This is a genomic window from Streptomyces ardesiacus (assembly GCF_003112575.1).
Lineage (GTDB): Bacteria > Actinomycetota > Actinomycetes > Streptomycetales > Streptomycetaceae > Streptomyces > Streptomyces ardesiacus.
This window is the reverse complement of record NZ_BEWC01000005.1, coordinates 679,725-736,621: the sequence shown is the minus strand read 5'-3', so window position 1 is coordinate 736,621 and position 56,897 is coordinate 679,725. Positions and strand designations below refer to the sequence as shown.

The following is a 56,897-nucleotide window of genomic DNA, read 5'->3' as shown; positions in this document are numbered from 1 at the left end:
CCGCAGGGTGCCGCGCCGCACCTCATCGCCGCCGCCATCGGCCAGAAGCTCGGCCGTCCCGTGCCGCTGCACGAGATCGGCCTCGCGGACGCGGACCCCGCCCCCGAAGTGGGCCTCGCCTTCCCCAGGGACGTCGGCCAGGCGGTCAGGTCCGCCACCGAGCTGTACCGTCTCGACCTCGCCGGCCGCCGCACCGGCGGCGGCATCTGGCAGTCGCTCGCCGGCTCGTTCGCGGTGAGCGCCTACGCGACGCCCGCCTCACGATGGCTGATAACCCCGGCCGACAGCTCGGTGGCGCGCGAGGTGGGCCCGGCCGAGGGCTCCGGCGCACCGCTCAAAGTCGGCCACAGTGACGTGCAGAAGCTCCGCGAGGCCGCCGAGGACGCGCGCCGCTGGGACTCCAAGTACGGCGGCGGCGACTGGCGTTCGTCGATGGTCCCCGAGTGCTTACGCGTCGAGGCGGCACCGCTGCTCCTCGGCTCCTACTCCGACGAGGTCGGCCGCGCCCTGTTCGGCGCCTCGGCCGAGCTGACCCGGCTGGCGGGCTGGATGGCCTTCGACACCGGCCAGCAGGAGGCCGCCCAGCGGTACTACATCCAGGCCCTGCGCCTGGCCCGCGCGGCGGCCGACGTGCCGCTCGGCGGCTACGTCCTGGCCTCCATGTCCCTGCAGGCCACCTACCGCGGCTTCGGCGACGAGGGCGTGGACCTCGCCCAGGCCGCCCTGGAGCGCAACCGGGGCCTGGCCACGGCCCGCACCATGAGCTTCTTCCGCCTGGTCGAGGCCCGGGCCCACGCGCGCGCGGGCGACGCGGTGGCGGCCGGCGCCGCCCTGAAGGCCGCCGAGAGCTGGCTGGAGCGCGCCCGGCCCGGCGACAGCGACCCCACGTGGCTGGGTTTCTACTCCTACGACCGGTTCGCCGCCGACGCGGCCGAGTGCTACCGCGACCTGAAGGCACCACGCCAGGTCCGCCGCTTCACCGAGCAGGCCCTGTCGAAACCGACGGAGGAGTTCGTACGCTCGCACGGCCTCAGGCTCGTCGTCTCGGCGGTGGCCGAGCTGGAGTCGGGCAACCTGGACGCCGCCTGCGAGCAGGGCGTGCGGGCGGTCGAGGTGGCCGGCCGCATCTCCTCGGCCCGCACCACCGAGTACGTGAAGGACCTCCTGCACCGCCTGGAGCCCTACGGCGACGAGCCGCGCGTCGTGGAGCTGCGCGAACGCGCCCGCCCCCTGCTGGTGACCCCGGCCTGACCGGACCCCGCCCCGCACTCTTGCGCTCTCCCGGGTTTGAGGGCGTTGTCAGTGGCGCAGTGCAGTATCGAAGCCGGGAGGTGGGCCGGAGGATGGACCGGGAGAGAGAGCGCGTGCGGACCAGGGGCGTCGGGAGCACCGCGTACGACTGCGACGTGCTGGTGATCGGCGGCGGGATCGTCGGCCTGTCCACGGCGTACGCGCTCACGCGTGCCGCGCCGGGCACCCGGGTCACGGTCCTGGAGAAGGAGCCGGGCCCCGCCCGCCACCAGACGGGCCGCAACAGCGGCGTCATCCACAGCGGCGTCTACTACCGCCCGGGCTCACTGAAGGCGCGCTACGCGGTCCGGGGCGCCGCCGAGATGGTGAAGTTCTGCGCCGAGTACGGCATCGACCACGCCGTCACCGGCAAGCTGATCGTCGCCACCGACCGCGCCGAGCTGCCCCGCCTGCACGCCCTGGTCCAGCGCGGCCGGGAGAACGGTATACCGGTGCGCGAGCTGGGCGGCGCCCAGATCCAGGAGTACGAGCCGGAGGTGCGCGGCCTGGCCGCCATACACGTCGGCACCACCGGCGTCTGCGACTACGGCGCCGTGGCCCGGCAGCTCGCCCACGCGTCCGGCGCGGAGATCCGCTACGGCGCCGAGGTGCACCGCGTCGACCGGCGCCCCGGCCTCGGCGTCGCCGTCCGCACCCGCGCCGGGGACGTGCTCCGCGCCCGGGCCATGGTCAACTGCGGCGGGCTGCACTGCGACGGGATCGCCCGGCTGACCGGCGACGACCCCGGCATGCGGATCGTGCCCTTCCGGGGCGAGTACTACGAGCTGGCGCGGCCCGAGCTGGTGCGGGGCCTGGTGTATCCGGTGCCGGACCCGGCGTTCCCGTTCCTCGGGGTGCACCTGACCCGCGGCATCGACGGCGGCGTCCACGTCGGGCCGAACGCGGTGCCGGCGCTGGCCCGCGAGGGGTACGGCTGGGGCGTGGTGCGCCCCCGGGAGCTGGCCGCGACGCTGGCCTGGCCGGGTTCCTGGCACATCGCCCGGCGGCACTGGCGGTACGGCGCGGGCGAACTGCGCCGGTCCCTGTCCAGGAGCGCCTTCACGGCGGCGGTCCGCAGACTGCTGCCGGCGGTGACGGAGGCCGACCTCGTCCCCGCACCGGCCGGGGTGCGGGCGCAGGCGGTGCTGGCGGACGGCACGCTGGTGGACGACTTCCTGATCAAGGAGGGCGCCCACGCGGTGCACGTCCTGAACGCACCCTCGCCCGCCGCGACCGCGTCCCTGCCCATCGGCCGGGAGGTGGCGCGCCGGGCGCTGTCGATGCTGGAGGCGGGCTAGGCGGGCCAGGGGGCATCAGCCCCTTCGCGTCACCGCCCCGGCGCGCCGCTGCCCTGGTACGAACCGAGGCCCTCGATCAGCGCCACGAGGGCCGGGTCCCCCGCAAAGCGCTCGGCGTGGATCTGCCGGATGAGTTCGCCCGTGCACGGGTCCCCGTCGTCGATCAGGTCGTACGAGACCATGTTCCGCACCAGCGGCAGCCCGATCTCGTCGACCTGCCGGTGCAGCGGGGCGTGCATGTACGCCCGGTAGGCCTCGATGTCCTCGACCGCGAACACCGCTCCGTAGTCGAAGTCACCGCCCACGTCCCGCCCGACCGCCCCATACGCGACGGCGTCGATCTCACGCCCCATCCTGCGGAGCATCTCGAGCGCCTCGTCGACCTTGTCCCGGGGTGCGTCGGGGCGCATGGCAAGACGGATGTGGTGGTGAATCACGGCAACTCTCCCTCGTGACGCAATGAGCGCTTCGCTCTATCGCTAAGGTTATAGACTCTAACTAGGCTGACATGACATCGCAACCGCGTGCGGAGACTAAAATCGACGCATTGTGTCTGACACCCACCACACCCCCGAGGCCGGAGCCGCTCCCGCGACCTCGGCCGGGAGTTCTCAGCCCCCCGCCCGCGCCAAGGGTGAGCCCCGTTTCCCCAACGGGCCGAAGGCCGATCCCGCCGGGTCGCACTTCGAGCGGCGGATCCGCAGCTTCCAGCCCCGGCGGAGCCGGGTGACCACCGGGCAGGCGGACGCGCTGCAGCGGCTGTGGTCCCGGTGGGGGCTGGACATCGACGGACAGCGGGTGATCGACCTTCCCGAGCTGTTCGGCAACGCCCGCCCCGTCGTCCTGGAGATCGGCTTCGGCATGGGCGAGGCCACCGCCGAGATGGCCGCCGCCGACCCGGAGACCAACATCCTCGCCGTCGACGTCCACACCCCGGGCCAGGGCAACCTGCTCGCTCTCGCGGAGCGGAAGGACCTGTCCCACATCCGGGTGGGCAACGGCGACGCGATCATCCTCCTGCGCGAGATGCTCGCCCCCGGCTCCCTCGCCGGGCTGCGCGTCTACTTCCCCGACCCCTGGCCGAAGAAGCGCCACCACAAGCGGCGGCTGATCCAGCCGGAGTTCCTGACCCTGGCCGCGACGCGGCTGGCACCGGGGGCCGTGGTGCACTGCGCCACCGACTGGGAGCCGTACGCCGAGCAGATGCTCGACGTCCTCACCGCGCACCCCGACTTCGAGAACACCGTGCCCGGCGGCGGATTCGCGCCGCGTCCCGGGCACCGGCCGCTGACCCGTTTCGAGGGGCAGGGGCTGGACAAGGGTCATGTGGTGAACGACCTGCTCTTCCGTCGCGTACCGCACAAGGAGCTGCCCCCCACCGGTTAGGGTCCATGCCGTGGCCACCTGTCCCCCGTGTCCGATCCGTCCGCACCGGCATACGCACTGGTGGCAGCGCCCCTGGGTCCGTTACGGCGCGCTGATCACCCTGCTCGCGCTCTCCGGCCTGGTAATCCTGGCCCTGGTGCGCGAACAGACCGGGACGCGCGGTTTCCTCGTGGGGCTCGGCCTGGCCGTCCTGCCCGTCCCGCTGCTCGTGGCGGCGTTCCGCTGGCTGGACCGGGTCGACCCCGGCCCCTGGCGGAACCTGGTGTTCTGCTTCGCCTGGGGCGCCTGTGCGGCGGCGCTGATAGCGATCGTCGCCAACAGCTTCGCCACCCGCTGGATAGCGACCGCCACCGCCGACCCGGCGAGCGCGGACACCCTGGGCGCGACGGTCATAGCCCCGGTCGTCGAGGAGTCCGCCAAGGCCGCCGCCGTCCTCCTGGTCTTCCTCTTCCGCAGGCGGGACTTCAACGGCATCGTCGACGGCGTGGTCGTCGCCGGGATCACGGCCACCGGTTTCGCCTTCACCGAGAACATCCTCTACCTGGGCAACGCCTTCGGCACCGACCAGCTCACCGGCGACCGCGGCATCGCCTCCGTCACCGCGGCGACCTTCTTCGTCCGCGTCGTGATGTCGCCCTTCGCGCATCCCCTGTTCACCGTGCTCACCGGCATCGGCTTCGGCATCGCCGCGCTCTCCCCGGGCCGGCACCACCTGCGCCGGTCCCTGCTCCCCCTGGCCGGGCTGCTGCTCGCGATGGGCATGCACGCCCTGTGGAACGGCTCGGCCGCGTTCGGCGACTACGGCTTCTTCGCCGTGTACGCCGCGTTCATGGTCCCCGCCTTCGGCCTGCTGACCTGGCTGGTCGTCTGGTCCCGGCAGCGGGAACTGCGCACCGTGCGCGCCGAGCTGCCCGCGTACGTCGCCGCCGGATGGCTGACGCCGGCCGAGCCGTACGCGCTCGGCTCGATGCGGGCCCGCCGGATCGCCCGGCGGTACGCCCGCCGCCACGCCGGGAAGGAGGGGGCGCGGGCGGTGGCGCGGTACGAGGCCTGCGCGACCTCGGTGGCCTTCCTGCGGCAGCGCGGGCGCCGGGGCAGGGCGGGCGCCGGCTTCACCGTGCGGGAGCGGGAACTGCTGGACGCCCTGTGGCACCTGCGGGACGTGGCCCGCCCGGCACTGGAGCACGCGGCCCGGGCCACCGCACCGCCCGCACCGCGGCCGGTACCGCCGTGGGCGTACGGGCACGGGTACGGGTACGGCTACGGGCATGTGACGTACGGGCCGTACTTCCAGCCGCCGCACGGCCCGTACGCGCCCCGCCACCCGCAGGCGACGTACGCGCCCCACCCGCGGTACGCGCCGTACGCGCCGTGTCCACCACCGCGCCCGCACCCCCACCGGCCCTAGGCCGGCCCGGCCCGTCCGCTCAGGCGGAGGCCCGCGTGAGCCGTGCGACCTCGTCCGCCGTCAGGTCCAGTTCGGCCACGCCCAGCAGCGCCGGCAGCTGCTCCACCGTGCGCGCGGAGGCGATCGGCGCCGCCACCGTCGGCTGGGCGGCCAGCCAGGCCAGGGCGACCGTGGCGACGGGTGCGTCGTGGGCCTCGGCGATCTCGTCCAGGGCGGCCAGCACCCGGCGCCCGCGCCCGGTCTCCAGGTGCCGCGCCGCACCGCCCGCCCGCGGGCTGTCCACGGCGGTGCCGGGCCGGTACTTGCCGGTGAGGAACCCGGACGCCAGGGCGTAGTACGGCACCGCGGCGAGACCGGCCCGCTCGGCGAGGTCGCGCAGCTCGCCCTCGTAGGTGTCGCGGGAGACCAGGTTGTAGTGCGGCTGGAGTGCCACGTACCGGGCCAGTCCCTCGCGGTCGGAGAACTCCAGGGACGCCGCGAGCCGCTCGGCGGAGATGTTGGAGGCGGCGATGTACCGCACCTTGCCCGCCCTCACCAGCTCGTCGAGGGCGCCGACGATCTCCTCGACCGGCACCTCGGGCTTGTCGAAGTGCGTGTAGTAGAGGTCGATGTGGTCGGTGCCCAGGCGGCGCAGCGAGGCGTCGGCCGCGGCCTTGATGTTCGCGGCGGACAGACCCGGGTACTCGGGGTGCTGGCTGACCTTGGTGGCGAGGACGACGTCGTCACGGTTGCCGCGGGCCGCGAGCCACGCGCCGAGGACGGTCTCGGACTCGCCGCCGCTGTTGCCGTCGACCCAGGCGGAGTAGGAGTCGGCGGTGTCGATGAAGTTGCCGCCCGCCGCCGTGTAGGCGTCGAGGACGGCGAAGGAGCCGGCCCGGTCGGCGGTCCAGCCGAAGACGTTGCCGCCGAGGGCCAGGGGGAAGACCTCGAGGTCGGAGGAGCCGAGCTTGCGCGCAGAAGTCATGCAGGGGTCAACGACCGTAGCGGAGCGGAGCATTCCGGAAGGCGCGCAAAGATCCCGCAAACCGGCAGCCCTGACGTCGGGGGGTTGGCCGTCAGGACCGCCGGGGTTCAGCGGGGCGCCTCAGGAGTGGGTCAGGGGGTGAGGCCCTTGCTCTGCAGCCAGGCCATCGGGTCGATGCCCGAGCCGTCGGTGGTGTGGACCTCCAGGTGGAGGTGGGCACCGGTGACGTTGCCGGTGGCCCCGACGCGGCCGATGACGTCACCGGTGGTGACCTTCTGGCCGACGCTGACGTTGATGGACGACTGGTGCGCGTACCAGAGCTCGGTGCCGTCGTCGAGGGTGAGCACGGTCTTGTAGCCGTACGACCCGTCCCAGCCGGCCGACGTGATGGTGCCGCTGTGCACCGCCTTGAGCAGGGTGCCCGTGGGGGCGGCGAAGTCGAGGCCGGTGTGGTGACCGGAGGCCCACAGGGAGCCCGCCTGGTTGAAGGTGGAGGAGATCGTGTACGAGGAGGTCGGCAGCGTGAACTGCTTGGCCAGCTTCGCGAGCCGCTCGGCCTCGGCCTTCTTCGCGGCCTCCTCCTCCGCCTTCTTCTTGGCGGCGGCGGCCTTCTCCTCGGCCTCCTCGGCGGCCTTCGCCGCCGCTTCCGCGGCCTTCTTCTCGGCGGCGGCCTGGGCTTCGGCGGCGGCCTTGGTCTCGACCTGGGCCTGCTGCTGCTCGGCCTGCGCCATGATCCGGGCCCGCAGCGACTCACCGGCGCCGGTGGCGTCCGTGCTCGGCGAGGTGTCCGCGGCGACGGCCTGGGTGATGCCGCTGAGCGGGGTGGCGGAGCCCTCGGACTCCGGCTCCTCCTCGCCGCCGGGCATCAGCGAGCCGACGTTCGGCAGGTCGGGCAGGGAGATGGAGACCGGCGGCTTGCCGGTCTGCGCGCTGGCCATGCCGCCCGCGCCGACGGCGGCAATGACACCGACGCCGAGGACGGTGGAGCTGCGGGCGAGTCCGCCGCGCTGCTTGGCGACGCGGTGCCGGCCGCGCACGGGGCGGATGGACTCCGCGGTGGGGTTCCACTCCTCCCAGGGACCCTCTTCGGCGCGGGGGGCGTCGTAGCCGAAGGTGTCGGTGCCGTGCCCGGTGGGCACGAACGGGGCCTCGGGGGCAGGCCGGTTGGACGCCACGTGGGCGTACTCCTTTCCTTCCTTCCGCCTACCGGGTTAGCTGACGGGTTCGGAGCAGGAAGGTCTCCTACGGGTGCCTGCCGACCGTGTTTCCACGGCGCCATACGCCCGATTCACCCCAATGTGGTGGTTCCCCGGTTCCCTTGCGGGATTCGGCGCGTGCGCACGGAGCCGCCTTCTGTGACGGCTGGGACGACCGCGCTGCGTTATCGAACGTTAATAGACGCGGGGCTCGGATTCCAAGCCGTTCCGCTTGATCATTAACGGAAACGGCCGGTACATACCCCTCATGGCCGGTGAAAACCGGTCGAGTTGACCGCCCCTCAGTATTCCTCTTCACGCCACTTTGTTCTGACGGTGTGTCAGTTGTTATGCGGAGGGGGGTCATGCTGTCACGGCTCGTGACAATGATCATGGTCCCCGCGCCGGGGCCGCCGTACGGCGAGCAGCGCCATGTCGTCCGCCATGCCGCCCCCCGAGTGCCGGCGCACGTCCTCGGCGAGGGCGTCGAGCAGCGCCGCCGGGTCCCGGAAGGCGCGGCCCGCCAGCCGCGCCTGCGGATCGTAGAACTCGCCCGCGGCGTCCCGGGCTTCGGTCAGCCCGTCGGTGTAGAGCAGCAGGGTGGCCCCACTGGGGAAGTCGGCCTCCTCCGCCCGGTCGGGCCACACCCCCAGCTCGCCCATGCCGAGCGGCAGGGCCGACTCGCGGGCGGGCAGCGGGCCGACGCTGCCGTCGGCGTGGAGCATCAGGGGCGGCGGGTGGCCGCGGTTGACGATGCGTACGGTCCCGTCGCCGTGCGGGAGTTCGACGAGGATCGCGGTGGTGAAACCCTCGAAGGCGTCCAGTCCGTCCCGCCGGGTGCCCTCGCGCGCCAGGGCCCGCTCCAGGCGCTGCGCCACCGCCTCCAGCGTCGCCTCCTGCTCGGCGGCCTCCCGGAAGGCGCCGATCACGACGGCGACGGCGGCCACCGCGCCCATGCCCTTGCCCCGCACGTCGCCGACGATGAGCCGGACGCCGCGGGCGCTGTCCTGCACCGCGTACAGGTCGCCGCCGATGAAGGCGTCGGCCTGCGCGGCCTCGTAGCAGACGGCGATCTCGAAACCGGCGATGCGCTCGGCGGGTTCGGGCAGCACGGCGCGCTGGGCGGCCTCGGCGATCTCGCGGACGGAGACGAGGCGCGCACCGGTGCGCCGGACGAAGCCGTTCACGAAGACGGCGAGCACGGCGACCGTCGCGATGGTGATCAGTTCGGTGAGGGAGTCCACGTAGTGGATGACGCCCTTGGCGAGCTGCAGCCCGATGACCGCGACGACGACGGTGACGCCCGTGAGCACCGTGCCGCGCCGCGAGTAGACCGGCGCGGCGATCAGGGGCGCGGCCGCGTAGAGGGGGCCGGCGGTGAAGTACCTCGGGGTGAGGACGTCGTACAGGACGGCGACGACGATCAGCAGCACGGGAAGCGCGAGCACGAGGGCCCGCCGGTACCCGGTCCGGCGGCGCGGCGGCGCGGCGGCGGGCGACTCGTCGTCGCCGAGGCCGGGATCGGGCGCGGGGTCGCCGGGGAGCCGGCCGCCGGCTCTGGCGACCGCTCCCTCGTCGTCCACGTCACCTGGCCGCACCACTCGTCTCCCGCCACCCCGCACGTCCGCGTGCCACTTGCCGTCCAGGAGTCCAGATTTCCGGCAGCGGGGGCGGGCGGCGAGCGGTGGGGGGCCGACCGGATGACGGACACGCCCGGGAGGGGAATGCACCGAGGGCCGGAACCCTTTCGGATTCCGGCCCTCGGCCTTCAGTAGCGGGGACAGGATTTGAACCTGCGACCTCTGGGTTATGAGCCCAGCGAGCTACCGAGCTGCTCCACCCCGCGTCGTTGTGTGCACCACTGTACGTCATCCAGGGACCGGAATGCACATCGGTGCCCCCGCGGGGGTCTCCTACCGCTCCAGATGCCGGTTCGGCGCCTTGGCCCGGGCCTCGAACGCGGGCAGCACGACGACGTCGGCGCCCCCGGCGGCGAGCACCCCGCTGCCGTCCGGTCCCGTCACGAAGGTGTCCGGCTCCCGCCAGGCCGTGACGACGCGGCGCACCCCGGCGTCGAGGATCAGCCGGGCACAGGGCGCGGGCCGGGAGGCCCGGCGGGCACAGGGCTCGAGACTGCTGTACACGGTGGCGCGGGCGAGCCGGGGGTCGTCCGGCGCGATCTTCGCGAGCGCGGCCTCCTCCGCGTGCACGACCGCGTCGCCCCCCTCCCGCGAATGCCCCCGCGCCAGCTCGCTCCCGTCGGCGGCGACCACGACCGCCCCCACGCTGAAGGCGGTGTCCGACGGCGGGCACAGCTCGGCCAGCTCACAGGCGAGCCCCAGCCAGTGCCGGTCGGCGGCGGCCACGCGCCCGCCGGTGCCGGGTGCGGTGGGCCGGTACCGCATCAGCACGACGTCCTCGATCCGCCGGGACTCCACCAGCCGCAGCCGCCCGCTCTGGTAGGCGCCGGGCCCGAACAGCCGGGGCGCGGCCGGGTCCCCGACCAGGAGCGGGGCGAGGACGAGCTGCAGTTCGTCGGCCAGCTCCTGCTGGAGCAGCTGGGTGTGCACGCTCCCGCCCCCCTCGACCATGAGCCGCCGCACGCCCCGCCGGTCGTGCAGGTGCTCCAGTGCGGCGTGCCAGTCCAGCGCCGGCCCCAGGGACACGACGTCGGCACCGATCCCGAGCGCGCGGGCCCGCCGGGCACCGTCGTCCGTGGTCAGCAGCACCTTCTCCCCGCCCGTGTGCCAGAACCGCGCCGCCGGGTCCAGCTCGCCGCTCCCGCTGACGGCGACCTTGAGCGGGTACTCCGCCTCCCCGGCCGCGACCCGCGCCGCCCGCCGCTCGGCCGAGTTCACCAGCAGCCGCGGATTGTCCGCCCGGATCGTCCCGGCCCCGACCAGGATCGCGTCCACCCGGGCCCGCACCTCGTCGACCCGCTCGAAGTCGGCGGGGCTGGACAGCAGGAGCCGTTCGGGCCCGCTGTCGTCCAGACAGCCGTCGAGGGAGACGGCGGCGGAGAGGAGGACGTGGGGGAGGGGCATGGGCGGCACTCCGGTGGGGCGGTGGGCGGGCTGGGCGAGGGGCGCCGCCATTGTCGGTCATGGCCGCCGCGCCGGCGGTCCCGCCGCCGGTCACCGGCCCGGTCGCCGGTGCGCCGTTCACCGCCGGGACCGGACGGTCCCCGGTGCGCCGTTTCACCGCCGGGACCAGACGGTCCCCGGTGCGCCGTTCACGACGGGGACGGGACGGCCCGGCTGACAGAAGCGGCACCGGGGTACCCGGCGCCCCATGAGCACCGAACCCGCGCCGCTGCTCGCCCTGGATCTGACCGGCACCTTCGCGTTCGGGCTGAACGGGGCGCTGGCCGCGGTGCGGGCGGCGCGGCTGGACGTGGTCGGAGTGGTGGTGCTGGGGATGATCACCGCGTTGGGCGGCGGGTTCATCCGGGACGTGCTCATCGACTCCCTGCCGCCCGCCACCCTGCTCGACTGGCGCTACTACACGCTCGCCGCCGTCGGCGGTCTCATCGCCTTCGCGGTCAGCAGGCACCTGCGCCGGCTGGAACCGGCGATCACCGTGCTCGACGCGGTCGGCCTGAGCACCTTCGCGGTGATCGGCGCGAGCAAGGCGCTGCACGCCGGGCTGACCGTCGTACCCGCGATGCTGCTGGGCGTGATCACCGCGGTCGGCGGAGGGACGATCCGCGACACGCTCGTCGGCCGGATCCCGACGGTGCTGCGGACCGGCCTGTACGCCATCCCCGCCCTGGCGGGCGCCGCGGTGACCGTCGCGACCACCGAGACGGGGCTGTACGGCCTCCCGGCGGCGCTCGGAGCGGCGGCGGTCTGCTTCCTGATCCGGATGCTCGGTCTCCACTTCGGCCTCAACGCACCGGAACCACCCGAGACGCGCCCGTCCGGTGGCCGAACCCGGCGCCGTCCGTAGCCTCGATCCCATGGAGGAACCCGATGAGTGACACCGCGCGGACCGTCCTGGCCGGACTCGGCGCCGTCCGTTCCGGCCTGGAGGACCTCTACCGGGACCTGCACCGCCACCCCGAGCTGGGCCTGCGGGAGCACCGTACGGCGAAGAAGGCGGCTGACGCCCTGCGGGAGAGCGGTTACGAGGTGACCGAGGGCATCGGCGGCACCGGCGTGATCGGGGTGCTCGCCAACGGGGACGGCCCGGTCGTCATGGCCCGCGCCGACATGGACGCGCTCCCGGTGCGGGAGCGGACCGGCCTGCCGTACGCCTCCACCGAGACGGTGACCGACGGGGACGGCGGGGAGCAGCCGGTGATGCACGCCTGCGGCCACGACGTGCACGTGACCAGCCTCGTCGGGTGCGCGCGGCTGCTGGCCGGGCACCGGGACGCCTGGCGGGGCACCTTCGTCGCGCTCTTCCAGCCCTCCGAGGAGAACGGCGCGGGCGCCGAGGCGATGATCGAGGACGGCCTCACCGACCGGTCGCCCCGGCCCGACGTCGTCCTCGCCCAGCACGTCCTGCCGTACCCGGCCGGTTACGTCGGCACCCGTGCGGGCTCCTTCCTCTCCGCCGCGGACAGCCTCCGCGTCACCCTGCACGGCCGGGGCGCGCACGGTTCGGCGCCCCAGGCGTCGGTCGACCCGGTGGTGCTCGCGGCGTCCGTCGTCCTGCGCCTGCAGACCGTGGTCTCGCGGGAACTGGCCGCCACCACCCCGGCCGTCGTCACCGTGGGCAGCATCCACGCGGGCAGCGGCCCCAACGTCATCCCCGACCGGGCCGTCCTGGAGCTCAACGTCCGCACGTACGACGACGCCACCCGCACCCGGGTCCTGGACGCGATCAAGCGCATCGTCCGCGCCGAGTGCGAGGCGTCCCGCTCACCCGAGGAACCCGAGTTCGAACGGCTCTCGTCCTTCCCGCCCACCGTCAACGACGAGGAGCCGACCCGGCGCGTCGCGCAGGCGTTCGGCGCGTACTTCGGCGACGACGCCCACACCGTCGAACTGCAGACCGCCAGCGAGGACATGAGCGAGATCCCGCAGGCCTTCGGGGTGCCGTTCACGTACTGGGCCATCGGCGGCACCGACCCGGACCGCTACGCGGAGGCCGCCCGCAAGGGCACCGTCGCGCAGGACGTCCCGGTCAACCACAGCGCCTCCTTCGCCCCGGTCGTCCAGCCGACCCTGGACACGGGCGTGAGCGCCATGACGGTCGCCGCCCTGGCCTGGCTCGGCGAGCGGGCCGGATAGGCGTTCCCCGCGGCCCGGACGCGCCTTGACTCTCCACCGGCTGGAGACCGCAGAGTGGGCCCCATGAACGGCGCGACGCCCCCGCACTCGATCGGTGACCTGTCGGCCCGTACCGGAGTCCCCGTACGGACCGTCCGGTTCTACTCGGACACCGGACTGCTGCCGCCCACGGACCGCACCCCGGCCGGGTACCGGCGGTACGACGACGCGGCCCTGGACCGGCTCCACCTCATCGGCGTCCTGCGGGAGCTGGACGTCGACCTCGCCACGGTCCGCCACGTCCTGGACGGAGACCTCTCCGTCGCCGAGGTCGCCGCCGCGCACGCCGACGCCACCGCCCTCCGCATCCGCGCGCTGCGCCTGCGCCACGGCCTGCTGCGGCTCGTCGCCCGGCGCCGCCCGAACCCCGAGGAGACCGTGTTCATGCACCGGCTCACCCGCCTCGCCTGCGACGAACAACGGCGTATGGTGACCGACTTCGTCGACGCTCTCGGCGCCGGCGCGCCACGGGCCCGCGACGCCGCCGCCGCCCTGCGCACCGCCCTGCCCGACCTCCCCGACGAACCGTCCGACGCCCAGCTCGCCGCCTGGGTGGAACTGGCCGAGCTGATGGCCGACGAGGACTTCCGCGCACGCATGGCGGACGCGGCGCTCCCGCCCGCCGACGAGGACGTGCTGCCGGGTGTGGACCCGCGGGTGGCGGCTGAGCTCGTCCTGTTCGCCAGGCGGACCGTCGCCGCGGCGAGGGAGGCCGGCATCGATCCGGAGTCCGCGGACGCCGCCCCGGCCGTCGACGCGGTGGTGGAGCGCTTCGCCGCCGCGCTCGGCCGTCCCGACGGGCCCCGGTTGCGGGAGTGGATGTGCCGGCGGTTCGAGAAGGGCCACGACCCGCTCGCCGAGCGGTACTGGCGGCTGGTGTGGACCGTGAACGACTGGCGGGTCGTCCCCGGTCACCTGCCCTTCCAGCCCTGGATGGTCCGGGCCCTCCGCCGGCCCGTCCGGGCCAGCACCGGTCGCCGTTGACCCACGCGAACAGGCGGGCGCGCCGAGTGGAGGAGCAGAAGGGGCCGTCCGCGCCGGAGGTGCCCTACGCTCCGTCGCCGTGCCGCAGTTCGTGGCGCGGTTCGCCCGGGCCGTACGCGCCGTCCCGGCGGCCGTCGGACCGCACCGGCTGACCGAGCCACCACCCGGCCAGGAACACGGCGTACAGGGCGGCGAGGACACCCACGCGGCGCGGGGACATCCGGGCGGGCATCCGGGTCTGCCTCCAGTCGCCCTCGAACCACGCACGGAGACGGGGCCGTTCGCCCGGGTCGTCCGGGCAGGTCACGGAGTGGACGGTGGCCGTGAGGGTCAGCGTGTGATCGACGACGCGGGCCGGGGCGAGGTCCGCGAACGCCCCCGTTCATCGGCCGGGGCGCACCTTCCTGACGCGCCATCAGGACAAGTGCCGCCCGATCCGGGCCGCACCGGAGCGCCTGGGCCGACCGAAGCCGGCCCCGACGCTCCCTGGCAGGTCAAAGGGCTGCAGCCCCGCCTGCGCCTGGTAGGCCCTGTGGGACTCGAACCCACAACCAATGGATTAAAAGTCCACTGCTCTGCCAATTGAGCTAAGGGCCCAGGGGCGCTGTCGCGCGGTGTCGCGTGATGGTGCCACACCGAGCATAGCCCGCCGCGGCCGGGACGCCGATCGGGTATCGGGGTCACGGCCGCGTCGCGGGCGCACGGGCACCGCGGGGTTACGGGTCCGCCGGCTCGGGGGCGTTCGCGTGGGCGGCGGCGCGGGCCCGGGTGCGTGCGTGGTCGGGGTTGAGGAACCAGTGCCGTGCCGAGACCAGCCACCAGGTGGCGGCGAAGCCCAGGACGACCAGGACGGCGATCGGCGCGTAGTTGAAGGTCTCCCAGGTGACCGGGGACACCTGCGGCAGCATGAACAGGACCGTGATGACGCCGACCCACGCCACCGCGACCACGCCCACCGGCTGCGACCAGCGGCCCAGGTGCCAGGGCCCGCGTTCGAAGGCGGCGCCCTTGCGCACGCGCAGGAGCGTCGGGATGACGTACGCGATGTAGAGGCCGATGACCGCGATGGACGTCACCGCGGCGTACGCCGTGACGTTGATCAGGTACGGGAGGCCGAGGACCAGCGCGGCCAGGGCCGCCAGCCAGACCGCCGCGACCGGCGTGCGCGTGCGCGGGTTCACCGAGTGCCAGACGTGGGAGTACGGCAGCGCGCCGTCCCTCGAGAAGGCGTAGATCATGCGGCTGTTGGCCGTCACCGACGCCATTCCGCAGAAGAGCTGGGCCCCGATGACGACCAGGAGCAGGAGGGTGCCCGCCGTCTCACCCAGCGCGTCCAGGAGGATCTGGGCGGGCGGCGCGCCGGTCGGGGACGTCAGGGCACCCTCGTAGGACTGGATGGCGAAGGTGAAGCCCAGGAGGAGGACGAAACCGGCGATCCAGGACGTCCAGATGGAGCGGACGATGCCCTTCGGACCGGCCGTGGACGCGTCGTGGGTCTCCTCGGTCATGTGGGCGGAGGCGTCGTAGCCGGTGAAGGTGTACTGGGCCATCAGGAGGCCGATGAGGACGACGTACACCCCGCTGCCCCAGCCCGTGTTGTTCACGAACTCGCCGAAGACGAAGGACGCCGACCGGTGGTGGTCCGGCGCGAAGGTCAGCGCGCCGACGATCACCGCGACGCCCAGGACGTGCCACCACACGCTCACGCTGTTCAGCAGGCCGACGATGCGGACGCCGAAGGTGTTGAGCAGGCCGTGCAGGACCAGGATCGCGGCGAAGAGCAGGATCGTGCGGCCCGGCGTCACCTCGAAGTCGAACTGCAGGTTCAGATACGCGCCGAGGAAGGACGCCGCGCCGAAGTCGATGCCGGCGGTGACCGCGACCTGGCCCAGCACGTTGAACCAGCCCGTGAACCAGGCCCAGGCCGCCGCCGTACGCGGGGGCGCCAGGCGGTGCGCCCAGAAGTACAGGCCCGCCGAGGTCGGGTACGCCGAGCAGATCTCGGCCATCGCCAGGCCGACGAAGAGGGTCATCAGGCCGACGGCGACCCAGCCCCACGTGATGACGGCGGGGCCGCCCGTGTTCATGCCGAAGAGGTAGAGGGTCAGGCAGCCCGACAGGACCGAGATGATCGTGAAGGAGACCGCGTAGTTGGAGAACGCCGACATGCGGCGGGCCAGAACCTGGGTGTAGCCGAGCTGGGCCAGCCGTTCCTCGTCCGACAGCCCACTCGCCTTGGCGTCATCTGTCATGCCCCCAGCAATTCCCTCGCGGAGAGCGTGACATGCGTCACTCCGCGCCCGGCAAGCGGAACGCCGCGGCCCCCACCCGTCGGGGCAGGGGCCGCGGCGTTCCGCTTGCGGACGCTCAGGCGTCAGCCGTTGCGCTTCCAGCGCGGCTTGTCCTCGCGGCGGCCGAAGGACGAACCGCGGTGGTCGTCACGGCGGCCGTACGGGCGGTCGTGGCCGCCGGAACGGAAGCCGGGACGGTCGCCCTGGCGGTCGCGGTTGAACGGACGGTCGCTGCCGCGGTGTCCGCCGCGGTCGTCACGGCGGTCGTCGCGACGGAAGCCGCCCCGGTCACCCCGGTCGTCACGGCGGAAGCCACCACGGTCGCCCCGGTCGTCACGGCGGTCGAAGGAACGCCCGCCGCGGTCGTCGCGGTCACGACGCTCGAAGGAACGGCCCCCGCGGTCGTCACGACGGTCGTCCCGGCGGAAGCCGCCCCGGTCACCCCGGTCGTCACGCCGGAAGCCACCACGGTCGCCCCGGTCGTCACGGCGGTCGAACGAGCGGCCGCCCCGGTCGTCGCGACGGTCGAAGGAACGCCCGCCCCGGTCGTCACGGTCACGACGCTCGAAGGAACGGCCACCGCGGTCGTCACGACGGTCGTCCCGGCGGAAACCGCCCCGGTCACCCCGGTCGTCACGCCGGAAGCCACCACGGTCGCCCCGGTCGTCACGGTCGGCGAAGCGGTCGCGGCCGTGGCCGCCCGTGCGCTCCGTCCTCTCCGCCTTCTCCACGTCCCGCGCGCCGGCCTGCTCGGGCAGCGAGACCGCGGCCTCGGACGCGGTGGCGGCCACCTCGGCCAGGACCGTCTCCGGGTCCTCGCCGCGCTCCCGCGCGACCTTGGCGACCAGGCGGTCCGCCTCCTCGCGCAGCTCGGTGGCGCGGCGCTGGGCCCGCTCCAGCTCCTTGGTGAGCTGGCCGACCTCGCGCTCGGCCTGCTGCGCCGCGTTGCCCGCCGACTCGGCCTGGACCTCGGTCATCGACCGGGCGCCGGTGATCTCGGCGACCTCGGGGTCGAAGGCCGCGCCGCCCTGGATGATGTGGCGCGTGGCGTCGACGCCCGCGTCCTCCATCAGCCGGAAGATCTGGCGGCGCTGGTGCGGCAGGGAGAGCGAGACGACCGTGCCGGTGCGGCCCGCGCGTGCCGTACGGCCGGCACGGTGCAGGTAGTCCTTGTGGTCGCCGGCCGGGTCCACGTTCAGGACGAGGTCGATGCCGTCGACGTGGATGCCGCGGGCGGCGACGTCGGTGGCGACCAGGACGTTGACGTAGCCGTCCTTGAAGTCGGCCAGCGTGCGGGTGCGCGCGCCCTGCGTCATGCCGCCGTGCAGCGCGTCCGCCTTGGCGCCGGCGTCGCGGAGCTGCTCGGCGACGCGGTCGGCGCCGAGCTGGGTGCGGACGAAGATGATGGTGCGGCCCTTGCGGGAGGCGATGGCCGCGGTGACCGGCGCCTTGTCCTTGGGCTTCACGACCAGGATGTGGTGCGACATGGTCGTCACGGCGCCCTGGGCGGCGTCGACCTCGTGGCTGACCGGGTTCTTCAGGTACCGGTCGACCAGGGTCTTGATCTCGTTCTCCATGGTGGCGGAGAAGAGCATCCGCTGACCGCCGGCCGGGACCTGGTCGAGCAGCTCGGTGACCTCGGGCAGGAAGCCCAGGTCGGACATCTGGTCGGCCTCGTCGAGGACCGCGATCTCCACGTTCTCCAGGGAGCAGGCGCCGCGGTTGATGATGTCGCGCAGGCGGCCCGGGGTGGCGACCAGGATGTCGACGCCCTTCTCCAGGGCGTAGATCTGGTTGCCCATGGAGGTGCCGCCGCAGACGACCTTCATCCGCAGGCCCACGACGTCGCCGTACGGCTGGAGCGCGTCGGCGACCTGCATGGCCAGCTCGCGGGTCGGGGTGAGGATGACGGCGCGGGGCTTGTGCTTCTCGGTGCGGCCGCCGGCCAGCGTGGCCAGGGTCGGCAGACCGAAGGAGAGGGTCTTGCCGGAGCCGGTGCGGCCGCGGCCGAGGATGTCCTTGCCGGCCAGGGCGTCCGGGATGGTCGCGGCCTGGATCGGGAAGGGGGTGGTCACGCCGTTCTGCGCGAGCTTGCGGACGACGCCCTCGGGCAGCCCGAGGTCGGAGAAGGTCGGCTCGGGAGCCTCGGCGGCCTCCGGTGACTCGGCGGTCGCGGGGGCGTCCGCGGCCTCGACGACGGCCTCCGGCGCGTCCTCGACGCCCTCGGCGTTCTCGGGCACGACGGCGTGATCAGTACTGATGATGGACATGCGAATGCGAAACCTTCCGGAGTCTCTCGTCGGCACGCGCCCGTCAACTCCGTGAATCGCGATTCGCAATACGACCGCCTCGATGCGGTCCACCACGGCAAGGGGAGAGTACGCGCCACACGGCGCGCTCTGCGGTGGCGCCGGGCAAATGGGATCAAACGATCTACCACCATACGCACCCTCCACCCCCGAAGGCAAACCGGCAGCGTATCCGCGGCCCGCGCCCAGCTCGGCGGCCCGTCGGCGGGCGCGGGCCCCTCCGGCCGACGCGGGCCCGACGGGCCGCGCTACGCCGGTGTCCCGGCCGCCGGCGCCGGCTCCCGTTGCTCCAGCTGGGTCCCGGGCGGCTCGTGCGCCGACGAGGACGGCTCGGCCACCGTCGGCTCCGGCGTCGGGGAGGCGGGCGGCTCCTCGGGGGGCGTCGGCTCCGGCTCGGCCGGCCGGGTGGGCTCCGCCGGGAGCGTCCGGGTGGGACCGGGGTCGTGGTTCCCGCCGTCGCCCGGCCGGTTGCCGGTCGGGCGGCCGGCCGGGCGCTCGGAGCCGGACGCGTCCTCGCCCTTCTCGCCCCCGCCGTCCTTCCCCCCGCCGTCGTCCTCGGCCCCGTCCCCGTCCTCGGCCTCGCCCTTCCTGCCCTTGCCGCGCTTCCCGTCGGCGACCGCCGCGCCGTACCCGGCGTTCCCGCCGGAGACCGAGGGGCCGCCCTCCGGCACCTCGCCGTCCCGCTCGCCGGCGGAGTGCGACGGCCTGGTGCCCCCGCCGGGCGCGTCGTCGCCGACGCTCATGCAGCCGGCGGCAGCGGCGACGGCCATGGCCGTGGCGGCCAGACGGACGGGTACGTACAAGGGGCGCACGGGCGGCCACCTCCGGGGGTCAAGGAGTCGCCGTGCCCAACTCCCTTCACCCACAAGAGGACACGCGCGCGGCGAGGCGGACTTGACCCGCGCGCGTCACCCGTACCCGGGTCCGGTCACCCGTACCCGAGGGAGTGCAGCCGTGCGTCGTCGATCCCGAAGTGGTGGGCGATCTCGTGAACGACCGTCACCTCGGTCTCGGCGACGACGTCCTCGCGCGTCTCGCAGTACCGCAGGGTCGGCCCCCGGTAGATGGTGATCCGGTCCGGCAGTACGCCCGCGTACCACTCCCCGCGCTCCGTCAGCGGCGTCCCCTCGTACAGCCCCAGCAGCTCGGGATCGTCCGCCGGCGGTTCGTCCTCGACGAACACCGCGACGTTGTCCATCAGCCGCGTCAGCTCCGGCGGGATCCGGTCCAGGGCCTCGGCGACCAGTTCCTCGAACTCCTCGCGCGTCATCTCCAGCACGCTCCCATTGTCGGGTACGACCGTGGAGTACGGCCCGCATATCCGCCCCGGGCCCTGGGCATACGGGACCAATGGCCCGCGTCCCCGCCGCAGTCCTGCACGTCCTGGCCGAGGTGATGAACCCCATCCGCACCGTCCCCCGCGTTCTCGTCCGCCGCCGCCGCGACCGCCGGGTGTCCGCGACCCCGGAACTCGCCGCCCGCCCCCGCCCCTGGATCCGCGCCGCCGGCCTCGTCGCCGTCGTCCTGCTCGGCGCCTGGCTGGGGCTGCTGGTGGTCGGCGACGTCCGGGCTCCGGTCGGGCCCATGGACACGACGATGACCCTGCGCCCGTCGCTCGCGGGCGGGACGAAGATCAACGTCTCGCCGCTGGGCGCCCTCCGGCTCGACAGCCACGTCGCCCCGGTCCGCCTCGACGTCAACGTCGACCAGCTCGACCCCGCCCGCGCCCAGGCCCTCGTCGACCACCCCGAGCGCCTCTCCGGGCTCCAGGACGAGGTCGCCCGGGACGTCGAGCACGGCACCCTCGACCTCGCCGTCCGCTCCTGCGTCGCCGTCGTCACCGGGGCCACCGCCCTCGGCCTCGCCGTCTACCGGCGCCCACGGCGCGCCCTCGCCGCGGGCGGGCTCGCGCTCACCCTGCTGGTCGCCTCCGGCGGCACCGCGTACGCGACCTGGAACCCCGACTCCGTCCTGGAGCCGAAGTTCTCCGGCCTGCTCTCCTCCGCGCCCTCCCTGGTCGGCAACGCGCGCAGCATCGTGACCGAGTTCGACGTCTACCAGAAGGAACTGGCCCGCCTGGTCACCAACGTGACCAAGCTCTACGACGTCACCTCGACGCTTCCCGCCTACCAGCCCGACCCGACCACGATCCGCGTCCTGCACGTGTCGGACATCCACCTGAACCCGGCGAGCTGGAAGATCATCGCCTCGCTGGTGCAGCAGTACGAAGTGAACGTGATCGTCGACTCCGGCGACACGATGGATCACGGCACCGCCGCCGAGAACGGCTTCCTGGACCCCGTCGAGGACCTCGGCGCCCCCTACGTCTGGGTCCGCGGCAACCACGACTCCCGCGGCACCCAGGAGTACCTGAAGCACCTGAAGAACGTGCACGTCCTGGACGACGGCCACGCCCGGACCGTCGCGGGCCTGCGCTTCGCCGGCATGGGCGACCCCCAGTACACCCCCGACCGCTCCCAGGAGGACGGCGCCGAGGCCTCCCAGGAACTGGCCGGGGCCCGCCTCGCCTCCGCCCTGCGCGACGAGAGCGCGGCCGGCACCCCGGTGGACGTGGCCGTCGCCCACGAGCCGTCGGCCGCCCGCGAGGTCGACGGCGACGTTCCGCTGGTGCTCGCCGGGCACCTCCACCACGAGGACATGAAGGTCATGAAGTACGGCACCCGGCTGCGCACCGAGGGCTCCACCGGCGGCAGCGGCCTGCGCGCGGTCGAGGGCAAGTACCCCGACCCCATCCAGGCGTCGATCCTCTACTTCGACCGGGACTCCCGGCGCCTCCAGGCGTGGGACGAGATCAAACTGGGCGGCCTGGGCCTGACGACGGCCGAGGTCAGCCGGCACCTGCCGAAGGAGAACCAGCCGGGCGCGGCCCGGTCGCCGTCCCCCACCGGTCCCTCCCCCACCGGCCCCTCTCCCTCCGCCCCGGGCAGCCGCGCCCCCGGCACTCCGTAAACCGTTTTGGCGATCGCTCCCGCCATCCCATATGCTTCTCACGTCCCCGACGCGCTGAGAAGCGCCCAGGCGGGCCGATAGCCCTCATCGTCTAGCGGCCTAGGACGCCGCCCTTTCAAGGCGGTAGCACGGGTTCGAATCCCGTTGGGGGCACGCTCGACATCAGGTGTCCGGTTTTCCGGACACTGCAGCTTGGTCCTGTGGAGCAGTTTGGAGTGCTCGCCACCCTGTCAAGGTGGAGGCCGCGGGTTCAAATCCCGTCAGGACCGCTGAGGTTTCACGTGAAACCTCGCGGCTGGGTAGCTCAGTTGGTACGAGCGATCGCCTGAAAAGCGATAGGTCGCCGGTTCGACCCCGGCCCCAGCCACAGCAGCACGAGAAGCCCCGGACCGTCTCCGTCCGGGGCTTCTCCCGTAGGTCAGCGGCGGGCCTCCGCCGCCGGCGCCCTCCCATAGGTCTGGGCGTACTCCTGCCCGGACAGGTCGCCGATCGCCTGCACGATCCTGTCCGTGACGGCTCGGCGGGCCTGAGCCGGGGGCAGCTCCGAGCGGGTGTGGCCGCACTGGAGCGGCACGCCGAACTCCACCGTGATGCGGTGGTAGCGGGGCAGGCGTCGGCCCACGGGCTGGAGGCGCTCGGTGCCGGTCAGGGCCACCGGCACGACGGGGGCACCGGTCGCCAGGGCGAGCCAGGCGACGCCGGTGCGTCCGCGGTAGAGGCGGCCGTCGAGGGAGCGGGTTCCCTCGGGGTAGATGCCGAAGGCACGGCCGCCGGTCAGGACCTGTTCGGCGGCGCCCAGCGAGGCTTGGGCGCCGCGGTGCGCCCCGCGGTCCACGGGGATGCATCCGAACGTGGTGAAGAAGAGGCGGGTGAGCGCGCCCCTGACTCCGGTGCCGGTGAAGTACTCGTCCTTGGCGAGGAAGTGGACCGGGCGCGGGGACAGGAGCGCGATGACGACGCTGTCGATGAAGGACAGGTGATTGCTGGCGAGGATGACCGGGCCGCGCCGCGGGACGTTGCCGCGACCGCGGATGGTGGGCCGGTAGATCAGGCGCAGGAGCGGGGCGATCACGATCCGGGCGAGGGAGTAGAGCACCGGACGACCTATCAGGGGCAGGCGACGACTTGGCCGGCCCAGGAGAGGCCTCCGCCGAAGCTGAACAGCAGCACGGGGGCGCCCGCGGGTACCTCTCCGCGCTCGACGAGTTTGGACAGCGCGAGCGGGACGGAGGCGGCGGAGGTGTTGCCGGAGTCGACGACGTCCCGGGCGATCACGACGTCGTCGCGCAGCGCGAGGCGCCGGGTCAGCGCCTCGATGATCCGCAGATTGGCCTGGTGGGTGACGACCGCCGCGAGGTCGGTGGTGGCGATGCCGGCACGGCGGCAGGCGTCCTCGACGAAGGCGGGCAGCTCGGTGGTGGCCCAGCGGAAGACCGTCTGGCCCTCCTGGGTGAACTTCGGCTGCCAGCTGTCCCGCAGGCGCACCGCGTCGCCGCGGGTCGGGTCGGAGCCCCAGACGACGGGGCCGATGCCGTCGTCGCCCGCCTCGGTCGGGCTGATCACGGCCGCTCCCGCACCGTCGGCCAGGAGAACGCACGTCCTGCGGTCGCTCCAGTCGGTGACGTCGGACATCTTCTCGGCGCCGACGACGAGGGCGTGCCGGGCCGCTCCCGCCCTGAGCGCGTGGTCCGCGCCGGCCAGGGCCGTGGTGAAGCCGGCGCATCCGTTGTTCAGGTCGAAGCAGACGGCGGACGGGATTCCCAGGCGGGCGGCGACCTGGGCGGCGATGGAGGGGCAGCGGTCCATGGCGGAACAGGTCGCGACGGTCACGAACCCGATCTCCGCCGGCGCGAGGCCGGAGGCGGCCAGGGCCTTGGCCGCGGCAGCCGCGGCCATGTCGGTCACGGACTCGTCCTCACCCGCGATCCTGCGGGTGGCGATCCCGGTCCGCCGGCGGATCCAGTCGTCGCTGGTCTCCACCATCTGCTCCAGGTCCGCATTGCTCAGCACCCGGGACGGCTGGTGGTGACCCATTGCGGCGATACGGTTACCCGGCACGGTTCTCCTCGGTCGGTCTGCATGGTGGTTCGGGCGGAGCTCGCCGGAATATAGCAACCGAACGACCGTAAGCTAAAGAGCCGACGAGCGGCTATCATGCGTTGTCGTGAGCCCTCGCAACTCCGTTCTGGAGGCCCGTCGCACCCGGCAGCGCATCGTTGAGCGCGGTCTGACCCTCGCGTCCGTGGAGGGGCTGGAGGGGCTGACCATCGGCCGTCTGGCGACCGAGCTGGGGATGAGCAAGGCGGGGGTGCTCGGCCACTTCGGCACGAAGGAGCGTCTGCAGCTGGCCGTCGTCGACGCCGCGGCGGAGATGTTCGCCCGCGAAGTGCCGCAACGGGTGCGGCACGTGCCCGCGGGGCTGGCCCACCTCACCGCGCTGTGCGAGGCATGGATCTCGTACCTGGAACGGGCCTTGCTGCCGGGCGGCTGCTTCTTCACGGCCGTGGCCACGGAGTTCGACGGCCGCGGCGGACCGGTGCGTGACGCCGTCGCCGGTCTGGACGCGCTCTGGCGCCGCGACCTGAGCATCCACATCCGCAGGGCCGTCGTCGCCGGCGACCTGCCGGCCGGCACCGACCCCGACCAGCTGGTGTACGAGCTGTTCGGGATCATGCTGGCCCTCAACCACGCCCTGCAGCTGCACCGCGACGACCGGGCACCCGAACGCGCCCGGCGCGCGGTGCGACAGCGCCTGGGCTCCCCGGTCCCCCTGGGCGAGCGCTAGGGCCTTGGGCTCTCGCCGTCCAGCGTGCGCCAGAAGCCGTCGAGCCAGACCAGGACGTCGCGCATCACGTAGTGGTTGGCCCGGGGCCGCAGCGCCGACAGGAGGAAGGAACGCGCTCCTTCGGACGGCACGCCGAGGACCGTGATCCGCCGCTCGACGTCGCCGTCCGGCCCGATCGGGTGGAACTCCGGCGTCAGGTCGAGGCCGCCGGGGCGGAAGTCGGCACCGTCGGCCGCTGCGTTGCGCCAGAGCCGGACCGTGCCGCGGGCCAGCAGGTTGCGGTAGAGCGGAAGGACGTCCGCCTCCGGGTCGAAGGGGTGGATCCGGGCGTCGACCAGCACGTCGACCGGGCGCGAGAACCCGTGGTGCGCGCCTTCGACCACGACCCGGCGGGTGCCCTCGTCCAGGCCCAGCCGCGCGCCGGGCCCGGCGCCGACGTCCAGCAGGCCGTGGTCCATCAGCGCCATGATCTTCGCCATGATCTCCGGCGCCGCGCCGTTGGCCAGCCGGTTGTGGTGGCGCACGTAGCGGTCGAGGAAGACCCGCTGGGACGCGGCCGTGAGGCCGGCGTCGTCCACGGCGTAGGAGATGACCGAGCGCAGGTCGCGCCAGACGCCGTCCGAGGCCGCCTTGTGCGGGTTGCGCAGGTTCCCCTGGCGGGCCCACTTCTGGTCGCGCCCCATGAAGTCCCGGACCTCGGCGCCGAATCCGGCCGGGCCGTGCCGCGGCCCCACCGGCTGGACGGCACGGCTCCAGCTGAAGCGGTTGCCGCCGAGGCCGGTCTCCAGCGCCGACGGCGAACCGAGGCCGTCGAGCACCACCTTCGGCGCCGACGCACGGTCCAGGCAGCGGCCGACCTCGCGCTCCGCCGCCGTCCCGAACACCGTCGCGGCCCAGTGCAGCAGCACGTCCCGCACCGGCCAGGAGACCGACTTCTGGACCACCGCGACCGGCGCGGTCCCGCGCATGACGGACTCGAGCACCTCGGTCACCTCGTCCACCGCGCGCTCCAGCGGGCCCAGCAGCCGCTCCGGGCCGCCACCGTGCTCCAACGCGCCCGCGAGGAACGCGAGGTAGTCCGGCAGCGCGCGCTGCGTCAGGAGCAGCGCGGCACCGGGCCCGAAGAGCGTGACGTAGTGCAGGTGCGCCATCTCCAGGACGACGAGCGGCAGGACGTCCTCCTCGAAGTCGAGCTGCGCCTGCCGGCCGGCACCGCGCTCGGGGTACGGGCGGCCGACGCCGGCCCGCAGCCGGCGTATCGCTTCGTGGGTGAGGAAGGTGCCCGGGTGGTCCCCGGAGCCGTCGCTCGGTTTGTGGTTGTCGGGCCGGGCGAAGGTGAAGAGCCCGGAGCCGCTGAACGCGACGATGCCCGCGGGCTCCGCGCCGCTGGGCCGGTAGACCAGGGTGCCGTCGTCGGCCTCGGCGAACGTGCCGCCGCGGCCCTCGGTCAGGTGCAGGATGGTGTCGATGGCGGTGAGGCCCATGCCGGCGCAGCCGACGACGGCCTGCGGGCCGCAGCGGTCCGCGTCCAGCTCCACGTCCATCGGGTAGGGGTGCGGGACGTGCCGGGTGGCGCTGCCGGCGGCCGGGCCGCGCCGGGCGTCGTGGTACGAGTGGCCGGTGAGCAGCAGCACCTCGTCGGCCGGGTACCGGTCGCCGTCCGCGGTGACCACGCGGAGCTCCGCGCCGTGGGGCTCGATGTCCACGACCTCCGCGCGGTGCAGGTGCAGCTTCGCGCCGGCGTGGCGGCGCAGGTCGGCGGCGTAGGCGTCGAACATGTCCCGCAGCGCCAGCCCGTGCACGTACCGTCGGGGCCAGTCCTCGGGGCCGAGGTCGAAATCCGGATCGCCGGTCTCCGCGAAGCGGCGCCGGCACCACTCGTGCAGCGTCGGCCGCTGCTCCGCCGGACGCAGCGGGCCTGCCCCGGCGACGGTCTCGTCGGCCGCGAAGCTCACCTGGCTGCCGATCCGGTTGAGGTAGCTCGTGCGGACCTGGGCGGGGCTGTGCGCCTGGCCGGCACCGAACTCGCCGGTCCGCTCGAAGACCCGCACCTCCAGGCCCCGGCCCGGCCCGAGCCGGCCGATCGTCGCCGACAGCCGCTCCAGGACGTAGGTCGCCCTGGGCCCACCGCCGACCAGCGCGAGCCGGTACGGCGCCGCCGGCGGTGCGGACCGGTCCGGTCCCTCAGGGGTCGTCACGTGGTACCTCACTCGGTGGATGCGCGGAGCTGGCGGGCAACGGGTCAGTTCTGGGAAGGCAGCAGGCCGGCGAGGACCTCGAGGAAGCGGTCGACGTCCGCCTGCGTCATGCGGCCCATGGTCGACAGCCGGAAGAAGTCCCGGGCCAGCCGCTCCTGGGCGCTGTAGATGACGAACCCCTGCGCCCGCAGGCCGCGGTGGAGTTCCGCGTAGCCGATGCCCTCCGGGATGCGGACGGCGGTCAGCCCCGCGGCCCGCTGCTCCGGCGGCAGGAGGATCTCCAGGCCGAGCTCCTCCAGTCCGGCGCGCAGCCGCCGCGCCAGCGCGGTGTACCGCTCGTGGCGCGCCTCCCAGCCCTCGGCGAGGGCCAGGTCGAGCGCCGCGTCGAAGGCGTAGTAGGCCGGGATGCCGGGGGTGAAGGCGGGCGCGACGGCCTTCTCCTGCGCCAGGTAGTGCCGGTGCAGGTCGAGGTAGTAGCCGCGCTTCGGCGTCGTGCCGAGGCCCTCGAAGGCGGCCTTGGCGGCGCTGACGAACGCCAGCCCCGGAGCGCCCTCCAGGCACTTGTTGGCGGAGCCCGCGAGCCAGTCGACGCCGTCCCCGGCCAGGGAGACGCGCTCGGCGCCGATGCTGCTGACGGCGTCGACGATCACCTCACGGCCGTGCGCGTGCGCGATCCGGGTCACCGCGGCGACGTCGTTGAGCATGCCGCTGCTGGTCTCCTGGTGCACCACGCCGACGTGGGTCAGCGCCGGGTCGGCGACCAGCGCCCGCTCGGCCGCGGCCAGGTCGAGCGGTGTGGCCCAGCCGTGTTCGAGCCGGTGGGCGCGGATGCCGTACGCCGCGGCGATGTGCGCGAACCGCTCGCCGTAGTGGCCGTTGTCGAGGACGAGCAGGCCGCCGCCGTCGGGCACGGCCGAGCCGATGGCAGCCTCCACCGCCGAGGTGCCGGACCCGGTCAGGACGACCGAGGTGTGCCGCTCGTCGCCGCCGGCGACCCGTGTGACCTTGTCCCGTACGCGGGTCATGAGCGCGGAGAACTCGGGCTCGCGGTGGCACATGTCGGGTCCGGCGAGCGCCGAGCGGACCCGGTCGTCGGTGATGACCGGCCCGGGGTTCATCAGGACCAGCCGCTGCGGCGCGGCCGTGTCGCGGTCGTTGCTCACTGGGTGATCGCCTCCATGAACCGGGCTGCTGACTGGGGCGGCCGGAGGGCCGGGCGTCCGAGGTTCGGGTCCGAGCCGGCAGCGATCCGCACACGGATGAGCTGGGCACCGCCGTCGCGCTCGGCGCGCAGCACGGCCTCGCGCAGGCTCCGCGCGTCCGACACGTCGCCGGCGGCCCGGTAGCCGACGGCGGTCGCGACGGCGCAGAAGTCCACGCCGGCGGAGGCGGTGGGCTGACCGCCGGTGGATTCGTAGGACTCGTTGTCGAGCAGGATGTGGCAGAGGTCCGTGCCGCTCTCGCGGCCGATGGTGGTCATCGCCTCCAGCCGCATGAGGGCCGCGCCGTCGCCGTCGAGCACGGCGACGGGCCGGTCGTCGGTGTGCATCGCCACGCCGAGGGCCACGCTGGAGGCGCAGCCCATCGAGCCGACGACGTACAGGTTCTCGGGCCGGTCCCAGTCACGCTCCAGCTCACGGGCGGTCTTGCCGGTGGTCGCGACCAGCAGGGTCCGCGGGTCCAGCGCGCGGACCACCTCGGCGATCGCCTCGGCCCGGCGCATGAGCGGCGGCGCGGACTCGGCGGGCCCCGCGGACCCGGCCGGCTTCGGGTACGGCGCGATGGCGCCCTTGGGCACGATGAAGGCGAACGGCAGGCCGGTGGCCGCCATGTGCGCGGACGCCTCGTCCAGCCGCGCCGCGAACACCTCCGGGTCCTCCGGCAGTACCTCGTTGCGGATCTCCATGGCGGTGAGCAGGTCCGGCGTGATCCGGCCCATCAGCTCGTGCTGCGGCTCGTCGGGGCTGCCGGGCCGGCCGCGCCAGGTGACCAGCAGCAGGACCGGCAGCCGGAGCGTGTGGCACAGCGAGGTGAGGGGATTGACGGTGTTGCCGAGGCCCGAGTTCTGCAGGATGACGACCGGGTGCCGGCCGGCCAGCCGGGCGCCCGCCGCGAGGGCCACCGCCTCGCCCTCGTTCGCGGCGATGACGTAGTCCTGCGGGTGCTCGGCCTCCAGGCAGGTGATGACCGGCCCGAGGAAGGAGCACGGCACCCCGGTGAACGGGCCGAAGCCGCGGTCGTGGAGCAGGTCGACGACGCTGCGGGCCGCGAGCTTCGGCGCGGCGACGGTGCTCACCGCTGCGCCTCCTCGCCGGCGAGCAGCGCGGTGGCGCGGCGGGCGTCGTCCGCGGTGCGCAGCTCCAGCCAGCCGGAGGCGATCTCCACCGCGCGCACCCGGTGGCCGGCCTCGATCAGGTCGGCGATCAGGTCGGCGAGGCCCGCCGGCCTCGAGTTGGCCCGGCGCTTCTCCGCGGCGGCGCGCAGCGCGGCGAAGCCCTGCGGCGAGAAGGCGGCGGCGCCGGCGAACTCGCCGTCGGCACCCTCCCGGCCGACCGCGACCACCTCGCTGCCGTCGCTGCCGGCGATCCTGCGGCCCCCGTGCGCCGCGGAGTTGAGGCTCACCGGCACGGCGTCGGCGCGCGGCGCCGCGCCCGCGGAGACGTCGACGAGGACCGCGATGTCACTGCCGGCCGCGCCGGCGGCGGTGAGCCTGCTCAGCAGCTCGCTCTCGACGAAGGCGTCGCCGGAGACCACCACGGTGCCGCCGAGGTGGCCACCGGGCAGTTCGAGCAGCGCGCCGGCCGCGTCGGTGTGCTCGGCGAGGACCGCCACGTCCTGCGGGAGCCGTGCGGGCGCGTCCGCGGACGTGGCGAGGCTCACCGACTCGATGCCGGACCGGCGCAGCGCGGACGTCTGGTGATCGAGGAGTGCCGCGGCGTCCTCGACGGGCGCGTCGGCGGCGCCCGGTACGACGACGGAGCGCGCACGGGACTCGAAGGGCGTGATGAACTCGGCCTCGTGCCGCTTCTGGGCCGCCATGCCCTGCAGGTCGAAGACGGTGGCCAGCGGGGCGATGCTGCTCTCGACGCCGGTGGTCCGGTCGTCGCGCAGGATCGACGCGAAGGTGTCGGTGACGGCGGTGATGCCGGCCCGCAGCCCGTGGTTGGCGTAGATGACCAGCTTGGCGCCGGCCTCGGCCAGCTCGGTGGCGGTGATCGTGTGGTACGTCGTGGGCACGACCACCACCGGCGTGGGGAGCCTCCACTCGGCGAGGAACTGGAGGATCGGCTCGGGCGAGCTGCCCTTGGCGTGGATGAGCACGGCGTCGGCGCCGGCCTGCGCGTAGGCCTCGCCGCGGCGCAGTGCCTCGTCCATGCCCCAGCCTGCGATCAGCGCCTCGATGCGGGCGATGACCATCAGGTCGGGCGTGCGCTGCGCGGCCTTGGCGGCGGCGATCTTGCCGCAGAACTCGCCCACGGGTGCCAGCTCCTGACGGCCCGGTATGAAGCTGTTGACCTTCGGGAACCGCTTGTCCTCGATGGACACCGCGGCGATCCCGGCCGCCTCGTAGCGGCGGATCATGTTCATCACGTTGTGCGCGTTGCCGTAGCCGGCGTCGCAGTCGGCGACGACCGGGACGCGGACCGCGCCGGCCAGCGAGGAGGCCACCGCGAGCAGTTCGCTCATCGAGAGGATGTCGGTGTCGGGCACCCCCTGGGAGGCCGAGACCTCCAGGCCGCTCGACCAGACGCCGTCGAAGCCGGCCCGCTCGGCGAGGCGCGCGCCGAGCGGGTTGTGGGCGCCGGCGATGCGCACGGCGCCGGGCCGGGCGAACAGTTCGCGCAGCCGTCGGGCGCCGGGGGCGACGCTTGCCTGGTTTGTTTCTGTCGTCGCGGCACTCATGCCGTTTCTCCTAAATGCGTGAGGGGCGGCACAACACCATTGGGGCAGCCCACGTAGTGCGGTTGGCGAGAGGGACAACGTGGCGGAGTGTGGTGCGGACGGAACGCGTCCCCGGCGGCGTCCGGTGCCGTGGTGAACGGCCGGTTCAGCGGCGCGAGGGCCCGGCGCGGCCGGTTCCGGGGCCGGTCATCCGGGGGTCCTGGCGGCGGTCTCGTCCAGGGGCCGGCCGGTGGTTTCCTCCGGGGTCGTGGCGGCCGTCTTCTCGGGGCCGGCGGCGAGGCCCGCCAGGGCGCCGACGGCGGCCACCGCGGCGGTCACCAGCAGCGCGTACTGCATGCCTTCCAGGAACACCGCGTGGCTGACGCGGGTGAGGAGGTCCTGCGCGGCGCCGCTCACGCCGAGTTCCGGCGGCCGGCCGACCGCGGCCGCCCGGACCATCTCCTCGGCCCGGCCCGAGGGGACCGTGACGTCGGCCGCCGCGAGATGCCGCGGCAGCGCCGCCGCGGCGTGCGAGGCGACGATCGCGCCGGCCGAGGCGATGCCGAGGCTGCCGCCGATCTGCATGGCGGTCTGCTGCATGCCTCCCGCCACGCCGGCGAGTTCCACCGGAGCGCTGCTCATGACCAGTTTGGTGCCGCCGATCATGATCGGGCTGAAGCCCAGCCCGAGGACGAAGAAGAACAAGGTCATCTTCAGCGTGCCGGTCCCGGCGTCGAGCCGGGACAGCGCGACCATCGCGACGGTGGTGACGGTCAGCCCGAGCACCACGGGTGTCCGGGGACCGCAGCGGCTGATCCAGAACGCCGTCGGCGGAGCACCGACGATCATCAGCAGGGTCAGTCCGAGTACCTGGATGCCGGACCGGGCGGGCGTCAGGCCGAGCACGTTCTGGAGGTAGAAGACCAGGACGAAGGGCGCGCCGACCATCACGAAGCCCATCACGGTCATCGTGACGACACCGACGGAGAAGCGGGCGGAACGGAAGATCCGCAGCGGGACGAGCGGGTCGTCCGCGCGCCGCTGCCACCAGACGAAGCCACCGGCGAGCACGGCGGCGACGAGCAGGTAGACCACCGTGCCGGGATGCGACCATCCCTGGTCGGGAACGAGCGTCAGGCCCCACACCAACGAGCACAGGGCGCCGGCCAGGACCACCGTGCCGACGAGGTCGAACCGGCCCGTGGCGCCGTCGGCCCGGCCGCCGCGCAGCACCGCCGCGCCGAGGCACAGCACCACCGCGCCGAGCGGCACGTTGAGGAAGAAGACCCAGCTCCAGTCCGCCTTCTCCACGATCAGGCCGCCGACGACCGGGCCGGCGGCGGTGGAGGCGGCGATGACCGCGCTGCGCACCGCGATCGGCATGTTGAGCCGGTCGGCGGGAAACGCGCTGCGCAGCAGGCCCAGGGTGGCCGGCTGCATCAGCGCGCCGAACGCGCCCTGGAAGACGCGCAGGCCGACGACCCAGCCGAGCTGCGTCGACAGGCCGATCGCCACCGACGTCGCGGTGAAACCGACGACGCCGATGAGGAAGATCCTGCGGTGGCCGAACCGGTCGCCCATCTTGCCCGCGGTGATGAGCAGCGCGGCGACCGCCAGCAGGTATCCGTTGGTCACCCACTGGATGCCGGTCAGGTCGGTGCCGAGGTCCGACTGCATGGCCGGCTGGGCGACGGTGACGATCATCCCGTCGAGCGACACCATCATCGCGCCGACGGAGAGCGTGGTCAGGGTCAGCCAGGGGTGGCCACGCATTCCCGCGCGGCCACGGCGGGACGGCTGCTGCCCGTCCCGCCGCCGGCCGGTCGTGGGCATCGTCATGTGAGTGCTTCGCTGGACTGCCCGGTGGCGACCACGCCGGAGGACCCGGCGCCGGCGTCGCGCTTGTCCTCCCGCTCCTCGGCCGGCTTCCAGCCGGGCGGGCCGAAGACGTAGCCGAGCTTGTGCTTGAAGGTGCGGGCCCCGCGCACGTCACGGGCCATGTTGATGAACTCGTGCATCTGGACCTGCCACATGCTGTAGCTGTTCAGCTGCTTGGTCAGGCCGTACGTCGGGCGGTGCAGCTCGGGCTGGAAGGTGCCGAACATCCGGTCCCAGATGATCAGGATGCTGCCGAAGTTCTTGTCCAGGTACTCCGGGTCCGTGCCGTGGTGCACCCGGTGGTGCGAGGGGGTGACGAAGACGAACTCGATCGGACGGGGCAGCTTGCCGATCTTCTCGGTGTGCGCGAACAGGCCGTACAGCAGGTGCACGGAGTGCATGGTGAAGACGAGGGCCGGGTGCACGCCGAGGAGCGGCAGCGGGAACCAGATCGCCTTCTCGAACCACTGGGCCCACTTGCGGCGCAGCGCGGTCGACAGGTTGAAGTACTGGCTGGAGTGGTGGACCTGGTGGCCGGCCCAGATGAGCCGGATGGCGTGCGAACCGCGGTGGTAGACGTACAGCAGCAGTTCGACGCCGAAGAAGAGGAAGACCCAGGTCATCCACGAGTCCGTCGGCAGGTGCCACGGCGCGAGGTACTCGTAGACGAGCAGGTACAGCGCCAGGGCGATGCTGCGCAGGACCGTGGAGGAGACCAGCGCACCGAGGCCCGTGAGGATGCTCGTCCGGTGGTCCCGCAGGTCGTACCCCGTCTGCTCCTCGTCGTCGCTGAACTTGATCGCCAGCATCTCGATGACGATCAGCAACGCCATGGCGGGAAGGGCATAGACCGCTGGGTCGTGCAGCCGGTCCAACACCTTGTCGAGCATCATTCTCTCCTCGTCGTCATGCGCCCTTCCGAGCCGCCCAGCAGCTTTATGGACACACCCCCGATGCAGTCCACCGGTTCCGCACGACCATAATCCAGCCCCCCTAAAACTGGACTTAAAAAACACCTCTCAAGAAACCGGAACGCACCGATACGCCCCGCCCGCCCCACCTCCCCACCCCGACTTACCGGCCATTAAGTCGACCTTTAGCGGACGGCGGTAGGCTAGCAGGTCCGGCCCGACGGAGCCGCACCCCGGCGATATCAGAAGAGTATCCGAATCCCCGTATTCAATTCCTCGCGGAACAGACGAGATCATGGAGTCTTTCGCATGAGAGTGGGCGACACCGCGAGAACGAAATCGCGACACGAAAGCGACTCGGATCCTCTTGCCGCAGAGGCGCAGCAGCGCCGGATCGCCGAGATCGACGACGCCATCATTCGTCTGATGCGCACACGGACCGCAGCATCCGCGCGCCTGGAGACATTACGCGTCGCTCACGGACATCCGCGGAGGGCGCTGTCCTGGGAGAACAGCGTCATCCGCCGCTATCGACGCGAACTCGGCCCACCCGGCACGGATCTCGCCCTGCTGCTGCTCAGAATGCTGTAGCCGGCCCCCGTCCCCGCGCTCCGCCTCGAGGCCCCGCCCACTCACCCGAGGCGTCGAGCAGGACGGCGCACGGACCCACAAGAAGGACATCCCGACCATCCGGCTCACACCCGCCGACAGCAGGCCAAAGACGCCCTGATGCGACGGTGCGGCCAGGGCCGCCCCCGCACGCCCGTCCGCGAACGCTCCGCCTCAAATGCGCTCCAGGCGGGGCGCGTTCACGGGCCGCCGGGAGCTGTCCGGTGCGCGCCCCGGCAGCCCGACGACGAAACGGGCGAACAGGGCCACCTCCGGACTGCGCCGCCCACGCACCGTCACCTCCGGGTAACCTCAAATACTCCTTCAAGCTCTCCGGCGGCTCTTGACCGGCCGCCCCGACGCCACTAAGGATCAAAGACTGCGCGGCGAACGATACTTCTGAAGTATGCGCACGGAACTACACTGGGGGAATCTTGAAGTTCCAGATGCTCGGCCCGATTGAGATACAGACCTCCGACGGATGCCAGGTGACTCCGAAAGCAATGAAGCTTCGGTCTCTCCTGGCCTATCTCTGCGCCAATCGTGACGAAGTGGCGTCATCGAGTCAGCTCATCGACGCATTGTGGTCCGGCGCACCGCCGCAAACCGCTCCGACCGCTCTCCACGTCTACATCTCGAAGCTCCGCAAACATCTGCAGGACATCGGACTCGACGCCATGTCGGTCCTCGCCACCCGTCCTCCCGGATATCAGCTCAACCTCTCCGGCGTGACGCTCGACGTGAACGACCTGGAAAACCTGCTGGCGAAAGCGCGCGTACTCCGCGAGTCCGGGCGCAAAGAGGAAGCGTCGGAGGTCTTCGGTCAGGCGATCGCGCTGTGGCGCGGCCGGGCCCTGGAAGACCTGCGGGACATTCCGGCTTTCGACTCGATCGGCCGGCAGCTGGACGAACGGCGCGTTTTAGCGCAGGAGCAGCGGTTCGAACTCGAGCTGGAACTCGGCAACCACACCGCCATCATCGGCGAGCTGTTCCCGCTCGTCGACAACCGCACCACGTCGGAGAACCTGCACGGCCTGCTGATGATCGCCCTGTACCGGAGCGGGCGGACGGCGGAGGCGCTGGCGACCTACAGCTGCCTGCGCCGGAACCTGGTGGACGACTTCGGGATCGAGCCGACGCCACGCCTCCAGCGGCTGCAGTACGCCATCCTCGCCCACGACCCCTCGCTGGACGGGCACGGCGCTCACCTGCTCAACGCCGTCTGACCCCTCCCGCGTCGTCCTCCGCGTGCACCGCGGCCTCCGCTCGCGCCGAGGCCGCGGTGCACGCGCGGGAGTGACGTTCACGGCCTGCGCAGCACCGCCACGCAGTTCTGGCCGCCGAAGCCGAAGGCGTCGACGATGGCCGTGTCGACCGTGGCCTTCTGCGCCCGGTGCGGCACGTAGTTCAGGTCGCACTCGGCGGCCGGCGTGTCCAGATTGATCGTCGGCGGCACCACGCCGTCGCGGACGGCCAGCGCGGCGACCATCGCCGACAGCGCTCCCGCGGCTCCGATGAGGTGGCCGGTCATCGACTTCGGCGAACTCACCAGCAGGTCGTAGGCGTGCGCCCCGAACACCTCCCGGACGGCCCGGGTCTCGGTCAGGTCGTTGGCCCTGGTCCCGGTGCCGTGCGCGCACACGTAGTCGACCTCGTTCGGCGCCACGCCGCTCGACTCGAGCGCCTTGCGCATCGCCGCCGTCGCGTGGGTGCCGTCCGGGTGCGGCGCGCTCACGTGGAACGCGTCCGAGGTCAGCGCGCCGCCCAGGAGTTCGGCGTACGGCCGGGCGCCGCGCGCCCTCGCGTGCTCGTCGGACTCCAGGACGCAGACCACCGCGCCCTCGCCGAAGACGAACCCGTCCCGGTCGGCGTCGAACGGCCTGCTGGCCTGCTCGGGCGGGTCGTTGCGGCGCGAGAGCGCGCCCATGTTGCACAGCCCCGCGAACATCACCGGGGTGATCGACGCGTCCGTCCCGCCGGCGATGACCACGTCCGCCTCGCCGGCCAGGATCATCCGCCGGGCCTCCAGCAGCGCGTGGACGCCGCTGGCGCAGGCCAGCGCGCTGGCGGTGACCGGGCCGTGCACGCCCAGGTCGATCGCCACCTCGCAGGCCGCCATGTTGGGAATCACCGACGGCACGAAGTAGATGTCCACCTCGCCCGGGTCCTCGTGCATCCGCTCGACCGCCTCGGCGACCTCGCCCATGCCGGACACCGCCGTGTTGACGACGGCACCGACCCGGTCGCCGGCCGTTTCCCCCTCCGCGGCGCCGATCACCAGGCCCGCGTCCTCGACGGCCTCGCGCGCCGCCGCCACCGCGAGCTGGCTCAGCCGTGCGGCGCGCCGCGCCCGCTTGCGGCCGAGGAGCGCCACCGGGTCGAAGTCCTTCACCTCGCCGGCGATCCGCGTGCGGAAGCCCGAGGCGTCGAAACGGGTGATCGGCCCGATGCCGGAGCGGCCTTCGAGCAACGCCGTCCACGTGCTCTCCCGGCTGTTGCCGACCGGGGTGATCGCCCCCATGCCGGTCAGAACTACCTTCGCCGCTGGCGGCACCCTGCGTCTCCTTCGCTCGCTGACGCGCCGTCCGGCCGCGGTCGGCCGGGCAGCGCGCGTCGGTCGTCCGTCACCCGCTGGTCAGGCACCGCGCACCGGGCGGGCCGGCAGCGCCAGCTCGGGTCCGGCGTCGGCGAAGAACGGCGGCGCCACGACGCTGAGCCCGCCGTCCACCATCAGCGTCTGGCCCGTGATGTATCCGGCGCCCGGGCCCAGCAGGAACGCGATGGTGTCGGCGAGTTCCTGGACCCTCGCGGGACGCTTCGCGGGAATGCGGTCCAGCACCTCGCGCATGGCCGGCATGCCGGGCACGCCGTAGAAGTACTCCAGCGAGTCCGACTCGACGAGCCCGCCGTTGACGGCGTTCACGTTGATGCCGTACGGCGCGAACTCCACCGCCATGTACCGCACCCACGCCTCGATCGCGGCCTTCATGGCGCCGAGAGTGGCGTAGGTCGGGTAGGCGCGGACCGAGCCGTAGGAGGACAGCGCCACGATGCGGCCGCCGCGGTCCATGAGCCGCACGGCCTCCTGCGCGCCGAGCACGAACGGCCGCAGGTTCATGGCGTAGGAGCGGTCGAGGTGGTGGGGCTTCACGTCCATGATGTTCTTGAACGCGCTCGCCGCCGCGTTGGAGACGAAGTGGTCCAGCCGCCCGGTCTCCTCGGCGACCCGGTCGAACAGGAGGCGCAGCGCGTCCGGGTCCTCCATGTCGGCCTGGACCGCGATGCCCCGGCCGCCGGCCGCGTCGACGTCGGCCACCGTCTGCTCGGCGAGGTCCCCGTTCTTCTTGTAGTTGACGAAGACGGTGCCGCCCTGGGCCGCCAGGGTCAGGGCCAGGGCCCGGCCGATGCCGCGCGAGGCGCCGGTGATCAGCGAGACCGGTCCCCGCTCCGCCGCGCTCACCGGCCCGCTCCGGCGGCGGCCGGGGCGGTGCCGCGCAGCAGCTCGCGGAAGACCACGGCCTTCTGCACCTCGTTCGTGCCCTCCTCGAACCGCTGGGCGCGGGCGTCGCGGTAGACGCGTTCCATGGGATGGTCCTTCCAGTAGCCGCGACCGCCGTGGATCTGCAGCGCCTTGTCGGTCACGGAGGTGAGCATGGTCACCGCGTGCATCTTCGCCATGGACGACTTCATCGAGGCGTCCTCGGCTCCGCTCTCGCAGCTGCGGGCGGCGTGCAGGACCAGTTGCCGGGCCGCCTCGATCTCGGTGGCGTTCTCCGCGAGCATGAACTGGATCGCCTGCCGCTCGGCCAGCTTCTTGCCGAAGGTGACCCGCCGGCGCGCGTACTCCAGCGCGAGCCGCTGGGCCCGCTCGGCCAGACCGACGCAGCTCATCGCGACGGAGATGCGCGAGGGCGTCAGGAAGCCCCCGAGGAAGATCTCCAGACCGTCGCCCTCGGCGCCGATGCGGTGGTCCACCGGGACCGGCGTGCGGTCGAACGTGAGGGTCGCGTGGTCCGTTCCCGTCACGCCCATGGTCTGCGAGGAGTCCTGCGCGTGGACACCGGCGGCGTGCCGCGGCACCAGCAGCGCCACCGTCCCGTCCCGGCCGGTGCTGCCCGCCACGCGGGCCGCCAGGAGGTAGTAGTCGCAGCGCATCCCGAAGGTGATCAGGTGCTTGCGGCCCGACAGGTAGTACGTGTCGCCCTCGCGGGTCACGGAGGTGGTGATGTCGGCGCCGGTGCCGTTGTCCGGCTCGGTCAGGGTGAAGGCGATCTTCAGTTCGCCGTTGACCGCGGGAACGACGAACCGCTTGCGCTGGTCGTCGGTGGCGTGGCCGTCCAGGCTGCGCCAGATCCCGTTGCACACGTGCACGATCATGCGGATCGAGCCGTGGGAGCGGGAGAAGACCTCCATCAGCTCCATCCACCGGGTGAAGCCGAGGCCGAGGCCGCCGTACTCCCGTGGCGCGGCCACGCGCAGGAAGCCGTGGTCGTTCAGCTCGGTCCACAGCTCCTCGGGGACCGTGCCGGAGGCCTCGATGCGTTCCGCCCAGCGTTCGCCCGGCCCTTCCACCCAGCTCTCGACCCGCTCGTACAGAGCGGCGAAGTCCACGTCCCGGCTCACGCCCCACCCACCTTTTCCTGTTCCGTTTCCACACGCCGGCCGCGCTGCGGAGCAAGGCTCCGCGCCCGGTCGCGGAGCACGAACTTCTGTACCTTGCCGGCGGCGTTGCGCGGCAGGCTGTCCACGACCTCCAGCCGCTCCGGCCAGTAGTGCCGGGCGACCCGGCCCTGGTCCAGGTAGCGCTGCATCGACGGGAAGTCGAGCCGGTCGCCCTCGCGCACCGCGACGAAGGCGCAGACGCGCTCGCCGAGGCGCTCGTCGGGCATCGCCACCAGGGCCGCCTCGGCCACGGCGGGATGGGCGTGCAGCAGTTGCTCGATCTCGGAGACCGGCACCTTCTCGCCGCCGCGGTTGATCACGTCCTTCACCCGGCCGGTGATGCTGAGGTAGCCGTCGGCGTCGAGCGTCGCCAGGTCACCGGTGCGGTACCAGCCGTCCTCGGTGAAGGCGTCCGCCGTCAGGTCAGGACGGTCGAGGTAGCCGGCGAAGGCCGTCGGCGTGCGGATCTCGAAGTTGCCCTCCACACCCGGCGGCCGGACCCGGCCGGCGTCGTCGACCACGCGCAGCCGGACACCGTCCAGCGCCCGGCCGTCGGTGCCCCAGCGCGCGGCGGGCGCGTCCGCGGGCGTGCTCAGGGTCGCCAGGCAGGTCTCGGTGGTGCCGAACGCGCCGCAGACGGCGGTGCCCATGACCCGGCTCGCCCGCTCGGCGAGGCTGCGCGGGATGGCGGTGCCGGCGGCGACGAAGACGCGCAGCACCGGCGGAGCCTGTCCGCTGCCCTCGACGACCTGCACGAGGTCGGAGAGGAACGGCGTCGACGCCTGGACGAAGGTGGCCCGGTGCTCCCGCAGCACGGACAGCGCCCGCTTGGCGTCCCACTCGGCCTGGAGCACCTGCCGCACCCCCAGTTCGAGCGCGAGCCACATGCCGTAGAGGAAGCCCGTCTGATGCGCCAGCGGCGACGGCACCCACACCACGTCGCTCTCGTCCAGGCCCAGTTGGCGGATCTCCGCGGCGGCGCCGCGGGCCAGCACGTCCCCGCGGTGCAGCGCGCCCTTCGGCTCGCCGGACGTGCCCGAGGTGAACAGGAGCTGCGCCAGCGCCGTCGGCTCGGGCGTCCGGGCGTCCAGCCCGGCGGCGTCGGCCTCGCCCGCGGCCAGGGCGGCGTGCCAGTCGTGGAAGCGGAACGCGCCGTCCGTGCCCGGCAGTCGCGCGCTCTCCTCGCTGTCCGACAGCACGAGTACGTGCTCCAGCCGCGCCGTGTCCTCGGCCGGCAGTCCCGCCAGCTCCTCGGCCGGCCGGCGGCCCCGGTAGGTCTCGGCGAGCAGCAGCACGCGGGCGCCGGAGCGGCGGAGCGCGAAGCCGACCTCCCGCTCGCGGAAGAACGGCATGACCGGGCAGCAGACGGCCCCGATGCGCAGCGCGGCCAGCGTCATCACCACGAACTCCGCCTGGTTCGGCAGCTGGTAGGCGACGCGTTCGCCCGGCGCGACGCCGAGGCGCAGCAGCAGGGCGGCGGCGCGGTCCACCTCCGCCGCGAGCTCCCGCCAGGTGAGCGCCGTCTCGTGGTCCGGGTACGCGGTCACGACGGCGGTCTCGTCCGGCCGGGTCCGCGCGTGCTCCCGTACCCGTTCGGGCAGCGTCCGCGGCGGCGCCGACGCGGCGGCCGGGAGTTCGCCGGCCGCGGCCGGCGCGGCAACCGCGGGCGCGGCCGGCGCGGTGCGCGCGGGCGGGCGCTCCACGGCCATCGACAGGCCGAGGCCGCCCAGGTCGGTCAGGAAGTCCGGGTACGAGATCCGGTAGGCGTGCGGATAGCTGAGGGTGGACGGTCCGTCGGCTCGCGTCGCCGCCACGGCCAGGGCCATCAGGACGCGGTGGTCGTTGAACGACGACAGCTTCGCGCCGCGGAGCGCGGCCGTGCCGCGCACCCGCAGGGTGTCGCCGGTCAGCTCCAGTCCGGCTCCCATGGCGTTCAGCTGCGTCATGGCGGCGGCCCGGTCGGACTCCTTCAAGCGGGTGTGCGCGACGTGCTCGAAGACGGTCTCGCCGTCGGCGAAGGTCGCCAGCGTCGCGAGGACCGGCAGCATGTCGGGCATGTCCCGGCAGTCGACCGTGGTTCCCCGCAGCCGCACGCCGTCGTGGCGCACGCGCAGTCCGCGGCCGGGCTCGATCTCCATCGGGACGCCCATGTCCCGGGCCACGCGCAGGAAGTGGGCCTCGGGGTGGTCGGCCGGTCCGCCGTCCAGCGAGGTGATGCCGCGCAGCAGGACGTCGGCCGGGTGGAGCGCGGCGGCGGCGACGGCGAAGGCCGCGGAGCCGATGTCCGGCGGCAGGGTGACGTCCCTCGCCCGAGCGCGCTGTCCGGGCTCGACGGCGAAGCGCCGCCAGTCCTGCGACACCTCCACCCGCAGCCCGAACTGCCGCATCATCGCCACGGTGAGTTCGAGGTAGGGGCGCTCGTTCAGCTCGCCCTCGACCTCGACGACCGTCGGCCGCTCGGCGAACGGCGCCAACAGGATCAGCCCGGAGATCCACTGCGAGAGCGTGCCCGGGATCCGCACGTGGCCGCCGGCCGGCCTGCCGGGCCGGACCTGTACCGGCGGGCAGCCGTCGGCGGAGGTCAGGTGCACACCCAGCTGCCGCAGCGCGTCCAGCAACGGGCCCACCGGGCGCCTGCGGAAGTACTTCTGGCCGGTCACCTCGACGGGCCGGTCCGCGAGGGCCGCCAGGCCGATCATGAAGTAGAGCGTCGTGCCGGAGCTGCCGGCCGACACGGACGCGCGCCGCGGCCGGTAGACGCCGCCGAGGCCGTGCACGACGAACGTGTCGCCCTCGGTCGTGATCCGCACGCCCAGGCCGCGCAGGAGTTCCACGGTGTACGTGACGTGCCGCGCCTCGGTCAGGCCGTTGACGCGGCTCACCCCGTCGGCCAGGGAGGCCAGGATCAGCGCACGGTGCGCGTGGTATTTCGACGCCGGTACCCGTATGTCACCGGCCAGCCGGCCCGGGCCGCCGCGAACGAGAAGATGCATGACGATAAGCCTTCGAAAGAGAGGTGGACCCGGTGCGCGATCGGCGGAGGTCGACGGGACGGGGAGGAGGAAATGCGCAGAGAAGCACGGAACTCACGCGTCCGGCGCCACCGTATCGACCCGGAAACCGGGTTTTCAATATTCTCCGGCAGTAATTCGGCAATCAATCGCGGGAATTAAGACCGGCTTTAGCATCGTGAATACAGCGGGTTTGTCGCGCTCTCACTGACTGATGCCGCCGTCGATCTGCAGGACCTGGCCGGTGATGTAGGAGGCCCGCTCGGAGGCCAGGAACGAGACCGCGTCCGCGACCTCGGCCGCCGACCCGATCCGGCCCAGCGGAATCTGCTTGAGCAGCTTGGCGCGCGCCCGGTCGCTCATGCCGTCCGTCATGTCGGTGGCGATCAGGCCGGGCGCGACGACGTTGGCCCGGATGCCGAAGCGGGCCACTTCCTTGGCGAGGGACTTGGTGAAGCCGATGATGCCGGCCTTGGACGCGGCGTAGTTGGACTGCGTGGCGTTGCCGTACACGCCCGTGACCGACGAGATGTTCACGATCGTGCCGCGCGCGTGCTTGATCATCGGGAACACGGCCGCGCGGCAGACGTGGTAGGTCCCGGTGAGGTTGGTCTCGATGACGCTGTGCCAGGCGTGCGCGCTCATCGTCGCCAGCGGGCTGTCGTGCACGATCCCGGCGCTGGTGACCACGGCGTCGAGCGGCCCGAGCCGCTCGGCGGTCTTCGCCAGGTACGCGATGACGGCCTGCTCGTCGGTGACGTCCACGGCGGCCTCGTACAGCCGCCGTCCGTGGTCCTCGGCCAGCTTGACGACGTCGTCCGCGTCCTCGGGCCGGGTGCGGTAGCAGTAGCTGACGTCGTAGCCGTCGGTGAGCAGCCTCTCGACCACCGCGCGGCCGATGCCGCGCGAACCGCCGGTGACCAGGGCGACGGGCGCGCTCGGCGGCGTCATGGGTGTCTCCTGCATGGTTGCGTCCTCTCCTCGCTTGATGACGGCGGGCCGCGCCCGGCGGCGGCGGGCCGCACCCGGCGCGGACTCCCGCGCGACGGCAGTCAGACGATCGCTTCTCCGCCGTCGACGCCGATGACGTTTCCGGTGAGCCAGGACGAGCTGCTGGCCGAGAGCATGACGATCGCCTCCGCCACCTCCTCGGGCTCGGTGATCCGGCCGTGCGGGTTCGCCTCGGCCGCGCGCCGGGCCAGGTCCTCGCTGCCGGGAATGCGCAGCGCGGCCGGTGTGGGGGCCATTCCGGCGCGGATCGCGTTGACCGCGACACCGGACGGCGCCAGTTCCACGGCGAGCTGGCGGACGTGGGCGCAGAGCGCGGCCTTGGCGGCGCCGACCGCGCCGTAGCTCGGCATGGCGTGCTCGTCCCCGTGGCTGGTCAGCGTGAACACCTTCGCGCCGGGCCGCAGCAGGCCCGCCACGTAGAGGTCCCTGGTCCAGTAGACGAGGCTGTGGCCCATCACGTCGGCCGTCATGTTCATCTGCCGGGGCGTGATCACGTCCGGCTGTTCCTCGGTCGGGATGAACGGCAGCAGGCTGCCGAACGCGAGGGAGTGCAGCAGTACGCGGACACCGCCCGGTCCGGTCGCCTCCGCGATCTCCGCCACGAGCTCGGCGCGGTTCTGGTGGCCGGCCGCGTTGCGGTTGTGGAACACGACCTGGACACCGGTGGCCTCCAGCTCGGCGACGAGCTCCTCCACCTCGGTCCGCTGCGCCGCGGTGCTGAGGTGCACGCCGAAGATGTGGGCGCCCTCCTTCGCCATGGCCAGGGCCGTGGCCCGGCCCATGCCGCTGGAGGCACCGAGGATCACGGCCCACGAGCCCTTCACCGATGACAGCATGTCCATCCCTTTCGTTCCTTGATGAGCGCCCGGCGCGCGGGCACGGTCCGCACCGCCACGGCGGCTACGCCGTCCCGTACGGGTCCACCGACGCGAACGCCACGTTGCCCTCGCCCGCGACGGCCACCACCGTCCGCGGACCGGCGGCGCCGTCGCGCAGGTCGTGCGCGACCCGCTCCATCGGCGCCAGCGCGCCGGCCCGGGCGCCGACCGCCTCGACCGACAGCGGTACGCGTCGCGCCGACCAGTCGCGGACCGCCGCCTCGACCGCCGCGGCCACCGCCGAGCCGTCCGTGACCACCCGGATCAGCTCCGGTGCGCGGCCGGGCGCGGCGAGTGCCTCCAGGGCTTCGCGCACCTCCCGGCCGGCACGCCGCCGCCCGGACTCGTGCGCCAGGGCGGCCGGAGGGACGAAACGCAGCGTGGTCCGCAGCAGCGCGCCGCCGGGCCGTACGGCGTCGGCCGGCGGGCGGAGCACCAGCACGACGGACCCGGCCTCGGCGGCCGCCGTGCCGTGGCCCGGGTCGAACGCCTCCGTGACACCGGCCAGGACCAGGTCGCCGCGGCCGGCGCCGAGTTCGCGAGCGGCCACGTGCAGCGCCTCCAGGCCGGCCACGCGCGGCGAGGTCACGGTCGTGTTGAAGCCCTTGAGCCGGTGCTCGGTGGACAGGCGCGAGGCGACGAGGTTGACGGAGAAGAACGGCGTGAGCATCGGGCTGAGCCGGTTGATCCCGCCGGCCCGCACCACCTCGGTGATGTCGGCGTGCAGCGCCGCCACCGCGCTGTTGGTCCCCACGACGGCCGCGCGCCGCTCCTCGGCGAAGCCGGCGAGAGCCGCGGGCCCGTCCCCGGCGGCACCGGCGCTCCCCACGGACCCGGCGGATCCAGCAGGACCGGCAGGGCCGGCAGGGCCGGCAGGCCCGGCAGGCCCGGCGGATTCCGCGCCGCTCCGCGTGAGGGCGTCCTTGGCCGCGGCCAGCAGGTACTGGCAGGCGTCGGGCAGGTACTTGTAGCCGCGCGGACCGAGCCGGGCCCGGTAGTCGAACCAGGGTTCGTCCAGCGCGGTTCCGGCCGGCGCGGCCACGGTCCCCACGCCGGTGACGACGGCCTCGGCCACGGTGTCGCGTGCCGTCACCGGCTTTCGCCTCCGAACACCAGGGAGAAGTTGTTCCCGCCGAACGCATAGGCGTTGAGCAGGACGTTCGTCCGCGTCAGCGGAGTGGGACCGGTCTGCGGCAGCCACACCCGGCAGTCCGGGTCCTGGCGCTCCAGCGTCATGTTCGCGGGCATCGCGCCGTGCCGCGCCATCAGCGCGGCACAGACCGTGGAGAACGCGGCGGCGGAGCCGGCGGTGTGGCCGATGAACGCCTTGAGGCTGAACAGCGGTACGTCGCCCAGCCGTTCGCCGAGGACCTCGCCGAGCACCCGGGCCTCGACCGCGTCGTTCTGGCGGGTGCCGGTGCCGTGCGGGATCACCGCGTCGACGTCGCCGGGCTCCCGCCCGGCCTCGCGCAGCGCCTCGCGCGCGACCCGCACCAGCTGGTCACCGGCCGGATCGGGCGCGGTCGGATGGTGGGCGTCGCAGCTCAGAGCGGCGCCGAGAAGACGGCCGTACACGGGCCGGCCGGCCGCGGCCCCGGCGGACCGCACCACCAGCATCGCCGCGCCCTCGCCGAAGACGGTGCCCCCGCGGTCCGCGTCGAACGGGCGGCAGCGGACGGGGTCGCTGGCGCCGAGCCGGCCGAAGGCGGCCAGCGGCACCGTGGCCACCGCGTCCGCTCCGCCGACCAGCACGGTCCGCGCCTCGCCCCGGCGCACCAGGTCGATCGCGAGCGTCAGCGCGTAACCGCTGGCCGCGCAGGCGTTGCTGACGCTGATGTTGCTGCCGAACGCGCCGAGTTCGCCGCCCACGGCCGAGGCGACCCGGAACACCGGGGCCCACGCCTCCGCCCCGGCGCCGTCCCGGGCGGTCTCCCGCTCGGCGGTCTCGCCGGCCGCGGTGCCGATCACCACGGCCATGTCCGCGATCTCCTCGGCGGTCAGCGCGGCGTCGGCGACCGCCTGACGCGCGGCGTGCAGGGCGAACGCGGTCGCGCGACCGTACCGGCCGGTCTCCGTGACGCCGTCCGCGACGCGGTAGGAGAGCGCGCCGGGCACCCGCTCGGCGAGGCCCGGCGGCGGCTCCGGACGGCTGTCGGCCGCCCGCAGTCCGGCCCAGAACGCGTCGACGCCCGCACCGAGGCAGCTCACGGTGCCGAGTCCGGTCACCACGACGTCGTCAGAGGTGAGGCCCTTCATGGTCGGTTGCCTTTCCCCTGTGCCGATGTGCCGAATTCGATCCGCCGAGCTGACGGCGACCTTACCGAGGCCGCCCTTAAACCCTCCTTAATTTCGACCGAGCCATTGATTGCGCGGCCGGGCCGCGGTTCCCAGGAAAGCGGCCTTTTAGCGGGGAATAAGAGGGCCGTGGTTAAGCTTCCCCTCGCCATATATCTGACGGTTGATTTTTTGGACCGCCACATCTATTCACTGGAGAACGCCATGCCCCAGGCTCAGCAGGCTCAGCATCTCGAGGAGCTCCGGGAACTCGCCGCCGCCGCGCTCGAGATCGAGCCCGAGGAGCTCGGCGTCGACGACCACTTCATCGAGGACCACGACGGCGACTCGCTGCGCGCCATCGAGCTGCTGGCCCGGATCGAGAAGAAGTACAAGATCGAACTGCCGCAGACCGAACTGCCGAACATGACCAGCCTGAGCGCGGTCTACAAGGTCGTCGCCCACTACGCGAACTGGCAGGACTGAGTCCATGGACCGGCGCGTCGTCATCACCGGACTCGGCCCCGTCACCAGCATCGGCATCGGCGTCGCCGCCTTCGGTGCCGGACTGCGCGCCGGGCGGAGCGGTGTCTCGCCCATCACCAGTTTCGACACCACCGGCTTCCCGCACGTCATGGGCGCCGAGGTGCGCGACTTCGAGCCGGCCTCGCTGCTCCGGCGCCTCGACCCGCGGCAGTGGGGGCTGGCGAGCCGGTTCGCCGCCGCGGCCGCACGGCTGGCCGTCGAGGACTCCGGAGTGGACCCCGACCGCATCGCCGGCCCGCGGTCCGGCGCGAGCATCGGCACCTGCACCGGCGAGTCGCAGGTGCTGCAGAGCCTCACCGAGGAGTGGGTGCGCGAGGGCTTCGGCGCCATGTCGCCGCACGAGGCGGCCCAGGCACCGACCCACCAGATCGGCAGCGCCGTCCACCGCGAACTCGGCTTCACCGGCGACTCGATGATGGTCTCCGCGGCCTGCGCCGCCAGCAACTACACCATCGGCAACGCCTACGACCTGATCGCCGGCGGCGAGCTCGACTACATGATCGCCGGCGGCGCCGACGCCATGGTGCGCTGGGGCCACGCCGGGTTCTACCGGTGCGGCCTGATGGCCGAGGACGCCTGCTCACCGTTCGACCGCGACCGCACCGGCGTGCTCGCCGGCGAAGGGGCGTCGGCACTGTTCCTGGAGACCCTGGACTCGGCGGTGGAGCGCGGCGCGCGCATCTACGCCGAAGTGCTCGGCTACGGCCTCAGCTGCGACGCCCGCCACCCGGTCGCGCCCGACGCGGACGGCATCGCCCGCTGCATCCGCCGCGCCCACGCCAACGCCGGCGTCACCCCCCAGGACGTGGACTACATCTGCGCCCACGGGACCGGCACTCCCGCCAACGACCTGACCGAGGCCAACGCGGTCCGCGACGTCTTCGGACCGACCCCGCCGCCGATGAGTTCGATCAAGTCGATGCTCGGCCACACCATGGGCGCCGCGAGCGGCCTGGGCGCCATCGCCTCCGTACTCGGCATCAGGGAAGGTTTCATGCCGCCCACCATCAACTACGGCCACGAGGACCCGGCGCTGACCGGCATCGACCCGGTGCCGAACGCGGCCCGGCCCGCGCGGCTGCGCGTCGTGCAGAACAACGGCTTCGCGTTCGGCGGGAACAACGCCGTGACGCTCTTCGGTGAGGTCGCCTGATGGCCGGCACGCTGGCGGTGACCGGCTGGGGCGTCGTGGCCTCGACGGGGGTCGGTGCCGACGAGTTCGGCAAGGCGCTGGTGGACGGACAGAGCGGTCTGCGGGACGTCGGCGCGATGTTCGCCGAGGAGCTGCCGCAGCCGGCCGCCCACGCGCTCGTCGACTTCGACGTCCGCGACCACCTGGGCCGCAAGCGGACCGGCAGTCTGGACCGCACCACCGCGTTCGCCGTCACGGCGGCCGGACTGGCCCTGGCCGACTCCGGGATCCGGCTGGACGACGAGAACCGCGACGAGACCGGCATCGTCCTCGGCAACACCATGGGCAGCTTCCGTTCGATCGCCGAGTTCGACCGGGAGACCCTGGTCAACGAGCGGCCCTACCTGGTCGAGCCGCTCCTCTTCCCGAACAGCGTGATGAACTGCGCGGCCAGCCGCTGCGCCATCTGGCACCAGCTGCGCGGCGTCAACGCCACCATTCCGGCGGGCCGGATCTCCGCCGTGTCGGCGCTGCGCTACGGCGGCACGCTCCTGCGGCGCGGCCACGCCCGCACGCTGCTGCTCGGCGCGGTCGAGGAGTTCAGCGCGCACCGGGCCTGGCTGGAGCACCACGCACACGCCGACGAGCCGTCGCGGGCACCGCTCGGCGAGGCCGCGGCGCTGCTGGTCACCGAGGACGCACGGGCGGTCCGCGCGGCCGGCCGGCCGCTGGACGCCGAGATCCTCGCGACGAAGACCGGTCACTTCGACCCGGCCGACCGGGCCACCGCGCCCGCCGACGGTCTGGCGCAGCACCTCGGGGCCGCGCTCGACGCCGCCGGAGTCACCGCCGAGCAGGTCACCACCGTCGCCACCGGCGAGTGCGGCCTCTCGCGCGTGGACGCCGTGGAACGGGCCGCCGTCGAGGCGGTCCTCGGCACCGGGCCCGACCGGCTCAGGGCCGCCGACACGCTCGGCGACTGCGGCGGCGCCTCCGCGGCCGTGCAGCTCGCCGCCGTCCTGGCCCTGCACCGCGACGACCCGGGCCGCGACGGCCAGGTGTCCGTGGTGACGTCCTGCGACCCCGAGGGAGGAGTCGGCGTGGTCGTCCTGCGGGGCTGGAGCAGGCGCGGAGCGCTCCGGTGACCGTGGACGCGCCGCCCTTCGCCGACGGCGTCGGTGTCCACCGGCTGACCGGCGGCAGCGGCGCCCTGGTCGTCGCGGTGCACGGCGCCGAGGGAAGCTGGCGCGAGTGGGAGCCGCTGGCCGCGGCGTGGCCGGGACGGCACCGGCTGGTCGCGCTCGACCTGCCGTGGCGGGCCGGGAACGACTACGGCTGGGCGCGGCGGGGCACGCCCGGCCAGTGGCTGCGCGGCGCCGTCGACCGTCTGGGAGAGCCGGTGCACGCCGTGCTCGGACACTCCCTCGGCGGCAACGCGGTGCTGGAGTGGCTGTGCGCGCCGGGCGAGCGGGAGCCGGCTGCCGCCGTGCTGTTCGCGCCCTTCTACCGGCCGGCGACGGACACCGTCGACGCCGCCCTGGAAGGGGAGTTCCGCGCCGCCTTCCGGGTCGCGGTCGCCGACGGCATCCGGATCGCGCTGTCCACGCGCGCCCGGCGGCTGGACGAGCAGCTCTTCGAGTCGATCGTGGACACCGCGCTGAACCGGGTCGGCGCGTACGGACTCGGCGTCCTCTTCCGCCAGTTCGTCGCCACCGGCGCCTTCGACCTGGCCGGCGTGCGGGTCCCGACCCGCGTCCTGGTCGGCGAGACCGATCCGGCCCTGATCCCCCGCCGGGGCGCGGCGCTGGCCGCGGCCATGCCCGCGGCGGCCGTGTCCCACCGCCCCGGCTACGGGCACTGCTTCCACATCAGCCACGCCGACCGGATCGCCGCCGACATCGCCGCGTTCCTGGCCGGCGCCACGCCCGTGCCGCTCGGCGCGGGCGAGTAACGGAGACCCGCATGAAACCACGCAGGCGCCCCAGGGCGTACTTCAACCTCCGCAGCCCGTACAGCTGGATGGCCCTCGACCAGCTGGAGCGGCGGTTCCCGCGGGCGGGCGAGCTGATCGACTACTACCCGCTCTGGGAGCCCGAGGCGGGGCTGCGGGAGGCACTGCACGAGCGCGGCGCCGAGGTGCTGTACCGGCCGATGAGCAAGGCCAAGCACCTGTACATCCTGAGTGACGTCAAGCGCACCGCCACCCGGCTCGGCTATCCGCTGGCCTGGCCCGTCGACAGCGAGCAGGACTGGGACCTGCCGCACCTGGCGTGGCTGGCGGCCCGGCGCGAGGGCCGCCACCGGCCGCTGTACCGGGCGCTCGTGGAGACCCGCTGGCACCGCGGTGAGCCGATCAACTCGCCGGAGGCCGTCGTCGGGGCGGGCGAGGCGGCCGGTCTGGACGGCGCCGCGCTGCTCGCCGCCGCGCGTTCCCCGCAGGTGCGGGCCGAGGCGGTGGACGTGCTGGAGGCCGCCTACGAGGACGACATCTTCGGCATGCCCTACTTCCGCATCGGCCGCGAGCGGCTGTGGGGCCTGGACCGGCTCGACGAGTTCGTCTCCGCGCTGCACCGGGCCTGGCCGGAGGCGGAGGCCGACGGCCCCGCGCGGACGGACGGCCCCGCCGCGGACGCCGATCCGCTGGCCGGGGTGCCGGCCGAACTCCTCACGAAGGCCGGCAGCTACGACACCGACACGGCGGGTGCGTGCGGCTGACGCCGCTCGGCCCGGCCGCGCCCGAACCGTCCCCCCATCCACAGTTCCCCAGACCGCCGTGGAGCGATTGCGAGGCACCATGTTCAGAAGATTCCTGAGGGCCTTCCTGTCCCTTGTGATGCGCGTCGCCTTCCGCCCGCGCATCACGGGCGTGCACCACATTCCGGCCGAGGGGCCGTGCATCATCGCGGCCAACCACCTGTCCTTCTCCGACCACGTCTTCATCTCGCTCGCCGTGTCCCGGCCGGTCTGCTTCATCGGCAAGGCCGAGCGGCTGACCGGCAAGGGCGTCAAGGGCAGGCTGAGCGCGGCGTTCTTCCGGGCCATCGGGATCGTGCCGGTGGAGCGGGACGGCGGGCCCGGCGGCGTCGCCGCCCTCGGACTCGCGCGTGAGGTCATCGAGGACGGCCAGGTCTTCGGCATCCACCCGGAGGGCACGCGCTCGCCGGACGGCCGGCTGTACCGGGGCCGCACCGGTGTCGGCTGGCTGGCCATGGCGACCGGCGCGCCGGTGGTGCCGTGCGGGATCGTGGGCACCGACCGGGTGCAGCCGCTCGGCCGGATGGTGCCGAAGCCCGTCCGGTTCGACCTGCACTTCGGCGCGCCCCTCAGCTTCGCGGAGTACCACGGCAAGGAGGGCGAGGCCCGGCTGCGCCGCAGCGTCACGGACACGGTGATGAAGGAGATCGAGCGGCTGTCCGGCCTGGAGTACGTACCTCGGTTCGCCACCATGCACAAGGACGCCGCGGCGAAGGAGAAGGAGACCGCCGCCTAGTCCCCCGCCGGACGCGCCTCTGCCCCGCGCACCGCGCCGGCGTCACGAACGGTGCCCCACTCGGCCTCGGTCCCTGGTCGAGTGGGGCACCGTTCGTCGTCGTACCGCCGCGGGGTACGTGGTCTCCCCGACGCGCCGCTCAGCCGTCCGTCGCGGCCGGCTCGCCCTCCGCCGGGTCCCCGGAAGCGCCGGGCTGCGTGGCAGCGCCGGGTTCGGCAGGGGCACCGGGACCGGCAGGAGCGCCGGGTTCGGCTGGGGCGCCGGACGCCGCCGGAGCGCTCTTCGGATAGGTGAAGGCCGTGAAGGCGAGCGCGAGGAGCGCGAACCCGGTGGCCGTCCAGCCGATCGCGCCGCCGCCCGCGAAGTTCACCGCGAGCCCGCCGGCCAGGCCGCCGACGGCGGTGCCGAGGTACTGCGCCGAGGACAGCAGGCCGAGCGCGAGCGGCGCCGAGGCCGGCGCGGCGGTGATCACCCGGTGCTGCTGGCCCATGGTCACCGGCCAGGCCATCACCGACCAGACCGCCGCCCACACCAGCGCGCCGGGGAAGGTGAGGTCGGCGAGCGGGGTCAGCGCGACCGAGGCCGCGATGCCCGCGATGCCGAGGAAGATCATGGCGCGCGGGCCGTAGCGGTCGGTGAGCCGGCCCGCCACCACGATGCCGACGACGGCGGCGAGGCCCCACACCCAGATGACCGCCGTCAGCTTTCCGGCGCTGCCGCCGGTGGCCCCGCCCAGCGCGGGGCCGAGGTAGGTGTAGAGGGTGTATCCGGCGGAGAAGGTGAGCGCCTGCGTGACCAGCGCGGCGAGCACCGCGCGGTCGGCGAGCGGCGTGAGCCGCGCACGCAGGTTCGGCGCCTGCGGCAGCCGTACGTCCGGCACGGTCGCGGCGACCGCGGCCGTCGCCACCGCGCCGAGCCCGGCGATCAGCCAGAACACCACGCGCCAGTCGAAGGTTCCGCCGATCCAGGTACCGACCGGCGAGCCCAGCGCGGTGGCCACGCTCAGTCCGCCGAGCACCACGGCGAGCGCACGGCCACGCCGTTCCGGCGCCACGAGCGCGCTGGCGGTGGCCGAGGCGGTCGGCGTGTAGAGCGCGGCGCCCGCCGCGGCGAGCACGCGGGTGGCGAGCACCAGGCCGAGCGTGGGCGCCAGCGCGGTGAACACGTTGGCCACCGTGAACACGGCGAGCCCGACGAGCAGCACCTGCCGCCGGGTGAACCGCGCCGTGGTGGCGGCGAGGACCGGCGAGAGCACCGCGTAGGCGACGGCGAAGACCGTGGCGAGCTGGCCGACCGCGGCGACCGACACGTCCAGGTCCCGCGCGATCGGCAGGACCAGTCCGGCCGTGACGAAGAGATCCGTGCCGATGGCGAAGGTGCCGATGCCGAGCGGCAGCAGCCGGCGCAGCTCCATGTCCGTGGCTCCTTGCTTCACGCGTCACCGCCGGTGACGAAGTCGAGGCTCTGACCGATCACCGACGGGTCGGTGAGCACCCGCCGGTGACCGAGGCCCTCGGTGGCGACCAGGCGGGACCGCCCGCCCAGCGCCGTCACGATCTTCCCGGCCTCGGCGAAGGCGACTTCCCGGTCCTTGCGGTCGTGGACGACCAGGGCCCGGGCGGTGATCAGCTCGGGCCGGTGGGAGACGGAGAAGCGGCGCCAGATGTCGGTCTCGGGCCGGAAGAACTCCTCCGTGCGGCGGTGCAGCTCCTTCTTGAGCCCCTCGCGCAGGCCGAGCTGGACGCAGAAGGTGTCGTAGCTGGTGCGGAAGTCGCACAGCGCGCCGATGGAGACGATCCGCTCGGCCCTGACGCCTTCCCGCACCGCGTCGTACGCGCAGGTCCCGCCGAAGGAGTGGCCGATGATCGCGCGGAAGGGACCGTGCCGGTCGTGCAGCGCCGCGGTGAGCGCGCGGTGGTCGAGCAGCGTGGTGTTGCGGCCCTCGGAGTCGCCGTGCCCGAAGGCGTCGTAGGCGACCGGGGTGAGGCCGCGCTCCAGCAGGCCGGGCACGAAGCCGGCGAGCGCGCTGGCCCGCATGGCGAAGCCGTGCATCAGCAGGACGGGCTCGCCCTTGCCGTCGCCCCACCGGTAGACGGCGACCCCCTTGCCGTCCACCACGATCCGCTCCACCGAGGCCGCCTCGTGCACCTCCTTCTCCGCCGGCCGCACCGGCGCGCGGCCCGTGGGTTCGCAGAAGAGCCGGAAGGCGTATCTGCCGGCGAGGCGCGGCGCCACGTACGAGGTCGTGTTGAGCGCGCGACGGATGGTTACCACGGAGGGGGGCATGGTGGCCTCGTTCCTTCTCGGTCGGCGGACTGAGCGTCAACAGCCCTCAGTTGACCTGGCGTTGACGATCAACCCAGTACGGCTGACGCAGCTCACGACGGAGGATCTTGCCACTGGCGTTGCGCGGCAGCGACGGGACGAAGGTGTATCCGGCCGGAAGCTGGAAGTCGGCGAGCCGGCCGCGCAGGGCCAGCATCAGCTCCCGGGGGGTGGCCACGGCACCGGGTTCCAGCACCACGAAGGCGTGCACCGCCTCGCCCCAGCGTTCGTCCGGCACGGCCACCGCGGCGGCCTCGCGGACCGCGGGGTGGGCGGCGAGGGCGTTCTCGACGGCGGCCGGATAGACGTTCTCGCCGGCGACGATGATGGTGTCCTTGATCCGGTCGCAGAGGTAGAGATAGCCCTCCTCGTCGAGGTAGCCCGCGTCCCCGGTGACGATCCAGCCGTCCTGGAGGGTCTCCTCGGTGGCCTCGGGCCGGCCGTGGTAGCCGAGCATCCGGGCCCCGGTGCGCAGCCGCACCTCGCCGACCTCGCCGACGGGCAGCGGCGCGCCCCTGTCGTCGGTGATCCGGACGGCGAACCCCGGGTAGGGGCGCCCCGCGGCGGCCAGCCGGGGACTGCCCGGGACGTGCTCGGACGGCGGCAGGCAGCAGGCGGTGTTGCCGGTCTCGGTGAGGCCGTAGATCTGGGCGAAGTCCGCCCCGATGCGGTCCAGTCCCTGGCGCAGCAGGGTCTCGGAGATCGGCGCGCCGCCGTAGACGACCTTGCGCAGGCTGCGCAGCGACGCGGGATCCTCCGGGGACTCGGACAGCATCATCTGGAGCATCGCCGGGACCACGCAGGTCGTGGTGGCGCGGTGGGTGCGCACCAGTTCCACGGCGGTGCCGCCGGTGAAGGCCGGCATCACCACGTTGGTGACGCCGGCGGCGAACCCCTGGGCCGCCCACCACAGTCCGCCGACGTGGAAGCCCGGCACACAGATCAGCGAGATGTCGTCGTCGCGCCAGTCGATCCAGTCCAGGCCCTCGGAGTCCAGCGCCGCGCGGACGGCGAAGAAGGTGCGGTGCGCGAGGACCACGCCCTTGGGCAGGCCGGTGGTGCCGCTGGTGTAGATCTGGACGACCGGCGTGTCGGCGGTCGCCTCGAACCGCGGCGGCTCGCCGGCCGCCTCGGCCCACCCCGGCGGCACCGTGGGGATGCCGTCGTGGGCGGTGTCGGCGAAGAGCAGTCTGGCGTCGGAGTCGCGCAGGATGTGCTCGATCTCCTCACCGCCGAGCCGCCAGTTGACCGGCACCAGTACGGCTCCCGCCATGGCGCAGGCGAAGAGCAGCACGTAGTAGTGCTCGGAGTCCCGTGCGAGGTGCGCCACCCGGTCGCCGGGCCGCACGCCCGCCTCGTGCAGCGCCGCCGCGGTGCGCAGGGCGCGGGCGTACAGCTCGGCGTAGGTGACCGTGCGGTCCTGGCAGTGCACGGCGATCCGCTCCGGGCGGCGCGCGGCCTGCGCGGACAGCGCGGCGTGAAGGGTCAGGTCCATCGGTTCTGCTCCGCCCAGTAGCTGCGTACGTCGGTGTGCTCCGGACCCGGCCGGTCCTCGGCGGTGCGGGGGGTGGCGGCGGCCTCCAGGAGCACGTGCGCCTGGGTGCCGCTGAAGCCGACCGCGCTCACGCCGGCGAGCAGCCGGTCCGCCGCCGGCCACGGGACGGTCTCGCGCGGCAGGCGCAGGGTGTCGCTCCAGGGCGCCTCGGGTTCGGGCTCGGCCGCACCGGGGTGCGCCGGGACCTCGCGGTGGGCGAGCGCCAGCGCCGCCTTGATCAGGCCCGCCGCCCCCGAAGCGGCCTCCAGGTAACCGATGTTGGCCTTGTGCGAGCCGACCAGCAGGTCGCCGCCGCGGTAGGCGGCGGAGAGGGCCTCGGTCTCGATCAGGCCGCCGAGCCGCGAGCCGTTGGCGTGCGCCTCGACGAACTGCACCTCCTCGGCGCGCACGCCGGCGCTCCGCAACGCCGCCTCCATGGTGTGGCGTTGGCCCTCGGCGGAGGCGGCGGCGATGTCCGCGCGGGAGCCGTGCTGGTAGACGGCGCCGCCGCGCAGCACGGCGTAGGGCGTCGCGGCGAACCGTGCCGCGTCCGACTGCCGGCACAGGACGACGACTCCGCAGCCCTCCGCGCGTACATGGCCGTCGGCGTGCGCGGTCAGCGGCCGGCTGCGGCCGGTCGGCGACAGCATCCCGGCGCGGGCGCAGGCGACCGTGGACAGCGGCGAGAGCAGCAGGTTGGCGGCGCCGACCACCGCCACGTCGCACTCGTCGCGGCGCAGCGCCGCGAGCGCGAGCTGCACCGCGACCAGCGTCGACGAGCAGGCGGTGTCGACGGTGAGCGCCGGCCCGTCCAGGCCGAGCCCGTGCGCCACCCGGGCCGCGCTGCCGCTGGGCGCGCTGCCGAGGGCCGCGTACGGCGAGACGGCGTCCAGCGGGGTGCCGCGGCGCAGAGCGGCGTGGTGGTACTCGACGGTGCCGACCGTGGTCCACACGCCGACGCGGTGGCCGGCGCGCCGGGCCCGGTCCAGTTGCGCGTCGGCCAGTGCCTCGTCGGCGACGGTCAGCAGCAGGCGCTGCTGCGGATCGAGCTGGACGGCCTCCTCGGCGCCGACGCCGAACCGTGCGGCGTCGAAGAGGTCGACTCCGTCGAGGTACCCGCCCCGGCCCAGCTCCCCGGCCCACGGGGCCAGTTCGTCGTCCGCCGGGTTCCAGCGCGGCCGCCCGGTGGAGTCGCACGGCACCCGTTCCGAGGCCGGCAGCACGTCCTTGCCGGACCTGAGCACGTCCCAGTAGGCGGCGGGCCCGTCGAGCCCGCCGGGCAGGCGGCAGCCGATGCCCAGGATCGCCGCGCCCTGGGTGTCCGCGGCGCGCTGCCGGGCCAGGGCGAGGACGAGCTGCTTCTGGCTGAGGGTCTGCAGGTGGGCCACGTACTCCCGCACCGGGTCAGCCCTCGCCCTCGAGCAGCGCGGCGAGTTCCGCGTCGGCCTGCTCGTCGGAGAGCCCGGCGACGTCCCGCTCCTCGGCCGCCGGCGCCGTCTCCGCCGCGAGCTGCACCAGCACGTGCTCCGTCAGCGCCCGCACCGTCGGGAAGTCGAAGGCGATCGACGAGGTGAGCGGCGTGCGGAAGTCGGACTCCAGGACGTTCTTGAGCTGCACCGCGCTCAGGGAGTCCAGGCCCAGGTCGCGGAACGGTGCGTCCCCCGCGATCTCCTCGGCGCCGTGGAACTGCAGGACCTCCGCGACCCGGGTCCGGATCCGCTCGTTGACGCGCGCGGCCCGCTCGGCGCGGTCCACCGCGGCCAGGCCCGCCAGGTCGAACGGAGCCACCGCACCGCCGGACACGCCCTCGCCGTCGGCGACCAGCGAGTACAGCGCGTTCGCCGCGGGCTGCCGGGACACGAAGCGGTCCCAGTCGAACTCGCCGACCATCACCTGCGGCAGGCCGCCGGCCAGGGTCCTGGACAGCGCCCTGGTGCCTTCGCCGGGCTGGAGGAAGCGCATGCCCTGGCCCTCGATGGCCCGCATGTGCTGCCCGCCCAGCTTCGCCGCCATGCCGACCTCGGCCCACGGCCCCCAGTCCAGGCTCAGGCCGGGCAGGCCCCGCTCGGAGCGACGCTCCATCAGCGCGTCCAGGAAGGAGTTGGCGGCGGCGTAGTTGGCCTGGCCGGCCGGGCCGAGCACCGCGGAGACCGAGGAGTAGCCGACGAACAGCTTCAGCCCGGGCGCGGCCTGCTCGAGGAGCCGGGCGCCGTACACCTTGGGCCGGAAGACGTGCTCGACGTCCTGCCAGGTCATGGCGGAGAGCGGCTTGTCCGCGAGGACACCGGCGGCGTGCACCACGCCCGCGAGCGGCTGCAGTTCGGCCACCACCCGGGCGACGTCGGCGGGATCGGCGACGTCGCCGCGGCAGAAGGTCACGGTGACCCCGTCGCCGAACC

48 protein-coding genes, 5 tRNA genes and 1 riboswitch (2 of these 54 cut by a window edge) are annotated in these 56,897 nt (G+C 73.5%); of the genes, 20 read left to right on the top strand and 33 right to left on the bottom strand.

Going from position 1 to position 56,897, the window contains the following annotated elements:
- On the top strand, positions 1 to 1,251 hold the 3' portion of the coding sequence (locus Sdi02f_RS19995) for an NsdA family TPR-like regulatory protein (RefSeq protein WP_030404821.1). 171 nt of this gene lie to the left of the window's left edge; the window shows 1,251 of its 1,422 coding nt (coding positions 172–1,422); its start codon lies beyond the left edge, outside the window; the stop codon is at positions 1,249 to 1,251.
- 92 nt (positions 1,252 to 1,343) lie between these two features.
- Positions 1,344 to 2,588 (top strand): L-2-hydroxyglutarate dehydrogenase, encoded by a 1,245-nt coding sequence (lhgD, locus tag Sdi02f_RS19990; RefSeq protein WP_051783732.1) that lies wholly within the window; start codon positions 1,344 to 1,346, stop codon positions 2,586 to 2,588.
- Positions 2,589 to 2,617: 29 nt separating this feature from the next.
- Here lhgD and Sdi02f_RS19985 read toward each other — a convergent pair whose 3' ends face one another.
- Positions 2,618 to 3,025, bottom strand: a complete 408-nt coding sequence (locus tag Sdi02f_RS19985) for a Dabb family protein (RefSeq protein WP_030404823.1) — start codon at positions 3,023 to 3,025, stop codon at positions 2,618 to 2,620.
- Positions 3,026 to 3,137: 112 nt separating this feature from the next.
- On the opposite strand from Sdi02f_RS19985, the gene trmB reads away from it, so the two are divergent.
- Positions 3,138 to 3,974 (top strand): tRNA (guanosine(46)-N7)-methyltransferase TrmB, encoded by an 837-nt coding sequence (gene trmB / locus Sdi02f_RS19980; protein ID WP_108933752.1) that lies wholly within the window; start codon positions 3,138 to 3,140, stop codon positions 3,972 to 3,974.
- Between the two features lie 10 nt (positions 3,975 to 3,984).
- Positions 3,985 to 5,382, top strand: coding sequence for a PrsW family intramembrane metalloprotease (locus tag Sdi02f_RS19975; RefSeq protein ID WP_108933751.1), 1,398 nt, complete (start codon positions 3,985 to 3,987; stop codon positions 5,380 to 5,382).
- 19 nt (positions 5,383 to 5,401) lie between these two features.
- Here Sdi02f_RS19975 and Sdi02f_RS19970 read toward each other — a convergent pair whose 3' ends face one another.
- The 5 genes from Sdi02f_RS19970 to Sdi02f_RS19950 form a co-directional block, all read right to left on the bottom strand.
- Positions 5,402 to 6,346 carry an aldo/keto reductase gene (locus tag Sdi02f_RS19970; RefSeq protein ID WP_030404826.1) on the bottom strand — a complete coding sequence of 315 codons (945 nt, stop codon included), beginning with the start codon at positions 6,344 to 6,346 and terminating at the stop codon, positions 5,402 to 5,404.
- 131 nt (positions 6,347 to 6,477) lie between these two features.
- Positions 6,478 to 7,521: a M23 family metallopeptidase gene (locus tag Sdi02f_RS19965; protein ID WP_030404827.1), complete on the bottom strand. Its 1,044-nt coding sequence runs from the start codon at positions 7,519 to 7,521 to the stop codon at positions 6,478 to 6,480.
- Between the two features lie 10 nt (positions 7,522 to 7,531).
- Positions 7,532 to 7,689: riboswitch (cyclic di-AMP (ydaO/yuaA leader) on the bottom strand.
- Between the two features lie 224 nt (positions 7,690 to 7,913).
- Complete coding sequence (locus Sdi02f_RS19960) at positions 7,914 to 9,125, bottom strand: PP2C family protein-serine/threonine phosphatase (RefSeq protein ID WP_053639324.1); 1,212 nt, start codon at positions 9,123 to 9,125, stop codon at positions 7,914 to 7,916.
- Positions 9,126 to 9,314: 189 nt separating this feature from the next.
- Positions 9,315 to 9,388 (bottom strand) — tRNA-Met (locus tag Sdi02f_RS19955).
- A 67-nt stretch (positions 9,389 to 9,455) separates the two neighbouring features.
- Positions 9,456 to 10,586, bottom strand: a complete 1,131-nt coding sequence (locus Sdi02f_RS19950) for a dihydrofolate reductase family protein (protein WP_108933750.1) — start codon at positions 10,584 to 10,586, stop codon at positions 9,456 to 9,458.
- 247 nt (positions 10,587 to 10,833) lie between these two features.
- On the opposite strand from Sdi02f_RS19950, the gene Sdi02f_RS19945 reads away from it, so the two are divergent.
- The 3 genes from Sdi02f_RS19945 to Sdi02f_RS19935 all read left to right on the top strand — a co-directional run bounded on the left by Sdi02f_RS19945 (position 10,834) and on the right by Sdi02f_RS19935 (position 13,802).
- Positions 10,834 to 11,490 (top strand): trimeric intracellular cation channel family protein, encoded by a 657-nt coding sequence (locus Sdi02f_RS19945; RefSeq protein WP_108933749.1) that lies wholly within the window; start codon positions 10,834 to 10,836, stop codon positions 11,488 to 11,490.
- Between the two features lie 23 nt (positions 11,491 to 11,513).
- Positions 11,514 to 12,779 (top strand): M20 family metallopeptidase, encoded by a 1,266-nt coding sequence (locus Sdi02f_RS19940; protein ID WP_030404831.1) that lies wholly within the window; start codon positions 11,514 to 11,516, stop codon positions 12,777 to 12,779.
- A 63-nt stretch (positions 12,780 to 12,842) separates the two neighbouring features.
- Positions 12,843 to 13,802 carry a MerR family transcriptional regulator gene (locus Sdi02f_RS19935; RefSeq protein WP_030404832.1) on the top strand — a complete coding sequence of 320 codons (960 nt, stop codon included), beginning with the start codon at positions 12,843 to 12,845 and terminating at the stop codon, positions 13,800 to 13,802.
- A gap of 64 nt (positions 13,803 to 13,866) precedes the next feature.
- Here the strand turns inward: Sdi02f_RS19935 and Sdi02f_RS19930 are convergent, their stop codons facing one another.
- From Sdi02f_RS19930 to Sdi02f_RS19905, 6 genes are all read right to left on the bottom strand, one after another.
- Positions 13,867 to 14,109: a hypothetical protein gene (locus tag Sdi02f_RS19930; RefSeq protein WP_051783734.1), complete on the bottom strand. Its 243-nt coding sequence runs from the start codon at positions 14,107 to 14,109 to the stop codon at positions 13,867 to 13,869.
- A 214-nt stretch (positions 14,110 to 14,323) separates the two neighbouring features.
- Positions 14,324 to 14,399, bottom strand: a tRNA-Lys gene (locus Sdi02f_RS19925).
- A gap of 119 nt (positions 14,400 to 14,518) precedes the next feature.
- A complete protein-coding gene (locus Sdi02f_RS19920) occupies positions 14,519 to 16,054 on the bottom strand; it encodes an amino acid permease (RefSeq protein ID WP_030404833.1) in 1,536 nt (511 codons plus the stop codon).
- 122 nt (positions 16,055 to 16,176) lie between these two features.
- Entirely contained in the window at positions 16,177 to 18,363 is a 2,187-nt protein-coding gene (locus Sdi02f_RS19915; RefSeq protein WP_167458205.1) for a DEAD/DEAH box helicase, read from the bottom strand.
- A 287-nt stretch (positions 18,364 to 18,650) separates the two neighbouring features.
- The gene (locus Sdi02f_RS19910; RefSeq protein WP_031087445.1) at positions 18,651 to 19,214 is read right to left on the bottom strand and encodes a hypothetical protein; all 564 of its coding nucleotides are present in this window, start codon (positions 19,212 to 19,214) and stop codon (positions 18,651 to 18,653) included.
- 116 nt (positions 19,215 to 19,330) lie between these two features.
- The gene (locus Sdi02f_RS19905; protein WP_030404836.1) at positions 19,331 to 19,681 is read right to left on the bottom strand and encodes a metallopeptidase family protein; all 351 of its coding nucleotides are present in this window, start codon (positions 19,679 to 19,681) and stop codon (positions 19,331 to 19,333) included.
- A 71-nt stretch (positions 19,682 to 19,752) separates the two neighbouring features.
- On the opposite strand from Sdi02f_RS19905, the gene Sdi02f_RS19900 reads away from it, so the two are divergent.
- From Sdi02f_RS19900 to Sdi02f_RS19885, 4 genes are all read left to right on the top strand, one after another.
- On the top strand, positions 19,753 to 21,372 hold the full coding sequence (locus Sdi02f_RS19900; protein ID WP_167458204.1) for a metallophosphoesterase family protein: 1,620 nt from the start codon (positions 19,753 to 19,755) through the stop codon (positions 21,370 to 21,372).
- Between the two features lie 80 nt (positions 21,373 to 21,452).
- A tRNA-Glu gene (locus Sdi02f_RS19895) sits at positions 21,453 to 21,525 on the top strand.
- Positions 21,526 to 21,566: 41 nt separating this feature from the next.
- Positions 21,567 to 21,641: transfer RNA gene (locus Sdi02f_RS19890), tRNA-Asp, on the top strand.
- Positions 21,642 to 21,665: 24 nt separating this feature from the next.
- A tRNA-Phe gene (locus Sdi02f_RS19885) sits at positions 21,666 to 21,739 on the top strand.
- A gap of 51 nt (positions 21,740 to 21,790) precedes the next feature.
- On the opposite strand, the gene Sdi02f_RS19880 is transcribed toward Sdi02f_RS19885, so the two are convergent.
- Both Sdi02f_RS19880 and Sdi02f_RS19875 read right to left on the bottom strand, forming a co-directional pair.
- Positions 21,791 to 22,468 (bottom strand): lysophospholipid acyltransferase family protein, encoded by a 678-nt coding sequence (locus Sdi02f_RS19880; protein WP_031185071.1) that lies wholly within the window; start codon positions 22,466 to 22,468, stop codon positions 21,791 to 21,793.
- A gap of 11 nt (positions 22,469 to 22,479) precedes the next feature.
- Positions 22,480 to 23,430, bottom strand: a complete 951-nt coding sequence (locus tag Sdi02f_RS19875; RefSeq protein ID WP_030404839.1) for a beta-ketoacyl-ACP synthase III — start codon at positions 23,428 to 23,430, stop codon at positions 22,480 to 22,482.
- Positions 23,431 to 23,536: 106 nt separating this feature from the next.
- Between Sdi02f_RS19875 and Sdi02f_RS19870 the strand changes: the two genes are divergently transcribed.
- Positions 23,537 to 24,157 (top strand): TetR/AcrR family transcriptional regulator, encoded by a 621-nt coding sequence (locus Sdi02f_RS19870; protein ID WP_030404840.1) that lies wholly within the window; start codon positions 23,537 to 23,539, stop codon positions 24,155 to 24,157.
- On the opposite strand, the gene Sdi02f_RS36760 is transcribed toward Sdi02f_RS19870, so the two are convergent.
- The 6 genes from Sdi02f_RS36760 to Sdi02f_RS19840 form a co-directional block, all read right to left on the bottom strand.
- Positions 24,154 to 26,355, bottom strand: coding sequence for an FAD/NAD(P)-binding protein (locus Sdi02f_RS36760; protein WP_108933747.1), 2,202 nt, complete (start codon positions 26,353 to 26,355; stop codon positions 24,154 to 24,156). The genes Sdi02f_RS19870 and Sdi02f_RS36760 overlap by 4 nt on opposite strands.
- A gap of 44 nt (positions 26,356 to 26,399) precedes the next feature.
- Positions 26,400 to 27,518: a 2-aminoethylphosphonate aminotransferase gene (locus Sdi02f_RS19860; protein ID WP_107049828.1), complete on the bottom strand. Its 1,119-nt coding sequence runs from the start codon at positions 27,516 to 27,518 to the stop codon at positions 26,400 to 26,402.
- The gene (aepY, locus tag Sdi02f_RS19855) at positions 27,515 to 28,651 is read right to left on the bottom strand and encodes a phosphonopyruvate decarboxylase (protein WP_078869680.1); all 1,137 of its coding nucleotides are present in this window, start codon (positions 28,649 to 28,651) and stop codon (positions 27,515 to 27,517) included. Before aepY ends, Sdi02f_RS19860 begins: the two co-directional genes overlap by 4 nt.
- Entirely contained in the window at positions 28,648 to 30,258 is a 1,611-nt protein-coding gene (locus tag Sdi02f_RS36070; RefSeq protein WP_063788242.1) for an isocitrate lyase/phosphoenolpyruvate mutase family protein, read from the bottom strand. The genes aepY and Sdi02f_RS36070 overlap by 4 nt, the downstream gene beginning before the upstream one ends.
- 186 nt (positions 30,259 to 30,444) lie before the next feature.
- A complete protein-coding gene (locus Sdi02f_RS19845) occupies positions 30,445 to 32,076 on the bottom strand; it encodes a DHA2 family efflux MFS transporter permease subunit (protein WP_053665305.1) in 1,632 nt (543 codons plus the stop codon).
- Positions 32,073 to 33,005, bottom strand: coding sequence for a sterol desaturase family protein (locus tag Sdi02f_RS19840; protein WP_051783764.1), 933 nt, complete (start codon positions 33,003 to 33,005; stop codon positions 32,073 to 32,075). The genes Sdi02f_RS19845 and Sdi02f_RS19840 overlap by 4 nt, the downstream gene beginning before the upstream one ends.
- Before the next feature lie 330 nt (positions 33,006 to 33,335).
- Here Sdi02f_RS19840 and Sdi02f_RS19835 point away from each other — a divergent pair, with 330 nt between their 5' ends.
- Together Sdi02f_RS19835 and Sdi02f_RS19830 are read left to right on the top strand one after the other, a co-directional pair.
- On the top strand, positions 33,336 to 33,617 hold the full coding sequence (locus Sdi02f_RS19835) for a chorismate mutase family protein (protein ID WP_203714863.1): 282 nt from the start codon (positions 33,336 to 33,338) through the stop codon (positions 33,615 to 33,617).
- Between the two features lie 452 nt (positions 33,618 to 34,069).
- Positions 34,070 to 34,861 carry an AfsR/SARP family transcriptional regulator gene (locus tag Sdi02f_RS19830; protein WP_030404848.1) on the top strand — a complete coding sequence of 264 codons (792 nt, stop codon included), beginning with the start codon at positions 34,070 to 34,072 and terminating at the stop codon, positions 34,859 to 34,861.
- 77 nt (positions 34,862 to 34,938) lie between these two features.
- Here Sdi02f_RS19830 and fabF read toward each other — a convergent pair whose 3' ends face one another.
- From fabF to Sdi02f_RS19790, 8 genes are all read right to left on the bottom strand, one after another.
- Positions 34,939 to 36,189, bottom strand: a complete 1,251-nt coding sequence (gene fabF / locus Sdi02f_RS19825) for a beta-ketoacyl-ACP synthase II (RefSeq protein ID WP_267884303.1) — start codon at positions 36,187 to 36,189, stop codon at positions 34,939 to 34,941.
- Positions 36,190 to 36,270: 81 nt separating this feature from the next.
- A complete protein-coding gene (gene chcA / locus Sdi02f_RS19820; RefSeq protein WP_030404850.1) occupies positions 36,271 to 37,095 on the bottom strand; it encodes a 1-cyclohexenylcarbonyl-CoA reductase in 825 nt (274 codons plus the stop codon).
- The gene (locus Sdi02f_RS19815; RefSeq protein ID WP_030404851.1) at positions 37,092 to 38,258 is read right to left on the bottom strand and encodes an acyl-CoA dehydrogenase family protein; all 1,167 of its coding nucleotides are present in this window, start codon (positions 38,256 to 38,258) and stop codon (positions 37,092 to 37,094) included. The genes chcA and Sdi02f_RS19815 overlap by 4 nt, the downstream gene beginning before the upstream one ends.
- Positions 38,255 to 41,290, bottom strand: a complete 3,036-nt coding sequence (gene aroA / locus Sdi02f_RS19810) for a 3-phosphoshikimate 1-carboxyvinyltransferase (protein WP_108933746.1) — start codon at positions 41,288 to 41,290, stop codon at positions 38,255 to 38,257. Before aroA ends, Sdi02f_RS19815 begins: the two co-directional genes overlap by 4 nt.
- 222 nt (positions 41,291 to 41,512) lie before the next feature.
- Entirely contained in the window at positions 41,513 to 42,274 is a 762-nt protein-coding gene (fabG, locus tag Sdi02f_RS19805; RefSeq protein ID WP_234328498.1) for a 3-oxoacyl-ACP reductase FabG, read from the bottom strand.
- Between the two features lie 86 nt (positions 42,275 to 42,360).
- Positions 42,361 to 43,161, bottom strand: coding sequence for an SDR family oxidoreductase (locus tag Sdi02f_RS19800; protein ID WP_234319815.1), 801 nt, complete (start codon positions 43,159 to 43,161; stop codon positions 42,361 to 42,363).
- Between the two features lie 58 nt (positions 43,162 to 43,219).
- Entirely contained in the window at positions 43,220 to 44,290 is a 1,071-nt protein-coding gene (locus tag Sdi02f_RS35675) for a beta-ketoacyl synthase N-terminal-like domain-containing protein (protein ID WP_159107665.1), read from the bottom strand.
- Positions 44,287 to 45,453, bottom strand: coding sequence for a beta-ketoacyl synthase N-terminal-like domain-containing protein (locus tag Sdi02f_RS19790; protein WP_055468030.1), 1,167 nt, complete (start codon positions 45,451 to 45,453; stop codon positions 44,287 to 44,289). The genes Sdi02f_RS35675 and Sdi02f_RS19790 overlap by 4 nt, the downstream gene beginning before the upstream one ends.
- 168 nt (positions 45,454 to 45,621) lie before the next feature.
- Here Sdi02f_RS19790 and Sdi02f_RS19785 point away from each other — a divergent pair, with 168 nt between their 5' ends.
- The 6 genes from Sdi02f_RS19785 to Sdi02f_RS19760 all read left to right on the top strand — a co-directional run bounded on the left by Sdi02f_RS19785 (position 45,622) and on the right by Sdi02f_RS19760 (position 50,639).
- Positions 45,622 to 45,957 (top strand): acyl carrier protein, encoded by a 336-nt coding sequence (locus Sdi02f_RS19785; RefSeq protein WP_234319816.1) that lies wholly within the window; start codon positions 45,622 to 45,624, stop codon positions 45,955 to 45,957.
- 4 nt (positions 45,958 to 45,961) lie between these two features.
- Entirely contained in the window at positions 45,962 to 47,170 is a 1,209-nt protein-coding gene (locus tag Sdi02f_RS19780) for a beta-ketoacyl-[acyl-carrier-protein] synthase family protein (protein WP_030404858.1), read from the top strand.
- On the top strand, positions 47,170 to 48,294 hold the full coding sequence (locus Sdi02f_RS19775; protein ID WP_030404859.1) for a beta-ketoacyl synthase N-terminal-like domain-containing protein: 1,125 nt from the start codon (positions 47,170 to 47,172) through the stop codon (positions 48,292 to 48,294). Before Sdi02f_RS19780 ends, Sdi02f_RS19775 begins: the two co-directional genes overlap by 1 nt.
- Complete coding sequence (locus Sdi02f_RS19770; protein WP_159107664.1) at positions 48,291 to 49,100, top strand: alpha/beta fold hydrolase; 810 nt, start codon at positions 48,291 to 48,293, stop codon at positions 49,098 to 49,100. Before Sdi02f_RS19775 ends, Sdi02f_RS19770 begins: the two co-directional genes overlap by 4 nt.
- Positions 49,101 to 49,111: 11 nt before the next feature.
- A complete protein-coding gene (locus Sdi02f_RS19765; protein ID WP_031185080.1) occupies positions 49,112 to 49,864 on the top strand; it encodes a DsbA family protein in 753 nt (250 codons plus the stop codon).
- A gap of 79 nt (positions 49,865 to 49,943) precedes the next feature.
- A complete protein-coding gene (locus Sdi02f_RS19760; RefSeq protein ID WP_030404862.1) occupies positions 49,944 to 50,639 on the top strand; it encodes a lysophospholipid acyltransferase family protein in 696 nt (231 codons plus the stop codon).
- A gap of 139 nt (positions 50,640 to 50,778) precedes the next feature.
- On the opposite strand, the gene Sdi02f_RS19755 is transcribed toward Sdi02f_RS19760, so the two are convergent.
- The 5 genes in view from Sdi02f_RS19755 to Sdi02f_RS19735 are tightly spaced (at most 46 nt apart) and all read right to left on the bottom strand, a layout consistent with a single transcriptional unit that may run on beyond the window.
- A complete protein-coding gene (locus Sdi02f_RS19755) occupies positions 50,779 to 52,053 on the bottom strand; it encodes an MFS transporter (RefSeq protein WP_051849761.1) in 1,275 nt (424 codons plus the stop codon).
- A gap of 17 nt (positions 52,054 to 52,070) precedes the next feature.
- Positions 52,071 to 52,925 (bottom strand): alpha/beta fold hydrolase, encoded by an 855-nt coding sequence (locus Sdi02f_RS19750; RefSeq protein WP_030404864.1) that lies wholly within the window; start codon positions 52,923 to 52,925, stop codon positions 52,071 to 52,073.
- Positions 52,926 to 52,971: 46 nt separating this feature from the next.
- Positions 52,972 to 54,459, bottom strand: a complete 1,488-nt coding sequence (locus tag Sdi02f_RS19745) for an AMP-binding protein (protein ID WP_108933744.1) — start codon at positions 54,457 to 54,459, stop codon at positions 52,972 to 52,974.
- Positions 54,450 to 55,886 carry a beta-ketoacyl [acyl carrier protein] synthase domain-containing protein gene (locus Sdi02f_RS19740; RefSeq protein ID WP_159107663.1) on the bottom strand — a complete coding sequence of 479 codons (1,437 nt, stop codon included), beginning with the start codon at positions 55,884 to 55,886 and terminating at the stop codon, positions 54,450 to 54,452. The genes Sdi02f_RS19745 and Sdi02f_RS19740 overlap by 10 nt, the downstream gene beginning before the upstream one ends.
- Positions 55,887 to 55,902: 16 nt before the next feature.
- Positions 55,903 to 56,897, bottom strand: partial view of a type I polyketide synthase gene (locus Sdi02f_RS19735; RefSeq protein WP_108933742.1) — the final stretch only. Its footprint extends 5,089 nt past the window's final position; the window shows 995 of its 6,084 coding nt (coding positions 5,090–6,084); its start codon lies beyond the right edge, outside the window — the gene reads right to left on this strand; it ends in the stop codon at positions 55,903 to 55,905.

Coding starts and splice junctions, on each gene's coding strand:
- Sdi02f_RS19800 (WP_234319815.1), bottom strand. CDS start 43,161: ATGGACATGCTGTCATCGGTGAAGGGCTCGTGGGCCGTGATCCTCGGT.
- Sdi02f_RS36070 (WP_063788242.1), bottom strand. CDS start 30,258: ATGAGTGCCGCGACGACAGAAACAAACCAGGCAAGCGTCGCCCCCGGC.
- fabG (WP_234328498.1), bottom strand. CDS start 42,274: ATGCAGGAGACACCCATGACGCCGCCGAGCGCGCCCGTCGCCCTGGTC.
- Sdi02f_RS19745 (WP_108933744.1), bottom strand. CDS start 54,459: ATGGACCTGACCCTTCACGCCGCGCTGTCCGCGCAGGCCGCGCGCCGC.
- aroA (WP_108933746.1), bottom strand. CDS start 41,290: ATGCATCTTCTCGTTCGCGGCGGCCCGGGCCGGCTGGCCGGTGACATA.
- lhgD (WP_051783732.1), top strand. CDS start 1,344: ATGGACCGGGAGAGAGAGCGCGTGCGGACCAGGGGCGTCGGGAGCACC.
- Sdi02f_RS19760 (WP_030404862.1), top strand. CDS start 49,944: ATGTTCAGAAGATTCCTGAGGGCCTTCCTGTCCCTTGTGATGCGCGTC.
- Sdi02f_RS19945 (WP_108933749.1), top strand. CDS start 10,834: ATGAGCACCGAACCCGCGCCGCTGCTCGCCCTGGATCTGACCGGCACC.
- Sdi02f_RS19845 (WP_053665305.1), bottom strand. CDS start 32,076: ATGACGATGCCCACGACCGGCCGGCGGCGGGACGGGCAGCAGCCGTCC.
- Sdi02f_RS19780 (WP_030404858.1), top strand. CDS start 45,962: ATGGACCGGCGCGTCGTCATCACCGGACTCGGCCCCGTCACCAGCATC.
- Sdi02f_RS19755 (WP_051849761.1), bottom strand. CDS start 52,053: ATGGAGCTGCGCCGGCTGCTGCCGCTCGGCATCGGCACCTTCGCCATC.
- Sdi02f_RS19835 (WP_203714863.1), top strand. CDS start 33,336: ATGAGAGTGGGCGACACCGCGAGAACGAAATCGCGACACGAAAGCGAC.
- Sdi02f_RS19750 (WP_030404864.1), bottom strand. CDS start 52,925: ATGCCCCCCTCCGTGGTAACCATCCGTCGCGCGCTCAACACGACCTCG.
- Sdi02f_RS19935 (WP_030404832.1), top strand. CDS start 12,843: ATGAACGGCGCGACGCCCCCGCACTCGATCGGTGACCTGTCGGCCCGT.
- Sdi02f_RS19915 (WP_167458205.1), bottom strand. CDS start 18,363: ATGTCCATCATCAGTACTGATCACGCCGTCGTGCCCGAGAACGCCGAG.
- Sdi02f_RS19900 (WP_167458204.1), top strand. CDS start 19,753: ATGGCCCGCGTCCCCGCCGCAGTCCTGCACGTCCTGGCCGAGGTGATG.
- Sdi02f_RS19765 (WP_031185080.1), top strand. CDS start 49,112: ATGAAACCACGCAGGCGCCCCAGGGCGTACTTCAACCTCCGCAGCCCG.
- Sdi02f_RS19920 (WP_030404833.1), bottom strand. CDS start 16,054: ATGACAGATGACGCCAAGGCGAGTGGGCTGTCGGACGAGGAACGGCTG.
- Sdi02f_RS19950 (WP_108933750.1), bottom strand. CDS start 10,586: ATGCCCCTCCCCCACGTCCTCCTCTCCGCCGCCGTCTCCCTCGACGGC.
- Sdi02f_RS19775 (WP_030404859.1), top strand. CDS start 47,170: ATGGCCGGCACGCTGGCGGTGACCGGCTGGGGCGTCGTGGCCTCGACG.
- Sdi02f_RS19970 (WP_030404826.1), bottom strand. CDS start 6,346: ATGACTTCTGCGCGCAAGCTCGGCTCCTCCGACCTCGAGGTCTTCCCC.
- Sdi02f_RS19840 (WP_051783764.1), bottom strand. CDS start 33,005: ATGCTCGACAAGGTGTTGGACCGGCTGCACGACCCAGCGGTCTATGCC.
- Sdi02f_RS19790 (WP_055468030.1), bottom strand. CDS start 45,453: ATGAAGGGCCTCACCTCTGACGACGTCGTGGTGACCGGACTCGGCACC.
- Sdi02f_RS19940 (WP_030404831.1), top strand. CDS start 11,514: ATGAGTGACACCGCGCGGACCGTCCTGGCCGGACTCGGCGCCGTCCGT.